The 56,882-nt window shown below is 68.2% G+C and carries 54 protein-coding genes, 3 rRNA genes and 1 pseudogene (2 of these 58 only partly in view); 49 read left to right on the top strand and 9 right to left on the bottom strand.

Going from position 1 to position 56,882, the window contains the following annotated elements:
• The 4 genes in view from miaB to dapF are tightly spaced (at most 44 nt apart) and all read left to right on the top strand, a layout consistent with a single transcriptional unit that may run on beyond the window.
• On the top strand, nt 1-415 hold the 3' end of the coding sequence (gene miaB, locus QSU92_RS15325) for a tRNA (N6-isopentenyl adenosine(37)-C2)-methylthiotransferase MiaB (protein WP_289263186.1). 1,136 nt of this gene lie to the left of the window's left edge; only the last 415 of its 1,551 coding nucleotides appear in the window; its start codon lies beyond the left edge, outside the window; it ends in the stop codon at nt 413-415.
• The gene (gene miaA / locus QSU92_RS15330; RefSeq protein ID WP_289263188.1) at nt 412-1,371 is read left to right on the top strand and encodes a tRNA (adenosine(37)-N6)-dimethylallyltransferase MiaA; all 960 of its coding nucleotides are present in this window, start codon (nt 412-414) and stop codon (nt 1,369-1,371) included. The genes miaB and miaA overlap by 4 nt, the downstream gene beginning before the upstream one ends.
• Complete coding sequence (locus tag QSU92_RS15335; protein ID WP_289263190.1) at nt 1,368-1,793, top strand: GNAT family acetyltransferase; 426 nt, start codon at nt 1,368-1,370, stop codon at nt 1,791-1,793. Before miaA ends, QSU92_RS15335 begins: the two co-directional genes overlap by 4 nt.
• Nucleotides 1,794-1,837: 44 nt before the next feature.
• Nucleotides 1,838-2,689: a diaminopimelate epimerase gene (dapF, locus tag QSU92_RS15340; RefSeq protein WP_289263192.1), complete on the top strand. Its 852-nt coding sequence runs from the start codon at nt 1,838-1,840 to the stop codon at nt 2,687-2,689.
• A 10-nt stretch (nt 2,690-2,699) separates the two neighbouring features.
• On the opposite strand, the gene QSU92_RS15345 is transcribed toward dapF, so the two are convergent.
• Nucleotides 2,700-3,341, bottom strand: coding sequence for a class I SAM-dependent methyltransferase (locus QSU92_RS15345; protein ID WP_289263194.1), 642 nt, complete (start codon nt 3,339-3,341; stop codon nt 2,700-2,702).
• Between the two features lie 122 nt (nt 3,342-3,463).
• Here QSU92_RS15345 and hflX point away from each other — a divergent pair, with 122 nt between their 5' ends.
• A complete protein-coding gene (hflX, locus tag QSU92_RS15350; RefSeq protein ID WP_289263196.1) occupies nt 3,464-4,999 on the top strand; it encodes a GTPase HflX in 1,536 nt (511 codons plus the stop codon).
• A 26-nt stretch (nt 5,000-5,025) separates the two neighbouring features.
• Here the strand turns inward: hflX and QSU92_RS15355 are convergent, their stop codons facing one another.
• Together QSU92_RS15355 and lexA are read right to left on the bottom strand one after the other, a co-directional pair.
• Entirely contained in the window at nt 5,026-7,005 is a 1,980-nt protein-coding gene (locus tag QSU92_RS15355; RefSeq protein ID WP_289263198.1) for a S9 family peptidase, read from the bottom strand.
• A 43-nt stretch (nt 7,006-7,048) separates the two neighbouring features.
• The gene (lexA, locus tag QSU92_RS15360; protein ID WP_124292928.1) at nt 7,049-7,723 is read right to left on the bottom strand and encodes a transcriptional repressor LexA; all 675 of its coding nucleotides are present in this window, start codon (nt 7,721-7,723) and stop codon (nt 7,049-7,051) included.
• Between the two features lie 299 nt (nt 7,724-8,022).
• Here lexA and QSU92_RS15365 point away from each other — a divergent pair, with 299 nt between their 5' ends.
• The 6 genes from QSU92_RS15365 to QSU92_RS15390 are packed head-to-tail and all read left to right on the top strand — an operon-like array spanning nt 8,023 to nt 12,364.
• Nucleotides 8,023-8,415: a LysM peptidoglycan-binding domain-containing protein gene (locus QSU92_RS15365; protein ID WP_422880385.1), complete on the top strand. Its 393-nt coding sequence runs from the start codon at nt 8,023-8,025 to the stop codon at nt 8,413-8,415.
• Between the two features lie 31 nt (nt 8,416-8,446).
• Entirely contained in the window at nt 8,447-9,541 is a 1,095-nt protein-coding gene (locus QSU92_RS15370) for a histidinol-phosphate transaminase (protein ID WP_289263201.1), read from the top strand.
• Nucleotides 9,538-10,146 carry an imidazoleglycerol-phosphate dehydratase HisB gene (gene hisB / locus QSU92_RS15375; RefSeq protein WP_289263205.1) on the top strand — a complete coding sequence of 203 codons (609 nt, stop codon included), beginning with the start codon at nt 9,538-9,540 and terminating at the stop codon, nt 10,144-10,146. Before QSU92_RS15370 ends, hisB begins: the two co-directional genes overlap by 4 nt.
• Nucleotides 10,143-10,793 carry an imidazole glycerol phosphate synthase subunit HisH gene (hisH, locus tag QSU92_RS15380; RefSeq protein ID WP_289263207.1) on the top strand — a complete coding sequence of 217 codons (651 nt, stop codon included), beginning with the start codon at nt 10,143-10,145 and terminating at the stop codon, nt 10,791-10,793. Before hisB ends, hisH begins: the two co-directional genes overlap by 4 nt.
• Nucleotides 10,794-10,845: 52 nt before the next feature.
• Nucleotides 10,846-11,592, top strand: coding sequence for a bifunctional 1-(5-phosphoribosyl)-5-((5-phosphoribosylamino)methylideneamino)imidazole-4-carboxamide isomerase/phosphoribosylanthranilate isomerase PriA (priA, locus tag QSU92_RS15385; RefSeq protein ID WP_289263209.1), 747 nt, complete (start codon nt 10,846-10,848; stop codon nt 11,590-11,592).
• Entirely contained in the window at nt 11,576-12,364 is a 789-nt protein-coding gene (locus tag QSU92_RS15390; RefSeq protein ID WP_289263211.1) for an SseB family protein, read from the top strand. The genes priA and QSU92_RS15390 overlap by 17 nt, the downstream gene beginning before the upstream one ends.
• 17 nt (nt 12,365-12,381) lie before the next feature.
• Here the strand turns inward: QSU92_RS15390 and QSU92_RS15395 are convergent, their stop codons facing one another.
• A complete protein-coding gene (locus tag QSU92_RS15395) occupies nt 12,382-12,777 on the bottom strand; it encodes a DUF1844 domain-containing protein (protein WP_289263213.1) in 396 nt (131 codons plus the stop codon).
• 241 nt (nt 12,778-13,018) lie between these two features.
• On the opposite strand from QSU92_RS15395, the gene infC reads away from it, so the two are divergent.
• The 11 genes and pseudogenes from infC (at nt 13,019) to QSU92_RS15450 (ending at nt 23,434) form a co-directional block, all read left to right on the top strand.
• Nucleotides 13,019-13,651, top strand: coding sequence for a translation initiation factor IF-3 (gene infC / locus QSU92_RS15400; protein WP_124292936.1), 633 nt, complete (start codon nt 13,019-13,021; stop codon nt 13,649-13,651).
• Nucleotides 13,652-13,739: 88 nt separating this feature from the next.
• Nucleotides 13,740-13,934, top strand: a complete 195-nt coding sequence (gene rpmI, locus QSU92_RS15405) for a 50S ribosomal protein L35 (protein ID WP_124292937.1) — start codon at nt 13,740-13,742, stop codon at nt 13,932-13,934.
• 33 nt (nt 13,935-13,967) lie between these two features.
• Nucleotides 13,968-14,351 carry a 50S ribosomal protein L20 gene (gene rplT / locus QSU92_RS15410; RefSeq protein ID WP_124292938.1) on the top strand — a complete coding sequence of 128 codons (384 nt, stop codon included), beginning with the start codon at nt 13,968-13,970 and terminating at the stop codon, nt 14,349-14,351.
• An 81-nt stretch (nt 14,352-14,432) separates the two neighbouring features.
• Entirely contained in the window at nt 14,433-15,242 is an 810-nt protein-coding gene (locus QSU92_RS15415; protein ID WP_289263218.1) for a TrmH family RNA methyltransferase, read from the top strand.
• A gap of 108 nt (nt 15,243-15,350) precedes the next feature.
• On the top strand, nt 15,351-16,145 hold the full coding sequence (locus tag QSU92_RS15420; protein ID WP_289263220.1) for an amino acid ABC transporter ATP-binding protein: 795 nt from the start codon (nt 15,351-15,353) through the stop codon (nt 16,143-16,145).
• A gap of 81 nt (nt 16,146-16,226) precedes the next feature.
• On the top strand, nt 16,227-17,105 hold the full coding sequence (locus QSU92_RS15425; protein ID WP_289263222.1) for a glutamate ABC transporter substrate-binding protein: 879 nt from the start codon (nt 16,227-16,229) through the stop codon (nt 17,103-17,105).
• An 81-nt stretch (nt 17,106-17,186) separates the two neighbouring features.
• Nucleotides 17,187-17,834, top strand: coding sequence for an amino acid ABC transporter permease (locus QSU92_RS15430; protein ID WP_289263224.1), 648 nt, complete (start codon nt 17,187-17,189; stop codon nt 17,832-17,834).
• Nucleotides 17,831-18,766, top strand: a complete 936-nt coding sequence (locus QSU92_RS15435; RefSeq protein WP_289263226.1) for an ABC transporter permease subunit — start codon at nt 17,831-17,833, stop codon at nt 18,764-18,766. The genes QSU92_RS15430 and QSU92_RS15435 overlap by 4 nt, the downstream gene beginning before the upstream one ends.
• A 43-nt stretch (nt 18,767-18,809) precedes the next feature.
• A complete protein-coding gene (gene pheS / locus QSU92_RS15440) occupies nt 18,810-19,850 on the top strand; it encodes a phenylalanine--tRNA ligase subunit alpha (protein ID WP_289263228.1) in 1,041 nt (346 codons plus the stop codon).
• Nucleotides 19,850-22,382, top strand: a pseudogene (pheT, locus tag QSU92_RS15445) (phenylalanine--tRNA ligase subunit beta). Before pheS ends, pheT begins: the two are co-directional and overlap by 1 nt.
• A 65-nt stretch (nt 22,383-22,447) precedes the next feature.
• Nucleotides 22,448-23,434, top strand: a complete 987-nt coding sequence (locus tag QSU92_RS15450) for an NAD-dependent epimerase/dehydratase family protein (protein WP_289263230.1) — start codon at nt 22,448-22,450, stop codon at nt 23,432-23,434.
• 29 nt (nt 23,435-23,463) lie between these two features.
• Here QSU92_RS15450 and QSU92_RS15455 read toward each other — a convergent pair whose 3' ends face one another.
• From QSU92_RS15455 to QSU92_RS15470, 4 genes are read right to left on the bottom strand one after another with little or no spacing between them, the layout of a single operon-like run.
• On the bottom strand, nt 23,464-24,216 hold the full coding sequence (locus QSU92_RS15455) for an ABC transporter permease (protein WP_289263232.1): 753 nt from the start codon (nt 24,214-24,216) through the stop codon (nt 23,464-23,466).
• 13 nt (nt 24,217-24,229) lie between these two features.
• Nucleotides 24,230-25,135 carry an ABC transporter ATP-binding protein gene (locus QSU92_RS15460; RefSeq protein WP_289263233.1) on the bottom strand — a complete coding sequence of 302 codons (906 nt, stop codon included), beginning with the start codon at nt 25,133-25,135 and terminating at the stop codon, nt 24,230-24,232.
• Complete coding sequence (locus QSU92_RS15465; protein ID WP_289263235.1) at nt 25,132-25,431, bottom strand: transcriptional regulator; 300 nt, start codon at nt 25,429-25,431, stop codon at nt 25,132-25,134. The genes QSU92_RS15460 and QSU92_RS15465 overlap by 4 nt, the downstream gene beginning before the upstream one ends.
• Complete coding sequence (locus QSU92_RS15470) at nt 25,428-26,078, bottom strand: hypothetical protein (RefSeq protein WP_289263237.1); 651 nt, start codon at nt 26,076-26,078, stop codon at nt 25,428-25,430. Before QSU92_RS15470 ends, QSU92_RS15465 begins: the two co-directional genes overlap by 4 nt.
• Before the next feature lie 253 nt (nt 26,079-26,331).
• On the opposite strand from QSU92_RS15470, the gene argC reads away from it, so the two are divergent.
• From argC to QSU92_RS15510, 8 genes are all read left to right on the top strand, one after another.
• Nucleotides 26,332-27,384, top strand: a complete 1,053-nt coding sequence (argC, locus tag QSU92_RS15475; RefSeq protein ID WP_289263239.1) for an N-acetyl-gamma-glutamyl-phosphate reductase — start codon at nt 26,332-26,334, stop codon at nt 27,382-27,384.
• Nucleotides 27,381-28,577, top strand: coding sequence for a bifunctional glutamate N-acetyltransferase/amino-acid acetyltransferase ArgJ (gene argJ / locus QSU92_RS15480; RefSeq protein WP_289263241.1), 1,197 nt, complete (start codon nt 27,381-27,383; stop codon nt 28,575-28,577). The genes argC and argJ overlap by 4 nt, the downstream gene beginning before the upstream one ends.
• Complete coding sequence (argB, locus tag QSU92_RS15485) at nt 28,574-29,473, top strand: acetylglutamate kinase (RefSeq protein ID WP_179559475.1); 900 nt, start codon at nt 28,574-28,576, stop codon at nt 29,471-29,473. The genes argJ and argB overlap by 4 nt, the downstream gene beginning before the upstream one ends.
• Nucleotides 29,470-30,702: an acetylornithine transaminase gene (locus QSU92_RS15490; RefSeq protein WP_289263245.1), complete on the top strand. Its 1,233-nt coding sequence runs from the start codon at nt 29,470-29,472 to the stop codon at nt 30,700-30,702. Before argB ends, QSU92_RS15490 begins: the two co-directional genes overlap by 4 nt.
• Nucleotides 30,699-31,622, top strand: a complete 924-nt coding sequence (argF, locus tag QSU92_RS15495) for an ornithine carbamoyltransferase (RefSeq protein ID WP_289263246.1) — start codon at nt 30,699-30,701, stop codon at nt 31,620-31,622. The genes QSU92_RS15490 and argF overlap by 4 nt, the downstream gene beginning before the upstream one ends.
• Entirely contained in the window at nt 31,619-32,740 is a 1,122-nt protein-coding gene (locus QSU92_RS15500) for a heparan-alpha-glucosaminide N-acetyltransferase domain-containing protein (RefSeq protein ID WP_289263248.1), read from the top strand. The genes argF and QSU92_RS15500 overlap by 4 nt, the downstream gene beginning before the upstream one ends.
• Complete coding sequence (gene argH / locus QSU92_RS15505; RefSeq protein WP_422880386.1) at nt 32,641-34,167, top strand: argininosuccinate lyase; 1,527 nt, start codon at nt 32,641-32,643, stop codon at nt 34,165-34,167. Before QSU92_RS15500 ends, argH begins: the two co-directional genes overlap by 100 nt.
• A 70-nt stretch (nt 34,168-34,237) precedes the next feature.
• Nucleotides 34,238-34,882: a SatD family protein gene (locus QSU92_RS15510; protein ID WP_289263251.1), complete on the top strand. Its 645-nt coding sequence runs from the start codon at nt 34,238-34,240 to the stop codon at nt 34,880-34,882.
• 3 nt (nt 34,883-34,885) lie between these two features.
• Here the strand turns inward: QSU92_RS15510 and QSU92_RS15515 are convergent, their stop codons facing one another.
• A complete protein-coding gene (locus QSU92_RS15515) occupies nt 34,886-35,479 on the bottom strand; it encodes a hypothetical protein (protein WP_289263253.1) in 594 nt (197 codons plus the stop codon).
• A gap of 72 nt (nt 35,480-35,551) precedes the next feature.
• On the opposite strand from QSU92_RS15515, the gene tyrS reads away from it, so the two are divergent.
• The 19 genes from tyrS to cmk all read left to right on the top strand — a co-directional run.
• Nucleotides 35,552-36,856, top strand: coding sequence for a tyrosine--tRNA ligase (gene tyrS, locus QSU92_RS15520; protein ID WP_422880387.1), 1,305 nt, complete (start codon nt 35,552-35,554; stop codon nt 36,854-36,856).
• Between the two features lie 733 nt (nt 36,857-37,589).
• Nucleotides 37,590-39,111, top strand: a 16S ribosomal RNA gene (locus tag QSU92_RS15525).
• Between the two features lie 384 nt (nt 39,112-39,495).
• A 23S ribosomal RNA gene (locus QSU92_RS15530) occupies nt 39,496-42,602 on the top strand.
• A 101-nt stretch (nt 42,603-42,703) separates the two neighbouring features.
• A 5S ribosomal RNA gene (rrf, locus tag QSU92_RS15535) occupies nt 42,704-42,820 on the top strand.
• Together the 16S, 23S and 5S rRNA genes form the textbook arrangement of a ribosomal RNA operon.
• Before the next feature lie 532 nt (nt 42,821-43,352).
• Nucleotides 43,353-44,060, top strand: coding sequence for a tetratricopeptide repeat protein (locus QSU92_RS15540; protein WP_289263255.1), 708 nt, complete (start codon nt 43,353-43,355; stop codon nt 44,058-44,060).
• Nucleotides 44,060-45,097, top strand: coding sequence for an HAD-IIA family hydrolase (locus QSU92_RS15545; protein WP_289263257.1), 1,038 nt, complete (start codon nt 44,060-44,062; stop codon nt 45,095-45,097). The genes QSU92_RS15540 and QSU92_RS15545 overlap by 1 nt, the downstream gene beginning before the upstream one ends.
• Before the next feature lie 45 nt (nt 45,098-45,142).
• Nucleotides 45,143-45,319: a hypothetical protein gene (locus QSU92_RS15550; protein ID WP_289263259.1), complete on the top strand. Its 177-nt coding sequence runs from the start codon at nt 45,143-45,145 to the stop codon at nt 45,317-45,319.
• Nucleotides 45,316-46,116: a TlyA family RNA methyltransferase gene (locus QSU92_RS15555; protein ID WP_289263261.1), complete on the top strand. Its 801-nt coding sequence runs from the start codon at nt 45,316-45,318 to the stop codon at nt 46,114-46,116. The genes QSU92_RS15550 and QSU92_RS15555 overlap by 4 nt, the downstream gene beginning before the upstream one ends.
• Nucleotides 46,113-47,081, top strand: coding sequence for an NAD kinase (locus QSU92_RS15560; RefSeq protein WP_289263263.1), 969 nt, complete (start codon nt 46,113-46,115; stop codon nt 47,079-47,081). The genes QSU92_RS15555 and QSU92_RS15560 overlap by 4 nt, the downstream gene beginning before the upstream one ends.
• On the top strand, nt 47,078-48,817 hold the full coding sequence (gene recN, locus QSU92_RS15565; protein ID WP_289263265.1) for a DNA repair protein RecN: 1,740 nt from the start codon (nt 47,078-47,080) through the stop codon (nt 48,815-48,817). Before QSU92_RS15560 ends, recN begins: the two co-directional genes overlap by 4 nt.
• Complete coding sequence (locus tag QSU92_RS15570; protein WP_289265931.1) at nt 48,804-50,492, top strand: CTP synthase; 1,689 nt, start codon at nt 48,804-48,806, stop codon at nt 50,490-50,492. Before recN ends, QSU92_RS15570 begins: the two co-directional genes overlap by 14 nt.
• Nucleotides 50,485-51,081 carry an NUDIX domain-containing protein gene (locus tag QSU92_RS15575; RefSeq protein ID WP_289263267.1) on the top strand — a complete coding sequence of 199 codons (597 nt, stop codon included), beginning with the start codon at nt 50,485-50,487 and terminating at the stop codon, nt 51,079-51,081. The genes QSU92_RS15570 and QSU92_RS15575 overlap by 8 nt, the downstream gene beginning before the upstream one ends.
• Before the next feature lie 34 nt (nt 51,082-51,115).
• A complete protein-coding gene (gene xerD, locus QSU92_RS15580; RefSeq protein WP_289263268.1) occupies nt 51,116-52,039 on the top strand; it encodes a site-specific tyrosine recombinase XerD in 924 nt (307 codons plus the stop codon).
• A gap of 57 nt (nt 52,040-52,096) precedes the next feature.
• A complete protein-coding gene (locus QSU92_RS15585; RefSeq protein WP_289263270.1) occupies nt 52,097-53,002 on the top strand; it encodes a ParA family protein in 906 nt (301 codons plus the stop codon).
• The gene (locus tag QSU92_RS15590) at nt 52,986-53,831 is read left to right on the top strand and encodes a segregation and condensation protein A (RefSeq protein WP_289263272.1); all 846 of its coding nucleotides are present in this window, start codon (nt 52,986-52,988) and stop codon (nt 53,829-53,831) included. Before QSU92_RS15585 ends, QSU92_RS15590 begins: the two co-directional genes overlap by 17 nt.
• On the top strand, nt 53,821-54,435 hold the full coding sequence (scpB, locus tag QSU92_RS15595; RefSeq protein WP_289263275.1) for an SMC-Scp complex subunit ScpB: 615 nt from the start codon (nt 53,821-53,823) through the stop codon (nt 54,433-54,435). The genes QSU92_RS15590 and scpB overlap by 11 nt, the downstream gene beginning before the upstream one ends.
• Nucleotides 54,432-55,196 carry a pseudouridine synthase gene (locus tag QSU92_RS15600; protein WP_289263276.1) on the top strand — a complete coding sequence of 255 codons (765 nt, stop codon included), beginning with the start codon at nt 54,432-54,434 and terminating at the stop codon, nt 55,194-55,196. Before scpB ends, QSU92_RS15600 begins: the two co-directional genes overlap by 4 nt.
• A complete protein-coding gene (locus QSU92_RS15605; RefSeq protein ID WP_289263277.1) occupies nt 55,193-56,326 on the top strand; it encodes a prephenate dehydrogenase in 1,134 nt (377 codons plus the stop codon). Before QSU92_RS15600 ends, QSU92_RS15605 begins: the two co-directional genes overlap by 4 nt.
• On the top strand, nt 56,319-56,882 hold the 5' portion of the coding sequence (gene cmk / locus QSU92_RS15610) for a (d)CMP kinase (protein WP_289263279.1). 126 nt of this gene lie beyond the right edge of the window; 564 of the gene's 690 nt are visible here — the first part of the coding sequence; its start codon is at nt 56,319-56,321; the stop codon falls past the right edge of the window. Before QSU92_RS15605 ends, cmk begins: the two co-directional genes overlap by 8 nt.

The raw sequence follows: 56,882 nt of genomic DNA on the forward strand, positions 1-56,882 counted from the left end.
GCGGTACGAGCGCCTCGTCGCCCTCCAGGAGCGCATCAGTCTCGAGGAGAATCAGAGGCAGCTCGGGCGCGAGGTCGAGGTGCTGGTTTCCAGCGGGGAGGGCAAGAAGGACGCGGCGACCCACCGGCTGACCGGCCGTGCACAGGACAACCGACTGGTCCACTTCGAGGTACCCGGCGATTCTCCGCTTCCCCGCCCCGGCGACATCGTGACCGCGACCATCACCCACGCCGCGCCCTTCCACCTGCTCGCTGACGCCCCCGCGGGCGATCGGCTCCGCCTCCGTCGCACGCGCGCGGGTGACGCGTGGGACAGGGCCCAGGCGGAGTCGTGCGCCGTGCCGACGCCGGGCGCCGGTGCGGGAGCACCCCGCGCCGTGTCGCTGGGGCTGCCCACCCTCCGAATCGGCGAGTGAAGACCGCGACCGACGCCTCCCCGCCCGACCGGGCGAGTGCCGAAGGCCCTCGGCTGTGGAGTGTCATCGGTGCGACGGGCACCGGCAAGTCGGCATTCGCGCTCGACCTGGTGGAGGCGCTGCGCGCTGCAGGTCGTGACGCGGAGGTCGTCGGAGCGGACGCGATGCAGCTGTACCGCGGCATGGACATCGGAACCGCCAAGATCCCCGCGGGGGAGCGGCGCGGCATCCCGCATCACCTGCTCGACGTGCTCGACGTCACCGACGACGCAGCCGTTGCCTGGTACCAGTCCGCGGCACGTGAGGTCATCGTTTCCCTCCACGCGCGGGGCGCGGATGCAGTCCTGGTCGGCGGATCGGGGCTCTACGTCTCGGCGGTCCTGTTCGACTTCCGTTTCCCGCCACGCGATGAGGCGCTACGGGAGCACCTCGAGGCCGAGCTCGACCGGGCCGGACCGGTCGCGCTGTACGACCGACTGCGGAGCGCAGACCCGGCAGCCGCCGCCCGGATAGACCCGCGCAACACGCGGCGGATCGTCCGAGCCCTCGAGGTGATTGGCCAGGGGAACAGCACGCACGGCGGCGCGCTTCCTGCGACGCAGACCCTCTGGCATCCCCGCACCAGGCTCCTCGGTCTCCAGCGCGACCGTAGCGAACTCGTCGGCACCCTCGACCGCCGGGTCGAGCGGATGTGGGATGAGGGCCTGCTGGACGAGGTGGCGGATCTCCGTCGCGCGGGTCTCGAGCAGGGCACCACGGCGCCGCGGGCCATCGGCTACGCACAGGCCCTGGCAGAGGTACGCGGTGAGATCGACCGCCGCGAGGCGATCTCACAGACGCAGGTGCTCACGCGTCGCTACGCCCGGCGCCAGGTGTCGTGGTTCCGACGATACGAGGGGGTCACGTGGATGGACGGCGCGACGGCGGGGGAGAGTCTGGCAGGCTCGGTGGTATGAGCCTGCAGATCCGGTCCTTCGCTCCTGGCGACACCGACGCGGTCGTCCTCCTGTGGCAGTCCACCGGTCTCACCCGGCCGTGGAACAACCCGTACCAGGACATCAGCCGGAAGCTGAGGGTTCAGCCCGAGCTCTTCCTCGTCGCGGTCGACGACGACGATCGCGTCGTCGGAACGGTCATGGCCGGCTACGACGGTCATCGCGGCTGGCTCTACTACCTCGCGAGCGACCCGCACCGCCGCGGCGAGGGCATCGCCCGAGGCCTGGTCGAGCGGGCCGAGGAGCTTCTCCTGGACATGGGATGCCCGAAGGTGCAGCTGATGGTGAGGCCCGAGAACGGGGTCGCCCAGGGCTTCTACGAGGCCCTCGGTTTCGAGCACTTCGACACCTGGGCGACGGGGAAGCGTCTGATCGAAGACTGAGTCCCCGGGCGAGTTCTCACACGGTGGGCGCCTAGGCTGGAGTCATGCCTCATGCGGTGCCGTTCACGAAGGGCCACGGCACGGGAAACGACTTCGTCATCGTCGAAGATCCCGACGGCCGGCTCGATCTCTCGGATGACCAGGTGGCGGTCCTGTGCGACCGCCGCTTCGGCATCGGTGCGGACGGCATCCTGCGCGTCGTCCGCAGCGCATCCCTTCCCGAGGGGGCTGCGACCGCCGATGCGGAGTGGTTCATGGACTATCGCAACGCCGATGGCTCGGCGGCGGAGATGTGCGGCAACGGCATTCGCGTGTTCGCGCGCTATCTCGAAGACGCCGGTCTCGCGCACTTCGACGGCCCCCTGGCCATCGGGACGAGAGCAGGGGTGAGGACGCTCACGCGCAGCGAGCTGGGCTACGAGGTAGACCTCGGGGAGTGGTCGGTGGACCCCGAGGAGACCCTCGTGCGCGCACGGGGACTGGACATTCCGCGGCCGGGGCTCGGCATCGACGTCGGTAATCCGCACGTCGTGGTGGCGCTGCAGTCCGAGAGCGAGCTCGAGAAACTGGATCTCGGCGTTCGCCCGATGCTTCACCCCGACCCACCTGCGGGCGCGAACATCGAGTTCGTCGTCCCTGCAGACCCGCTCGTGCGCGACGGGATGGGGATCGTCCGGATGCGGGTGTTCGAACGGGGAGTGGGAGAGACGCTCAGCTGCGGCACCGGGGTCGCCGCGACCGCGCTCGCCGTGCGGCATTGGGCCGGCCGGGGTGCACCTGATCGCTGGAGCGTCCAGGTGCCCGGTGGCACGCTGGCCGTGCGGGTCGTGGAGGGGCGGGTTCTGCTGTCGGGTCCTGCCGCGCTGGTCTTCACCGGCGAGATCACCCTCGCCTGATAGCGACGACTCAGGGGAGCGCGATCGGTCCGGTCGGCGGTGTGCCGTGGCGGCGCACCCGGATGACGCGGAACCCCCGCCCGGTGGCGGCCCGATGCACGGAGAACCCCGGGTCGAGCGTCGCTGCCAGCCATCGCTGCAGTGAATCCGAGCCGAGATTGCGCTGGACGACGAGCCAGGCATCGGACCGTTCGTCGAGCCGGGGAATCCACCGCTCCAACAGACCGTGGAGCTCGGATTTCCCGACCCGGATCGGGGGGTTGGAGCGGATGGTGCGGAAGCCGATGTCATCGGGAACACCGTCGGGCGTCGCGGCGTTGACATTGTCGAGCCCCAGGGAATGGGCGTTGCGGCGCACCAGGTCCAGGGCCCGTTCGTTGACATCGACCGCCCATACGGTCGCGTGAGGCGAGGTCATCGCGAGAGACAACGCGATCGGCCCCCACCCGCACCCGAGATCGAGCAGATTGCCGCCCGGCGGTGAGGGCGGCGTGTTGGCCAGCAGAACCGAGGTTCCACCGTCCAGGCGGTCGGGGCTGAACACACCTCCCGCGGTGGTGACCTCCACCTCCTGGCCGGCGAGCACCACGCGTATCCGACGCAGATTCTCGGGGCTTGCGGGCGACGCGCTGAAGTAGTGGTCGCTCCCCATGGCTGTCGAGCGTAGCGGAGGTGGTCTCCGGCGCGGGAGGCTAGAGTCGACGAATCCCTTTCCGCAGACGGATGTCCCGCCCGACGCCTGCATCACATTCGCGGATCATCCGGAAGGACCCCATGACAGAACAGACCCCCACCGGCGACGCCGTCGACCCGGTCGACCGCGTGCTGGCGCGCGCGGAGACCCGCAGCGGCGCTCGAGCCACCACCTTCCCCGACGCAGGATCCCGCACCCTGGCTCCTGCCCAGGCGCTTCAGGACGCCTCGACGGTCGTCTCCGACGATTCTGACGGCGACCAGTGGGATCGCGAGGAGCGGGCGGCGCTGCGCCGCGTACCCGGGCTCTCGACCGAGCTCGAGGACGTCACCGAGGTCGAATACCGTCAGCTGAGACTGGAGAACGTCGTGCTGGTGGGCGTGCACCCCCAGGGCGAACAGGAGGAGGCGGAGAATTCGCTGCGCGAACTGGCCGCCCTCGCCGAGACGGCGGGCGCCGTCGTGCTCGACGGTGTGCTCCAGCGTCGTCCGAACCCCGACCCGGCGACCTATGTCGGACGCGGCAAGGCTGAAGAGCTGCGCGACATCGTCGCCGCCGCCGGGGCGGACACCGTCGTCGCCGACGCCGAGCTGGCCCCCAGTCAGCGGCGTGCGCTCGAAGACGTCGTGAAGGTGAAGGTGATCGATCGCACCGCCGTCATCCTCGACATCTTCAGCCAGCACGCCAAGAGCCGCGAAGGCAAGGCCCAGGTCGAACTCGCCCAACTCGAATACCTCCTCCCGCGCCTGCGCGGGTGGGGTGAGTCGATGAGCCGCCAGGCGGGCGGCCAGGTGGGTGCTGCGGGTGCCGGGATGGGGTCGCGTGGCCCGGGTGAGACGAAGATCGAACTGGACCGACGCCGTATCCGCACGCGGATGGCGCACCTCCGGCGCCAGATCCGTCAGTTCGCCCCTGCGCGCGATGCCAAGCGCGCCGAGCGCAAACGGAACACCATCCCGTCGGTGGCGATCGCGGGATACACCAACGCCGGGAAGTCCAGTCTGCTCAACAGGCTCACACGCGCCGGCGTTCTCGTCGAGAACGCGCTGTTCGCGACGCTGGATGCCACGGTGCGCCGCTCCGAGACATCCGACAGCCGGGTCTACACGATCTCCGACACCGTCGGGTTCGTCCGGAACCTCCCGCACCAGCTCGTCGAGGCTTTCCGCTCGACGCTGGAAGAGGTCGGAGGCGCCGATGTGATCGTGCACGTCGTCGACGGTGCGCACCCCGATCCCGGGGCGCAGCTGCAGACCGTGCGGGATGTGATCGGCGATGTCGGTGCGCGCGATACGCGCGAGATCGTGGTGTTCAACAAGGCCGACCTCGTCGACGACGACACCCGACTGGTGCTTCGGGGCCTCGCGCCCGACGCCCACTTCGTGTCCTCGCGCACCGGCGAGGGGATCGACGACCTGCGGATGGCGATCGAAGACGCCCTCCCGCTTCCCGCCGTGGAGATGCAGGCTGTGGTTCCGTATGACCGCGGTGACCTGGTGTCAGCCGCACACGACTCCGGTCTCATCCTCGCCGAGGAGCACCGCGCGGAGGGAACGTACCTCCACGCGCACGTCGGTGAACGACTCGCCGCCGAACTCGCGCCGTTCCGCATCTGACGGGCCCCGCCTGCGGATCCGAGCGGTCAGCCGTTCGGATCGAGGTCGAGTGGCGGGACATCGTCCGGCGGGAAACCGAAGGCGGCGCCCAGGAAGGCCAGCTCCGAGCGGACCATGTCGACGACGGTCTCGCTCCGCCGGAAGCCGTGCCCTTCACCCGGGTAGAGGACGTAGGCGTGCGGCACGCCTCCGGCTCGCAGTGCGTCGCGGATGGCCTCTGATTGCGAGGGTGGGACGACGGCGTCATCCGCCCCCTGGAGGAGCAGGACGGGGACCTGGATGCGGTGGGCGTGGGTCAGTGGTGACCGCTCCAGGTAGACCGCCTCGCTGTCGGGCAGTGGCCCGATGAGGCCGTCGAGGTAGCGCGCTTCGAAGTCGTGGGTCTCGGCCGCGAGCAGCCGGGCATCGGCGACGCCGTATCGCGAGATGCCGGCGCTGAACGCGTCGGAGGCGACGAGCGCTCCGAGCACCGTCCAGCCGCCTGCCGATCCACCGGCGATCGCGATCCGGGCGGGGTCTGCGGTGCCGTCGGCGGCGAGGGATCGGGCGATGTCGACGACGTCGTCGACATCGACGACGCCCCACTGGCCGCGCAGTCGTTCGCGATAGTCGCGGCCGAACCCACTGGAGCCTCCGTAGTTGACCTCGATGACGCCGATCCCACGCGACGTCAGGAAGAGCGTCTTGGGGCTCACCACTCCGGGTGCGTGGGCGGTCGGGCCGCCGTGGACGAGCACGACGTACGGCGGAAGGGCGTCGGGCGGTCCCTGCACCTGAGGGTGGGTCGGGGGGAAATCGACCGCGTGGACGACCCCGTGGCGTCCATCGATGGCGAACTGTCTAGGGCGGGGCACCCAAGGGGAGACGTCGTCGTCCTTCCAGCGTCCGCCGGTGAGGAGGTGGACGCCCGGGCGGGACGGCTCGCTCAGATCGACGCGCCAGAGCCCGGGTGGAGCGTCCTCCGGGCTTCCGGACACCAGGACGTCCGTGCCGTCGGCATCCTCCACCAGGAGGCCACCGACCGCAGGAATCGGGATGGCGGTGACCACGCCGCCCGAGGAGATGTGGACGAGCTCGTCCCGGCCGCGTGTGCGCACCGCCACGACGGCGTCGCCGAGCGGCGCGAACCACCGTGATCCGAGCACCCACAGCGGACCTCCGGTGTCGCGCTCATCCGGGGCGATCGCGTGCGGTCGGTCGCCCGGGGAAGCGAGACGGTGAAGGTTCCAGTACCCGTTCGCGTCGTCGACGTACAGCAGGGCGCCGTCGGCCGTCCATTCGGGCTGGAGAGCGGCGGAGGTGCCTCCGGCGACGCGACGCCCCGCCGGGTCTGCGTCGTCGAGCCGGCGTACTCTCACCTCGGCTCGGTCCCAGGGCATGTGGGGGTGGTTCCACGCCAGCCACGCGAGTGCGGATCCGTCGGGGGAGAGCGTGGGCTGCGCAACGAAGTCGCTCCCCGCCGTCAACGAGGTCACGCGGTCGATGTCGTCTGCGGCGGACCCGTCCAGAGGGATCTCGACGATGTCGTGGCTCACCGACGCGCCGAGGACCTCTCGGACTGCGAGCAGCCGCCCCTCGGACACACGGAGACCTCCGAGTGCCTGTTCCGGCACGGTGGGGGTCAGCGGCGTGGGCGTCGATCCGGGAGTGAGGAGCCACACCCGCTGATCCGACTTCTCCACGAAGACCAGCCCGCCGTCCGGTGTGACGCTCCACGCTCCGCCGCCATACTCGTGCACACGCGAGCGGACGTTCCAGGGAGCGGGAAGCAGCGTGTCGATCCGGGAGCCCGTCCCGGACGCCCGGGGTGAACGCCGGACGGTCGTCCGCCCCTGCTCTTCCGGGACCGTCTCGGCCCACCAGACCTCATCTCCGACGAACCGAGCGCCGTCCAGCCGCGGCGACGCGGCTGCCACGGCATCCGCTGTGATACGGGAGGGCCAGGTGCCGAACGGGAGCGTGCGGGCCGGGGCGGACGCGGAGTCGGGGGGGAGAGGCTCGACCATGCTCCTACGCTACGGGCCCTGCTCCCAAGACGGTCGAACGAGGTCAGACCGCGCGGAGGATCGCCACGACCTTGCCCAGGATGATCGCCTCGTCACCCAGGATGGGCTCGAAGGCGGTGTTGCGGGGGAGCAGCCAGGTGTGGCCGTCGCGCTGACGGAAGGTCTTGACGGTCGCTTCGCCGTCGAGCATGGCGGCGACGATCTCCCCGTTCTCGGCCGTGCCCTGCGCACGCACGACGACCCAGTCGCCGTCGCAGATGGCCGCGTCGATCATCGAGTCACCCGCGACCTTCAGCATGAACAGCTCGCCCTTGCCGACGAGCTGGCGGGGGAGGGGGAAGACCTCCTCGACCTGCTGATCCGCCGTGATCGGCACGCCGGCGGCGATGCGCCCCACCAGCGGGACGAGGGCGGCGTCGCCCACGGCGGGGGTCCGATCGGCGGGGTTCTCCGCAGCGGTACCGGGGAGGTCGATGAGCACCTCCATGGCCCGGGTCTTGCCCGGGTCGCGCCGGAGGTATCCGCTCAACTCGAGCTGGTTGAGCTGATGGGTGACGCTGGACAGCGACTTCAGGCCGACGGCGTCGCCGATCTCGCGCATGCTCGGCGGATAGCCGTGGCGGGCGATCGAGCGCTGGATCACCTCGAGGATGGCCATCTGCTTGTCGCTCAGGCTCTTGCGACGCCGCGTCTGCGGCTTGGTGTTCGGCTCGCTCATGTCTGCTCCTGTCTCCCCGGAATCCTCCCGGGCCCCCTGCGGCGTGATCGTCGCGTCTTCGAATGTCGGAGGTCGGTGGTGAGGTGTCCTTATCGAAACCGTATCCGGTTCCGATCGGTGTCCACCGGACCTCGCTCGCGTGTCGCGTTCGATCGTTCGACGGATTCCGACCCGCTTGACAGCATTTCACATCGAAGATAGGTTCGGAAGAGAGGTTCGCATCCGCCGGTCCCGGCCGACGGGCGGATGCGAACCCAGGCCCGAAACGACACCGGCTCAGCCGGGAACGGGAGTACACGATGAGCGCGATCACGATTTCGACGGGCACCATGCCTGGGGCGATGACGGGCACGGCGGCCGGCGCCGGCACAGCCGCAACGCGGCTGCGGCTGACCGCGCGCGGACGCCGTGTCCTTCTGTCTCTCGCCGCGCTCCCTGCCGTCGTCGCGCTGAGCGCCGCGATGATCAGCGGTGGGTCGGCGCTCGCCACTCGCGCCGACGGTGCGCCGGCGGGGTCCTTCGACACCGTCACGGTGCAGGCGGGTGACTCTCTCTGGGCGATCGCCGAGCGAGTGGCCCCGGCGGCAGATCCGCGGGACGTGGTGGCGGCCTTCAGCCGTCTCAACGGCCTCGAGGCCGGTCTCGTGTCGGCCGGGCAGCAACTGGCGATCCCCGCGGAGTACGCCGACTGACCTGGATGCCCGGCCCGCCGGGCGCCGTACGATGGGAAGGGTGAGTGCGACGCTCGATGACCTCCCGATCCGCGACGACCTGAGGGGACTGATCCCCTACGGAGCGCCGCAGGCCCAGCTGCCGGTGGCGCTGAATGTCAACGAGAACACCCACCCCGTCCCCGCGGAGGTGGCCGACGACATCCTCGACGCCGTGGCCATCGCGCTGCGGGAGGTGAACCGCTATCCCGATCGCGAGTTCACCCGCCTGCGGGAGCACCTGGCCGACTATCTCGGCCACGGGCTCGTCCGGGAGCAGATCTGGGCGGCCAACGGATCGAACGAGGTCCTCCAGCATCTCCTGCAGGCGTTCGCCGGGCCGGGGCGTACCGCGTTCGGATTCGCCCCGACGTATTCGATGTATCCCCTGCTGACGCGGGGGACCGGTGCGACATGGCGGGCGGGGAGCCGCGCGCATGACTTCACGGTGTCAGCCGAGTCCGCTGCCGCCCAGGTGGCCGAGGCCGAACCCGATGTGGTGTTCCTGTGCGCACCGAACAATCCCACCGGGACGCCGCTGTCGCTCGAGGTCATCGAAGCGGTCTACGACGCGACCCGCGGCATCGTCATCGTCGACGAGGCCTACGTCGAGTTCGCCCCCCACGACGCCCCGTCCGCAGTGACGCTTCTGCCGGGCCGGCCGCGACTGGTCGTCTCGCGCACGATGAGCAAGGCGTTCGCCTTCGCCGGTGCGCGGGTGGGCTACCTCGCCGCCGATCCGGCCGTCATCGATGCTCTTCGCCTGGTGCGCCTGCCGTACCACCTGAGCGCGCTGACGCAGGCTGCGGCGACCGCCGCGCTGCAGCACGCCCCCACGATGCTGCGGATGGTGGATGAGATCGTCACGCAGCGCGACCGCATCTCGGCGACGGTGTCAGCTCTCGGCTACGAACCGTACGAGTCATGGACCAACTTCGTCCTCTTCGGGGGCGTATCCGACCCCGCGGCGACATGGCAGGCGCTCTACGACCGGGGCGTGCTCATCCGCGACGTCGGCATCCCGAATCACCTCCGTGTGACGGCCGGCACCGACCGGGAGACCACCGCCTTCTTGGAGGCGCTGGCGTCGATAGACTCGGGCGCATGACCCGTCCTGCGCGTACCGCGTCGCTTCGCCGTGCGACCAGCGAGTCCACCGTCGAGATCGAGCTCGATCTCGACGGCACCGGTCGAAGCAGCATCCAGACCACGGTTCCGTTCTTCGACCACATGCTCACAGCCTTCGCGAAGCACTCCTTGACCGATCTCACCGTCCGCGCCCACGGCGACACCGACATCGACGCGCACCACACTGTCGAGGACACCGCGATCGTGCTCGGCCAGGCCATCCGTCAGGCCCTCGGCGACAAGGCCGGGATCTCCCGATACGGCGATGCCCTGGTGCCGCTGGACGAGGCGCTCGCGCGTGCGGTCGTCGACATCAGCGGACGGCCCTACCTCGTGCACGGGGGCGAGCCTGCAGGGTTCGAGCTCCACCTCATCGGCGGCCACTTCACCGGCTCGCTGGTCCGGCACACCTTCGAGGCCCTCGCCGTCCACGGCGGACTCACCCTCCACCTCGAGGTGCTGAGTGGGCGCGATCCCCACCACATCGCCGAGGCCGAGTACAAGGCGTTCGCTCGCGCGTTCCGAGCGGCCAAGGCGTGGGACGCCCTGGTCGACGGCATTCCCAGCACCAAGGGAGCTCTGTGAGCGATCGTCCGGTCGTCGCCGTCCTCGATTACGGGTCGGGCAACATCCACAGCGCCGTCAAGGCGCTCGTCGAAGCAGGCGCCGATGCCCGTCTGACCGCCGACCCCGGGCTGGTGCGCGACGCCGATGGACTCGTGGTACCGGGTGTCGGTGCTTATCGGGCTGTGATGGAAGCTCTTCGCGCCCGGCGGGGCGATGAGCTCATCGAACGTCGACTCGCCGGCGGGCTTCCCGTCCTCGGCATCTGCGTGGGCATGCAGGTCCTGTTCGAATGGGGCCGCGAGCGCGGCGTCGACACCGCGGGGCTCGGCGAGTGGCCGGGCGAGGTCACACAGCTCGACGCGCCCGTGCTCCCGCACATCGGGTGGAACACCGTCACTCCCGATCCGCAGAGTCGGTTGTTCGCCGGGCTCGCCGATGAGCGCTTCTACTTCGTGCATTCGTTCGCGGCGAAGAACTGGGAGCTCGAGGTTCACGACCCCTTCCCTCAGCCGGCGCTGACGTGGACGACCTACGGCGAACCGTTCCTTGCCGCCGTCGAGAACGGGCCGCTCTCGGCCACGCAGTTCCACCCCGAGAAATCGGGAGCGGCCGGCATCCGGCTGCTCGCCAATTGGATCACGGGCCTTCGCAGGGCTACCCTCTGAAACCGTGCCTTCGCGCGGCGGTCCGCTGCGCCCCACGACCCCTCAGGGAGCCATGAACGATTTCGCGTCCACGCCCGCTTTGACCCTCCTCCCCGCCGTCGATGTGGCGGGCGGCAAGGCGGTGCGACTGACTCAGGGCGAGGCCGGCAGCGAGACCAACTACGGCGACCCCGTCGACGCAGCGCTGGACTGGGCGCGTCAGGGGGCTCACTGGATCCATCTCGTCGACCTCGACGCCGCCTTCGGCCGGGGGAGCAATGCCGCGGTGCTGCGGAAGGTCATCAAACAGGTCCGTGGTGTCCAGGTGGAAGTCTCCGGTGGCATCCGAGATGATGCCTCGCTCGACGCCGCGCTCGAGTCCGGCGCCGCCCGGGTGAACCTCGGTACGGCAGCGCTGGAGAACCCCGAGTGGGCGGCGGACGTGATCGGACGTTACGGCGAGCTCGTGGCGGTGGGCCTCGACGTCCGCGGCACGACCCTCGCCGCGCGCGGATGGACGCGCGACGGCGGCGACCTGTGGACGGTGCTGACGCGCCTCGAGAGCGCGGGGTGCAGCCGCTACGTCGTCACCGACGTCACCAAGGACGGAACGCTCCGCGGCCCGAACCTCGAACTGCTGCGCGAGATGACCACGCGCACCCCGAAGCCGGTCGTGGCGTCGGGAGGGGTGTCGAGCCTCGATGACATCGCCGCCCTTCGCGAGCTGGTCCCCCTCGGCGTCGAAGGTGCGATCGTCGGCAAGGCGCTGTATGCCGGTGCCTTCACCCTGCGTGAGGCGCTGGATGTCGCCGGACACTGACCCGTCGCGCGATCACACCGGCCCCGCCGACTCGGCGGGCGTGCCGTGGGAGGGGCGTGCCTTCCAGCCCAACCCGCATGCCGGCGACGACGGCCGTGCCGACCCGCAGCTACTCGCAGCCCTCGAGGCTTTCGGACGGGGCGACGGCGACGAGCGCGCCGTGGTCGACGCCTACCGCTCCGCGCGGCTCCTCATCCCCCTCATCGCCGAGAAGGGCGACGAGGGGGTGGGTGCGCACGGTCTGGCCGTGGACAAGACCCAGGAGCTGTCGATCGTGTCGGTGGCCGCTCCGGACGGTCGACGCGTCCTCCCCGTCTTCACCTCCGTCGAGACCATGACGCGGTGGGACGCCGCCGCGCGCCCGGTTCCGGCGGACGGGGTGCGCACCGCCCTCGCCGTGGCCGCCGAGGACACCGAGCTCATCGTGATCGATCCCGGTTCGCCGACCGAGTTCGTGCTGCGCCGACCCGCCGTCTGGGCGATCGCGCAGAGCCAGCCCTGGGAACCCAGCTACATCTCGCCCGAGGTGTACGCCGGGCTTCGCGAGAGCGTGGGAAGCGAATTGGCCGTCATCGATTTCTCCCTCACCCCCGGGGATCCCACGGCACGGCTGCGGGGACCGGAGCTCATCGTCGAGCTCCAGCTCGTGCAGGGATTGGATCGCGGCGAGCTCGACGCCGTCCTGGCCCGCCTCGCAAAGCGGTGGGCAGCAGATGACCGCGTCGCCGTGCTCGTGGACTCGCTGACGATCAAGCTTGGTCGCGGCGCCTGACACCCGGCTGGACCGGATCAGGTCACAGGGCCCGTCCACTTCTCGCCGGGTCCCTTGCCGATGGGGTCGGGAATGACGGATGCCTCGCGGAACGCCAGCTGCAGCGAGCGAAGGCCGTCGCGAAGCGACCGGGCGTGCATGTCGCTGATCTCGGGAGCTCCGGCGGTGATGAGTCCGGCGAGGGCATTGATGAGCTTGCGGGCCTCGTCGAGGTCCACCTGCCTGGCAGGGTCGTCCGCGAGGCCCACCTTCACGGCCGCGGCGCTCATCAAGTGCACCGCCGTGGTGGTGATCACCTCGACCGCCGGAACGTCGGCGATGTCTCGCGTGGCCGCCGACGCCGCGGCATCCTGCTCCTCCCACCGGGCGGGTCGGGAATCGCCTGCGGGTGCGGAATGGTCTCGGGAATCCATGTCGATGCTGGCCGCTCGCACTCTCTGGTAGACTTCAGCGGGCTCGGAGCGTTCTGCTCCGATCCGAAAGAGGATCACATCCCACCCGCGCTTGCCGCTCCAGGCTACCGGGTCAAGCACTCCGCCTCGTCCGCACTGCGGTCGGGGTAGCCGGAAACGGATCGGGTGCGGAAAGTCGGCGCTTGCGCGCCGTCGCTGGTGGGTGGTTCTTCGATCGCCCTGCGTCGCACCGCGTCGCGGGATGCCAACCGCCACCGAAGAGGAGTTCCGCATCAGCGATCCCCGCACCAATGAGCGCATCCGCGTTCCCGAGGTCCGACTCGTCGGCCCCAACGGCGAACAGGTCGGCGTCGTCCGCATCGAGGTTGCACAGCGTCTGGCTCAGGAGGCCGATCTCGATCTGGTCGAGGTCGCCCCCAACTCCAAGCCCCCCGTGGTCAAGATCATGGACTACGGGAAGTTCAAGTACGAGAACGCGCAGAAGGCCAAAGAGGCCCGCCGCAATCAGGCCAACACCGTCCTCAAAGAGGTGCGGTTCCGGCTGAAGATCGAGGCTCACGACTACCAGACCAAGCTCAAGCGCGCCGAAGGCTTCCTGAAGGCGGGCGACAAGGTCAAGGCCATGATCCTGTTCCGCGGCCGGGAGCAGTCCCGACCCGAGCAGGGCGTGCGCCTCCTTCGCAAGTTCGCCGAGGATGTCGCGGAGTTCGGGACCGTCGAGTCCAACCCCACGATCGACGGACGCAACATGACCATGGTGGTCGCACCGCACAAGAACAAGTCCGAGGCCAAGGCCGAGCAGAACGCGCAGCGCGCCGCCAACAAGGAAGCCGCGCGCGCTCCGCGCAGCGACGCCGAGGCACCGGCCGAATAACCCGACTTCCCGCACGCCGTGCGGGATCAGACTCCCGCCCCGGCGGGATCCCACCCCGCCCCCGGGCGAGACCAGAAGGAACGAGAAGATGCCGAAGCAGAAGACCCACTCGGGTGCCAAGAAGCGCTTCAAGATCACCGGCACCGGCAAGCTCATGAAGCAGCAGGCGAACCTCCGCCACAACTTCGAGGGGAAGCCCACCAAGCGCACCCGTCGCCTCTCGCAGGACCAGGTCCTCGCCCCGGGCGACGCCAAGGTCGCCAAGAAGCTGCTCGGTCGCTGAGCACCCGGACTCGAAGGTTAGGAACGAAACGAAATGGCCAGAGTAAAGCGGGCTGTCAACGCCCAGAAGAAGCGTCGCGTCATCCTCGAGCGCGCGTCCGGCTACCGCGGACAGCGTTCACGGCTGTACCGCAAGGCGAAGGAGCAGGTCACCCACTCGCTCGTCTACGCCTACCGCGACCGCCGCAAGCGCAAGGGCGACTTCCGCCGCCTGTGGATCCAGCGCATCAACGCCGCTGCCCGTCAGAACGGCATCACCTACAACCGGTTCATCCAGGGCCTCGGCCTCGCCGGGGTCCAGGTGGACCGTCGCATGCTCGCCGAGCTCGCGGTCAACGAGCCGGCGGTGTTCGCCTCGCTCGTCGCGACGGCCAAGCAGGCGCTGCCCGAGAACGTCAACGCTCCCAAGAGCGCCTGAGTCCCGGCATCCGTCGAAAGGGCACCTCTCCGCAGGGAGAAGTGCCCTTTCGCATGCCCCCGGCGCCCGTATGCTGGGGCTGTGCTGGAGAATCCGCGGTCGCCGCGCGTGCGCGCCGTGGCGAAGCTCACCAAGCGCAGCGCTCGTCAGGAGACGGGGCTCTTCCTGCTCGAGGGGCCGCAGGCCGCCCGCGAGGTGCTGGCGTATCGGCCGGCCACGGTGGTCGATCTGTACGCCACGCCGACCGCGCTGGACAAGCACACCGAGATCAGGGATGCCGCGCGTGACGCCGGTATCGAGGTGTCTTTCGCCAGCGAGGCCGTCCTCGACGCGATGGCCGACACAGTCACTCCGCAGGGGATCGTCGCCGTCGCCCGGCAGACCCCCACCTCGGTGCGCGATGTGTTCGCCTCCGGGCCCCGGCTCCTCGCCATCTGCGAGGAGGTCCGCGATCCGGGCAACCTCGGCACGATCATCCGCGCCGCCGACGCGGTCGGCGCCGACGCGGTCATCCTGACCGGTCGCACCGTCGACCCTTACAACCCAAAGGTGGTCCGGGCGAGCACCGGTTCGCTCTTCCACCTCCCCGTGGCCGTCGGCGTCGACCTCGTCTCCGCCGTCGAGCGCGCGCGTGCGGCGGGGGTTCGCGTGGTTGCGGCGGATGTCGGGGGAGAGGACTTCCTCGCCCATCGCCCGTTGCTGGCAGAGCCCACGGCATGGCTGTTCGGCAACGAGGCGAGAGGGCTCGAACCCGACGCCGTGGGCCTCGCGGACCTGTCGCTGCGTCTGCCGATCTACGGTGCCGCGGAGTCGCTGAACCTCGCCACGGCTGCGAGCGTGTGCCTGTACGAGACCGCGTTCGCGCAGCGCGCGGTGCTCGCTCAGGGCTGAGGCACCGCAGCCGCGGGCGTCCCTCGGCCGATCACCGGCTGTTACAACTCGGTTAAGGTCTGCTCACCTTCCCTGTGGCCGAGGGGGCCGCGCTCTAGGGTGGCAACCATGGCATCTGATGCACCCACGGCGGCGCCGCGGACGTCCAACATCGCGGTTCGTCGCGGCGAGCCCCTCGTCGTGATCGAGCACGTCGACAAGCACTTCGGTGACCTCCACGTGCTGAAGGACATCGACACCGTCGTGAACCGCGGCGAGGTGGTCGTCGTGATCGGCCCCTCGGGATCGGGGAAGTCGACGCTGTGCCGCGCCATCAATCGCTTGGAGACGATCGACTCGGGGCGCATCGTGATCGACGGCGAGCCCCTCCCCGAGGAGGGCAAAGAGCTGGCGCGCCTGCGAGCGGACGTCGGCATGGTCTTCCAGTCGTTCAATCTGTTCGCACACAAGACCGTGCTCGAGAACGTCACCCTCGGCCCCATGCGGGTGCGAGGGATGAAGCGGAAAGAGGCCGACGATCGAGCGATGCAGCTGCTCGATCGGGTGGGCGTGGCCAATCAGGCCAAGAAGATGCCGAATCAGCTTTCCGGCGGCCAGCAGCAGCGGGTGGCGATCGCCCGCTCTCTGGCGATGAACCCGAAGCTCATCCTGATGGACGAGCCGACGAGCGCGCTCGACCCGGAGATGATCAACGAGGTGCTCGACGTGATGGTCGGGCTCGCCGGTGACGGGATGACGATGATCGTCGTGACGCACGAGATGGGGTTCGCCCGCAAGGCCGCCGATCGCGTTCTCTTCATGGATGGTGGCGCCATCGTCGAGGAGGCGACGCCCGAGCAGTTCTTCACCAACCCGCAGAGCGAGAGGGCCAAGGACTTCCTCTCCAAGATCCTCGAACACTGACTCCAGACCCGGCCGCTACGAGTGGCTCGGAAACCAGAGGAAAGTCGCCACGCGCGACGGTACACAGCAAAGGACGAAGACATGAAGCGAACGAGAATTCCCCTGATCGCACTGGCGGCGGCGGGCGCCCTCGCGCTGTCGGCATGTGCCGGCGGAACCGACACGGAGGCCGACCCTGGCGGCGAGGCGAGCGCCCCCGCCGAGGAGGTCAGCTTCGAAGAGGGCACGACGATGGCCGAACTCGCCGAAGCGGGAAGCATCACGATCGGCACGAAGTTCGATCAGCCCCTCTTCGGTCTGGTGGGGCCGTCGGGAGTGCCGGAAGGCTTCGACGTCGAGATCGGAAAGATCATCGCGTCCGAATTGGGCATCTCCGAGGACAACATCGATTGGATCGAGACGGTCTCGGCGAACCGCGAGCCGTTCATCGAGAACGGACAGGTCGATCTCGTCATCGCGACCTACACGATCAACGACACCCGCAAGGAGGTCGTCTCCTTCGCTGGGCCGTACTACATGGCCGGCCAGTCGATTCTCGTGCTCGCGGACAACGAGGACATCCAGAGCGAAGAGGATCTGGTCGGGCAGCCTGTGTGCTCGGTGACGGGATCCACACCCGCGGAGAACCTTGCGGAGCTGGGCGCCGAGCCTGTCCTGACCGACACCTATTCGAACTGCCTCGAGCCGCTGCGCACCGGGGCTGTGGTCGCTGTGTCGACCGACAACGTCATCCTGGCCGGGCTCGCTGCACAGAACGAGGGTGAGTTCAAGGTCGTCGGTGAGCCATTCACCGATGAGCCCTACGGCATCGGCCTCGCGCTCGATGACACCGAGTTCCGCATGTGGATCAACGATGTCCTGGAGGCCGCGTACGAGGATGGTCGCTACGAGGAGGCGTGGAACAGCACGGCGGGAACGATCCTGCCGTACGTCGAGCCGCCGACACCCGACCGCTACTGATCGAACGGATGCCTCGGTCCGGCGTGACGCGTCGGTCCGAGGCATCCGTCGACGTCGTCGAACTACGAGAAAGGAGGCGGAGTGGAACAGTACCTGAATCTGTGGCCCACATTCTGGGAAGGGTTCCGGGTGACGCTGCTGCTCCTCGCGGTCTCTGGTGTGCTGTCGCTCATCCTCGGCACGCTGATCGCCGCGATGCGCATCTCGCCCATCGGCTCACTGCGCGTCTTCGCCGCCTTCTGGGTCGAGATCGCGCGGAACACGCCGCTCACCCTCGTCTTCTTCTTCTTCGCCGTCGTGATTCCGTTCCTCGGCGTGCGACTGCCGTTCATCCCCCTGGCGATCGCCGCCCTGGCGTATTACACGTCCCCCTTCGTGGCCGAGGCGCTGCGGTCGGGCATAAACGGTGTGCCTGTCGGGCAGGCCGAGGCGGCGCGAAGCATCGGCCTGGGGTTCGGGCAGACGGTGTCACTCGTCGTTCTGCCGCAGGCGTTCCGCATGACGATCCCGCCCCTCATCAATGTCTTCATCGCCCTGACCAAGAACACCTCGGTGGCGGGCGGCTTCTTCGTCGTGGAGCTCTTCGCGGCCACGCGCGCGCTCGCCAATGCGAACGGCAACATGGTCATCGCCATCCTGCTCACCGCGGCCGCGCTCTACCTCGTGATCACCGTCCCGCTCGGCCTGCTCGCCGGACAGATCGAAAGGCGTGTGGTGGTTCAGCGATGAGTGCTCCCAGTGTCCTCTTCGACGCCCCCGGACCCCGGGCGCGTCGGCTGTCGCTCATCGCCTCCGTCATCGGGGCGGTCATCATCCTGGGCGTCCTCGCGTGGCTCATCTGGATTCTCGCGACGCCGCGCGTCTCGGGGGGCGTGCCCGTCCCGGCGATCCTCGATCCCGTGCGCTGGGACATCTACCTCGATCCCGAGGTCTGGGGCGCGATCGGGCGCGGCGTCATCGCCACGCTGCAGGCGGCCGCCGTCGCCGCAGCCGGGGCGATCCTGCTCGGCATCGCGTTCTCCCTCATGCGCAGCTCCGCCATCGCCTGGGTGAGGATTCCCACGGCGTGGCTCATCGAGTTCCTGCGCGGGATGCCTCTGCTGCTGATGATGCTCTTCATCCTTCTCGTCGCGTCGACGGGAGCGTTCTGGGCCGTGGTGATCGCGCTCATCCTCTACAACGGCACCCTGATCGGCGAAGCGCTGCGGGCGGGCCTCGCCTCTCTGCCGCGCGGCCAGCGGGAGGCTGCGCTCAGCGTAGGGATGCGAGAGTTCCAGTCCAAGATGCTGGTGGAATTCCCCCAGGCCTTCCGGCAGATGCTGCCGATCATCGTCGCCCAGCTCGTCGTTTTGCTGAAGGACACGTCGCTCGGGTTCATCGTCGGATACAACGAGATCATCCGAACGATGATGAACAACCTGGCGAGCTTCTACGGCAACCGCTACCTCTTCTCGCTGTTCTTCGTCTGCCTGGCGATCTACCTCGTCATCAACCTGTCCCTGTCATGGTTTGCGCGATGGCTCGCCCGGCGCACGGCCAGCGGCGGGCGGCGCGCCAAGCCCGGAGCGGGGACCCCCGGGCTGGCCGATCCCACCTCGGCGATCAGGCTGGCCGACGCGAATGCCGCGGCGAAGGCGTCCGAGTACCGCGGTCCGCGGTGATCGCGGCAGGGGCGCGACTGCACGCTCGGTAGACTCGTTGCTCGTGTCCGACAACGAGCAGATCACTCCCGAGGTGGTGGAGGCGGCCGTCCAAGCTGCCCTCTCCGCCATCGCCGCGGCATCCGACAGCACGTCTCTCAAGACTGCCCGTTCAGCTCACTCGGCGGAGGGATCGCCGCTGGCCCGCCTCAACGCGCGGCTGCGCGATGTGCCATCGGAGAAGAAGGCCGAATTCGGCAAGCTCATCGGACAGGCCCGCGGCCGCGTCGCCCAGGCACTCGCCGCCCGCGAGGCGGAGGTGGCGGCAGCCGAGACCGCCGCACGCCTGGAGGCGGAGCGCATCGATGTCACGGCCCTCCCCGCCCGTGCCCGGGTGGGGGCGCGGCATCCGATCTCCCTTCTTCAGGAGCAGGTCGCCGACATCTTCGTCGGCATGGGCTGGGAGATCGCCGAGGGTCCCGAGCTCGAGCACGAGTGGTTTAACTTCGACGCCCTGAACTTCGACGCCGACCACCCGGCCCGCCAGATGCAGGACACGTTCTTCATCGACCCGGTCGATCGTCACCTGGTGATGCGCACGCACACGAGCCCTGTGCAGGTGCGCTCGATGCTCGAGCGCGACCTGCCGATCTACGTCCTGTGCCCCGGGCGGGTCTACCGCACCGACGAGTTCGACGCCACGCACCTGCCGGTCTTCACGCAGTTCGAGGGCCTCGTCATCGACAGGGGCATCACGATGGCTCACCTGAAGGGCACGCTCGATCACGCGGCCCGCGTGCTGTTCGGTCCCGAGGCGAAGACCCGGTTCCGCGCCAACTACTTCCCCTTCACCGAGCCGTCGGCGGAGCTCGATCTTTGGCACCCGACCTTCAAGGGCGGTGCGCGCTGGATCGAGTGGGGCGGATGCGGGATGGTGAACCCCAATGTGCTGCGCGCGGCGGGAATCGACCCCGAAGAGTACTCGGGCTTCGCGTTCGGGATGGGGATCGAGCGGACACTGATGTTCCGCAGCGATGTGCAGGACATGCGCGACATGGCCGAGGGCGATGTGCGCTTCAGTGAGCAGTTCGGGATGGTGGTGTGATGCGCGTCCCGCTTTCGTGGCTGCGTGAGTACGTCGATGTGCCGGCGGATGCCGCCCCTGAGGATGTGCTCGCCGCTCTCGTGCGCGTCGGGTTCGAAGAGGAGGACGTGCACCGCTTCGAGCTGCAGGGCCCGATCGTCGTCGGCGAGGTGCTCGAGTTCGTCGAGGAGCCGCAGACCAACGGCAAGACCATTCGCTGGTGCCAGGTGCAGGTCGCGCCCGACGGGGAGCCGGCCGCCGACGGCGGACCCGCCGTGCACGGCATCGTGTGCGGCGCACACAACTTCTTCGTCGGCGACAAGGTGCCGGTGACCCTTCCCGGCGCCGTCCTTCCGGGCCCGTTCCCGATCGCTGCGCGCAAGACCTATGGCCACGTGTCGGACGGCATGATCGCGTCTGCGAAGGAACTCGGTCTGGGCGACGAGCACGACGGCATCCTGCGCCTGGTCGAGCTCGGCATCGACGCTCCGGTCGGGTCGGACGCGATCGCGCTGCTCGGTCTCGACGATGCCGCCATCGACATCAACGTCACCCCCGACCGCGGGTACGCGCTGTCGGTCCGCGGAGTCGCGCGTGAATACTCCCACGCCACGGGCGCGGCCTTCCGGGACCCGGGTGCACGTGAGTGGGGGGAGGTGAACCTCCACGACGACACGGCGTTCGCGGTCGCCGTCGACGACACGGCTCCCATCCGCGGCCGCGTCGGAGCATCGGAGTTCGTCGCCCGCATCGTCCGCGATGTTGATCCGACCAAGCCCACCCCGGCGTGGATGATCGCGCGGCTCTCGCTCGCCGGCATCCGCTCGCTCGGCATCCTCATCGACATCACCAACTACGTCATGCTCGAGCTGGGGCAGCCGATCCACGGCTACGACCTCGACACCCTGCGCGGGGGCATCACCGTGCGCCGCGCCGTCGCGGGGGAGAAGCTCGAGACCCTCGACGGCAAGGTGAGGGAGCTCAGCCCCGAGGACCTGCTCATCACCGACGAGTCGGGGCCGATCGGTCTCGCCGGCGTCATGGGCGGCGGAACGACGGAGATGACCTCGTCGACCCGGAACGTCCTCATCGAGGCCGCGACCTTCGACCCCGTCTCGATCGCCCGCACGGCCCGTCGTCACAAGCTGCCCTCCGAGGCGTCGCGCCGCTTCGAGCGCGGCGTCGACCCGGCGATCGCCTTCGTCGCCGCCGCGCGCGTCGCCGAGTCTCATGGTGCACTACGCCGGCGGCACCGACACCCGCGCCGGCGGCGCTCTTCACGCCACGATCGAGACGCCCGGCGTCGAGCTGCCGCGCCCGTTCGTGCCCGCGCTGATCGGCGTCGACTACAGCGAGGCCGAGATCGTCGGCGCCCTCGAGCTCATCGGGTGCGAGGTGCGTGAGAACGATCGCACCTGGATCGTCTTCCCCCCGTCGTGGCGTCCTGACCTCACCGACAAGTGGACCCTGGCGGAGGAGGTCGCCCGCATCGAGGGCTACGACCGCATCCCGTCGGTACTGCCGACCCCGCCGTCCGGTCGGGGTCTGACATCGGCGCAGCAGGGCCGGCGTCGCGTGGCGAACGCGCTCGCCGCCGCGGGCCACGTCGAGACGCCGTCCTTCCCGTTCACGACCGAAGAGCAGAACGATCTCCACGGGTCGGCGTCGGGCGCCCACCTGCCGAGCGTCAAGCTCGCCAACCCCCTCGACGGGCAGGCGCCGTTCCTTCGCCGCAGCCTCGTCCCGGGGCTGCTGCGGGTGGCGCATCGGAACGTCGCCCGCGGTCTGACCGACCTGGCTCTGTTCGAGACCGGTGTCGTGTTCCTTCCGGAGCCCGGTGTCGCCTACGGCACCGAGAGCGTTCCGCCGCTGGCGGTGCGTCCGGATGCCGCGACGCTGACGGCCCTCGACGCATCGATCCCGCCGCAGCACCGCCACGTCGCGGTGCTGCTCACAGGTGCGATCACCCCGAAGCAGCCCGGCTTCCCGGCGGAGCACGCCGGACTCGCCAATGCCCTCGATGCCGTCCGCACGATCGCGGCGGCGGCGGGGGTGGAAATCGAGGTCGCACAGGGCGAGCGCGCGGCGCTGCATCCCGGACGCACCGGCGTCCTCTCCGTCGGGGCGACCACGGTCGGCTATGTCGGAGAGCTCCTTCCGTCCGTCGCCGAGGACGCCGACCTCCCCGGGCGGGTCATCGTCGCCGAACTCGATCTCGACCTCGTGCTCTCCCTGGCGGGCGAGAAGGTGGTCGCGGCCTCGCTGTCGGGCTACCCGGCGGCGACCCAGGACGTCTCTCTCGTCGTGGATGCCACGGTGCCGGCGGCCGATGTCCGTGCGGCGCTCGTCGACGGTTCGGGCGCGCTGCTCGAGTCGCTGCGGCTCGTGGACGACTACCGCGGGGCGGGGGTTCCGGCGGGCTCGAAAAGCCTGACGTTCGCCCTCCGCTTCCGTGCGCCGGACCGCACGCTCACCGCGGCCGAGGCGACGGAGGCGAAGCTCGCCGGTGTCGCCGTCGCCGCGGAGCGCTTCGGAGCGAGCCTGCGCGAGTAGCCGCTGCGCTCTGCCCGGAGCGGAACGCGGTGTCGTCCCGCCCGATGCTCTGATGAGATGGCGGCATGACGAACGTGCTCATCCTCGGCGGCACCGGCTGGCTGAGCGGTCGGGTCGCCCGCGCCTGGGTGGATGCCGGCGCGCGAGTCACGTGCCTCGCACGTGGCGGTCGGCCTGCACCGGAGGGCGCCGAGCTCGTCATCGCCGATCGGAGCAACCCGGGTGCCTACGATGCCGTGGCCCGGCGCGAGTGGGACGAGGTGGTCGAGATCTCGTCGGCACCCGAGCACGTCTCTTCCGCCGTAGCCGCGCTGGCGGCGGTCTCCCATCACCTGACCTACGTGTCGTCGCTGTCGGTGTACGCGGCGAACGACGTCGTCGGCGCCGATGAGGCCGCCGACGTCAGCGCGCCGCTTCGGCCGGGGGAGGAGTACGACTACTCGCGTGCGAAGGCCGCCGCCGAAGCATCCGTTCGTGACGTCTTCGGCGATCGTGCCGCCATCGTGCGACCGGGGCTCATCGTCGGTCCGGACGATCCCACCGATCGTTTCGGATACTGGGTCGCGCGCGTCGCGCTCGCCGGGGTCGAACCCGTCCTCACACCGACTCTCGCGGGCCGCATGTCTCAGGTGATCGATGTCGACGACCTTGCGGCTTTCCTCGTGGCGTGCGGGGCGGCGCGGCTGCCGATCGTGGCGAACGCGGTCGGTGATCCGATGCCGTTCCGCACGCTCGTCGACACCGCCCGAGAGGTGGCAAGCCACCGCGGCGATCTCGTGGAGGCCGACGACGAGTGGCTGGTCGCACACGACGTGCAGTTCTGGATGGGTCCGCGCTCGCTCCCGCTGTGGCTGCCGAGTGACATGCCGGGATTCGCGACGCGTTCCAATACCGCGTATCGCGCGGCCGGTGGCCCCCTCCGCGATCTCGGCGACACGCTGCGGCGCACTTTCGCCGACGAAACCGCGCGCGGGCTCGACCGCGAGCGGCGCAGCGGGCTGACGCGGGCGGAGGAAGAGGAGCTCATCAGCGCACGGCGCCGCGCGGAGTGAGCCGAGCGGCCCTGTCGCGTCGGATTGCGTCAACGGTATCGGCGACCCTCATCGCGCCGATAGGCGATGACGGCGACCAGGGAGAGCGCCAGCGTCCAGGCTGCGATACCGATGACCGCCCAGAGGGGGACTTCGGTGCCCAGGGCGACGTTCACCACGATCTCGCGCGCCTGGCGGACGGGAAGGAATGCCGAGGCGACGTCGAGCCACCCCGGGAACAGCTGCGGGGGGAGGAACAGCCCACCGCCGAAGGCGAGGAGGAACATCGCCACCTGCGTCACCGCGATCGCGGCCTTCGGGCCGGTCAGGGTGCCGATGAGGATGCCGATGAGTCCGGACGGGGCCGCGGTCACGACCGCAAGAGCGATCGCTCCGAGCGCATTCAGAGGTTCGGGGCGAGCCTGGGTGAAGAGACCACCGATCACCAGGAGCGGCACCATCGCCATCACGGAGATCACCAGGGTCGCCGACAGCAACCCGAGGATGCGGGCGCTCGCCGCTCCGGGAAGGGTCCGCAGGTACGGCGCCCACGGTTTCGCCCGCTGCTCGGCCAGCTCGATGCCGAGAGAGAACAGACCCGCCGACATGAAGGCGAAGACCACCATCGAGCACAGCGCGGCGGTGGCGAACTCCGCCGATCCGCGCACCGCGGGCTGGGGGAGCACGAACAGGCAGAAGGCGAGACTCGGGAAGACCAGCGACCCGAGGACGGCGATGGGCACCCGGGAGGTCTCCACCAGGTTGTAGCGGGCATGGGTCGCGGCCAGGGCGAGCGTGGACATCGGTCTCCGATCGTCAGCGGGCGGAAGGGGAGGTGAGGGAGAGGAAGGCCTCTTCGAGGGTGGCGCCGCGCACCTGCAGGTCGAAGAAGGGGAGGTCGTGCGCAACGAGCTTCCGCACGAAGTCATCGGCGTCGGAGACGACCGCGCTGACCAGAGCACGAGGGTCCGGGGATGCCCCGTCGATGGAGGTGATGGCGGCGTCGGGCTCGAGGGCCTGGAGTAGCGACGGCTCGACCCCGCGCAGAGTGACCCGTCGACGGCCGACGCCGGCCATGATCGCCGACAGGGTGTCATCCGCTCGGATGCGCCCGCGGTCGATGACGACGACGCGCTCGGCGAGCTGCTCGATCTCCTCCAGGTGGTGGCTGGTCACGATGACCGTGCACCCCGCCGCATGGCGGGCGCGCACCGCCTCCCACAGTGCACGCCTCCCTTCGACGTCGAGCCCGGTGGTCGGTTCGTCCAGGAGCACCAGGCGAGGGTCTCCGACGAAGGCCATCGCGACGGCGACGCGACGCTGCTGACCACCCGACAGCCCGCCGCACAGTTTGTCGACGAGATCGTCCAGACCGAACTCCGACACGATCTGATCTCGTGGCGCGGGTACGGGATAGTGCGCGGCGACGAGCTCGAGCACCTCTCTGACCCGCAGCGACTCGGGGAGCGCCGTCGCCTGCGGGGTGCTTCCCAGCGTTCGCCGGGCCGCGGGGTCACGAGGATCGGCGCCGAAGAGGCGGACGGTTCCGGATGACGGCTGACGGACGCCGGTGAGGAGGGAGAGCGCCGTGGTCTTGCCGGCGCCGTTCGGCCCGAGAAGACCGACGCACTCGCCGGCATCGACGTCGAGCGAGACGTCGTCGAGGGCGGCGAGGTTCCCGAAGCGCTTGGTGACGCCGAGAAGCTGGGCGGGGCGAGTCATGATGATCCTCCGAGAAGGTCGAGCAGGTGAGCGCGGTAGGTGCGGAACGCGGTGCGCCCGGCGGGGGTGAGCGTGATGAAGGTCGCGGGCTTGCGCCCCGCGAAGGCCTTGGCGATGTCGACGTAGCCGGCGGCCTCGAGCTTGGCCAGGTGGGTGGTCAGATTCCCTGCCGTCATGTCGAGGAGCTTCTGCAGGGCGGGGAAGGTGATGTCGTCGCCGTCGGTGAGCGCCTCGGTGAGCGCCGTCATGATCCGCAGCCTCGCCGGTGCATGGATGACGGGATCGAGATCGTTCACGCGGTGTCCCGACGCGGCTCGAGCGGCAGGACGCCACGGCCGAGGAGGACCGCGACCACGAGCATCGCGATGGGACCGGCGACCGCGTAGACGAGGTAGTGCACGGGTGTGCCGAGGAACGTCGCGATCCCGGCGACGGCGATGAACACGACGCCGAGGACGTACTGCGGGAGGGAGCGCCAGAGCGCTCCGCCGCCGAGGTAGAGGATCCCGACGACGAGGGCGAACATCCCGGGGTAGAGCACGGCGGCCGTCTCGGGCGGGAGGCCGGTGCGCTGGATGCCCGCGAGGAGGATCGATGCGCCGACCATGGCCACCGTCCACGACCAGCCGTACAGCATCCCCTGGATGCGGGAGGCTCCGCGAATCCCGGATGAGGCGCTGCGCACCCCCGTCGTGATCGACCAGACGATCGCGAGCACGATGCAGGCGGCGAAGACCGGCCACGCCGCGGCTGCGGGAACGAGGGGATCGGGCACAGCGGACAGGTACAGGGCGCCGAAACCGATCGCCCAGGCCGCTGCCCACACCACCAGCAGCACGACGTAGCTGCGCACCAGGCGGCTCTGGGTCATCCGCTGCTGGGACTGCATGACCCGCAGCATCCGCTCCGCCTGGTCTCTCTGGGGGTTCGTTGCGTCACTCACGCAAACAACTTTGCATTGCAAACTCAGGCTGTCAAGCTCAGGCTTCATCGGTTTGCATCGCGCGGGCCCGCGCCGCTATGGTCGGCGCATGCATTCGGCCGCGCTCGACTCCGCCACGCTCGCTCCGAGCGTCGCTCCTGCGCGCCGACGTCTGGACGGACGCCGACTCTAGGCGACCCCGCGCACCTCCCTGGAGGGGAGTCACGGGCGTCGCCGTCGGCAGCCCACGACCCCAGACTCTAAGGTGGAATCCATGACATATTCGGTCGCCGTCTCCGGCGCATCCGGCTATGCGGGCGGTGAGATCCTCCGAATCCTCGCCGCACATCCCGACGTCGAGATCCGCACGGTCACCGCGCACTCCAACGCCGGGCAGCAGCTCATCGAGCAACAGCCCCATCTGCGCTCGCTGGCGCACCTGACGCTCCAGGAGACCACTCCGGAGGTGCTCTCCGGTCACGACATCGTCTTCCTCGCGCTTCCGCACGGACAATCGGGGCAGTACACCGACGCGCTGTCGGACACGCCGCTCGTCATCGACGCCGGTGCCGACCATCGGCTGGAGTCGATGACCGAATGGGATCGTTTCTACGGGGGCGTCTTCCACGACCCGTGGGCCTACGGGGTACCCGAACTCCTCGTCGGCGAGGGCAGGCAGCGCGACCTGCTGCGCGGTGCGACCCGCATCGCCGCCCCCGGATGCAACGCCTCCACGGTCAGCCTGAGCCTTGCGCCCGGGGTCGCGGGCGGTGTCATCGACCCGGGCGACATCGTCACCGTACTCGCGGTCGGACCCTCGGGCGCGGGCAAGAGCCTGAAGCCGCATCTTCTCGGCAGCGAGATCCTCGGCACCGCCAACCCCTACGCGGTCGGCGGCAGTCATCGCCACATCCCCGAGATCCGCCAGGCGCTCGCCGCTGCGATGTCGGAGACCGCCGCCGCCATCCGGATCTCCTTCACACCGGTCATCGTGCCGATGGCGCGCGGCATCCTCGCCACCTCCAGCGCGCCGATCGTCCCGGGCGTCACCGACGACGAGATCCGGAGCGCGTGGGAACGGGCGTACGGCGACGAGACCTTCGTGCAGCTGCTTCCTGCGGGGCACTTCCCCCGCACGGCCGACGTGCTCGGCGCCAACACGGCGCTGATGGGGCTCGCGATCGACCGCGATGCGAACCGCGTGATCGTCGTCACCGCGGTCGACAACCTCGTCAAGGGAACCGCGGGAGCCGCCGTGCAGTCCATGAACATCGCGCTCGGCCTTCCCGAGGGTCGAGCGCTCACCGTGAACGGAGTCGCCCCGTGAACATCGACGACGACAGGCCGCACGGGTTCGCCTCCCGCGGTGTCACCGCACCCCAGGGCTTCGAGGCGGCCGGCGTCGCCGTGGGACTGAAGTCGACCGGCAACCCCGACGTCGCCGTCGTCGTCAACCGTGGTCCGCTCAAAGTCGGCGCCGCGGTCTTCACGAGCAATCGGGCCAAGGCCAACCCCATCCTGTGGTCGGAGCAGGTGATCCGGGACGGCGTCGTGGAAGCGATCGTGCTGAACTCCGGCGGTGCCAACTGCTTCACCGGGGCGTTCGGCTTCCAGACCACGCACCAGACCGCCGAGAAGGCCGCTGAACTGCTCGGCGTCGGCGCCGGCGACATCCTGGTCTGCTCCACCGGCCTCATCGGGACCGGCGACGAGGTGTTCCGGCAGAAGGTGCTCGACGGGACGGAGCGAGCGATCCAGGCGCTCGACCCGGACGGCGGCGATGCAGCATCCGAAGCCATCATGACGACCGACTCCCGCCCGAAACGGGCTGTCGAGGCCAGTCACGGATGGACGATCGGAGGGATGGCGAAGGGCGCAGGGATGCTGGCCCCGGGCCTCGCCACGATGCTCGTCGTCGTCACCACCGACGCCGTCCTCACCGCCGAGGAGGCCGATGCGCATCTGCGCGCAGCGACCCGCACGACCTTCGACCGGCTGGACTCCGACGGATGCATGTCGACGAACGACCAGGTGACCCTCATGGTCAGCGGCGCGTCGGGCGTGACGCCTGATCCGGAGGAATTCCGGCGGCGGCTGACCGCCGTATGCGACGACCTCGCCGGTCAGCTCCAGGCCGACGCGGAGGGCGCCAGTCACGACATCAGCATCCAGGTCACGAACGCGGCATCCGAGGACGATGCCGTGGTCGTCGGCCGCTCGGTCGCCCGCAACAACCTCTTCAAGGCAGCGATCTTCGGCAACGACCCCAACTGGGGTCGCGTGCTCGCGGCGATCGGAACCACCGACGCCGCGTTCGACCCCTACGACGTCGACGTGTGGATGAACGGCGTCCGCGTGTGCACCCAGGGCGGCCCCGACCGCCCTCGCGAGGAGGTCGACCTGACGCCGCGCGCCGCGGTGGTCCGCATCGACCTCAAGGCGGGCGACGCTCACGCGCTCATCCGTACCAACGACCTCACTCACGACTACGTCCACGAGAACAGCGCGTACTCCTCATGACCGACATCCAGACCACCGACCCGGGTGAAGCCAGCGCGAGAGCCGCCGTCCTCATCGACTCGCTTCCGTGGCTCCGGCGTTTCCGCGACCAGGTCATCGTGATCAAGTACGGCGGCAACGCCATGGTCAGCGAAGAGCTGCAAGACGCGTTCGCCGCGGACATGGCCTACCTCCGCTACGCGGGCGTGAAGCCGGTCGTCGTGCACGGCGGCGGCCCGCAGATCTCCTCCATGCTCGACCGGCTCGAGATCCCGAGCGAGTTCAAGGGCGGCTACCGGGTCACCAGCACAGAGGCCATCTCGGTGGTACGCATGGTGCTCACCGGTCAGATCAATCCGCAGCTCGTGGGGAAGATCAACACGCACGGGCCGCTGGCGACGGGCCTGAGCGGCGAGGATGCGGGGCTGTTCGGCGGCCGCCGACGAGGCGTCACCATCGACGGCATCGAGCACGACCTCGGACGGGTGGGAGATGTCGTCGAGGTCGACCCGCAGCCGGTCCTCGACCATCTCGCGGCCGGCCGCATCCCGGTGGTCTCCAGCATCGCGCCCGACCTCGATCGCCCGGGGGCGTCGCTGAACGTCAACGCCGACGCGGCGGCGTCGGCACTCGCAGTGGCGCTGAAGGCCGTCAAGCTCGTGGTCCTCACCGACGTGCCGGGCCTGTACGCCGATTGGCCGAACCGCGACTCCCTCGTCTCGCACCTGACCTCGTCGGCTCTGCGGGAGATGCTCCCGACGCTGGAGTCGGGCATGATCCCGAAGATGCAGGCGTGCCTCGAGGCGGTCGAGGGAGGCGTCGAGACGGCGGCGATCATCGATGGGCGGGTGCCGCATTCGGTGCTCGTGGAGATCTTCACCAGCAACGGAATCGGAACAGAGGTGGTGCGAGGATGACCTGGCAGGATGACGCGGGACGCGACCTCGTCCGCAGCTTCGGCGATCGCATGGCGATGTTCGTCCGGGGTGAGGGCGCGTACCTCTGGGATGACGCGGGGACCCGCTATCTCGATTTCCTCGGCGGCATCGCCGTGAACTCCCTCGGGCACGCCCACCCCGTGTTCGTCGAGGCGGTGGCGCGACAGGCGGCGACCCTCGCACACGTGTCTAACTATTTCGCCACGCCCCCGCAGCTGGGGCTCGCCGCGCAGCTGAAGCGACTGGCCGGCACCGGCGAGCGCGGACGGGTGTACTTCGGAAACTCCGGCGCCGAGGCCAACGAGGCCGCCTTCAAGCTGGCCCGGCTGCACGGCGGGGCCGAACGTCCCCGCATCCTGGCCCTGCGTGACGCATTCCACGGACGCACGATGGGAACGCTGGCGCTGACCGGCAAGTCCTGGATGCAGGAGCCCTTCCTTCCAATGGTGCCCGGAGTGGAGTTCATCGACTCGACGGTCGAGGCGCTCGAGGCCGCGATCGACGGAGGCGTGGCAGCGCTCTTCGTGGAGCCGATCAAGGGCGAAGCAGGCGTGGTGGAGCTTCCCACCGGATACCTCGCGGCGGCACGGGAGATCACCGAGCGCCACGGCGCCCTGCTCATCGTCGACGAGATCCAGACCGGGGCCGGCCGGACGGGGGAGTGGTTCGCCTTCCAACACGCAGGCATCACCCCCGACGCCGTCACGGTGGCCAAGGGTATCGGCGGCGGGTTCCCGATCGGGGCGCTCATCACCTTCGGGGGGGCCAGCGAGCTCTTCTACCCCGGCACGCACGGTTCCACCTTCGGCGGCAACGCCCTCGGCACCGCGGTCGCCGCCGCAGTCCTCGCGGAGATCGAGCGTGCGGACCTCCTCACCAACGCCCGGGACCGCGGTCGGCAGCTGCGCGACGCGATCACGGCGATCGACTCGGACCTGATCGAGGGATGCCGCGGCCAGGGCCTGCTGATCGGTGTCGCGTTGCGTCATCCACTCGCCAAGGCCCTCGTCGCGGCGGCCCAGCAGCACGGTCTGATCGTCAACGCCCCCAACGACACCACCATCCGGCTCGCGCCGGCCCTGACGATCGGCGACGTCGAGGTCGACGACTTCGTCGCCCTCTTCACCGCTGCGATCCGCTCGGTGGAGGACGCACTCGTCCTCGACGGCGCGGGCGCGACATCCGGCGAAGGGAAAGGATCGAAATGACGCGCCATCTTCTTCGCGACGACGATCTGTCCGCCGCCGAACAGCGGGAGATCCTCGACCTGGCTGTCGAGCTCAAGAGCGAGCGATGGAGCCTCCGGCCCCTCGAAGGTCCTCAGACGGTGGCCGTGATCTTCGACAAGTCCTCCACCCGGACCCGGGTGTCGTTCGCGGTCGGCATCGCCGATCTCGGCGGCTCGCCGCTGATCATCTCCACCGCCAACAGTCAATTGGGCGGCAAGGAGACGCCGTCTGACACCGCACGGGTCCTCGAGCGTCAGGTCGCGGCCATCGTCTGGCGCACCTATGCGCAGGCGGGTCTGGAGGAGATGGCCGCGGGAACCCGGGTTCCCGTCGTCAACGCCCTGTCCGACGACTTCCACCCGTGTCAGCTGTTGGCCGACCTCCTCACGATCCGCGAGCACAAGGGCGACCTCGCAGGCCTCACGCTCTCGTTCTTCGGAGACGGACGCTCGAACATGGCGCACTCCTACCTCCTCGCGGGGGTGACGGCGGGCATGCACGTCCGCGTCGCCTCGCCCGAGGACTACGCACCGCGTGACGACGTCGTCGAGGCGGCCGACCGTCGAGCCGCGGAGACCGGCGGCAGCGTGGTGCTCTTCACCGACCCCAACGAGGCGGCGGCCGGCGCCGATGTCATCGTCACCGACACGTGGGTGTCGATGGGCAAAGAGGAGGAGAAGCTCGCCCGCCTTCGCGATCTCGGGTCGTACAAGGTCACGACCGAGCTCATGTCGCTGGCCGCCGACGACGCCATCTTCATCCACTGCCTTCCCGCCGATCGGGGGTACGAGGTGGACGCTGAGGTCATCGACGGCCCGCAGAGCGTCGTGTGGGACGAGGCGGAGAACCGCCTGCACGCACAGAAGGCGCTGCTGGTGTGGCTGCTGCGTCAGCAGTGACCGATCGGGCAACCGGAGCCCTGGCCCGCAACTGGGGTCGGCTGAACGGGGACGGACGGCTTGCCGGGATCGACCTGGCCCGGGGCCTGGCTGTGCTGGGGATGTTCGCCGCGCACCTGCTGGTGACCCCCGAGCTGCTGTGGACGATCCCCGCCACGTGGCTGGGAATCGTCGACGGTCGGTCCTCCATCCTGTTCGCCACCCTGGCAGGGGTCTCGATCGGACTCGTGACCGGCGGACCGCGCCCGCTTGCGCGCGAGGCGATGGCGGTCGCCAGAATGCGTCTGGGTGTCCGCGCGGGGTTCCTCTGGGGACTCGGCGTGCTGCTCATCGCCTCCGGTGTGCCGGTGTACGTCATCCTTCCCGCCTACGCGATCATGTTCGTCCTGGCTCTGCCGTTCACCAGGCTCAGGGCCTCCACTCTGCTCGTCATCGCGGCAGGACTGGCGGTGGTGATGCCGTGGATCCAGGTGCTCCTGGATGAGGCGCCCCTGTGGTCGACCCCTCTCGGCGATGAAGTGTCGGCGGCCATCGGCTGGCACTACCCGTTCCCCGTCTGGATGGCCTTCGTCCTCGCGGGTCTCGGGCTCGCGCGCGCCGACCTCGCCCGGCTGCGGGTCCAGCTGATCGCGCTCGCGGCGGGGATCGTGCTGGCTGCCCTCGGGTACGGGCTCGACACGGCGGCGCGCGGGAGCGGCGATCCGGTCATGCCCACCCTGTGGAGCGAGGTCTGGACGGCGGAACCCCACTCGAGCGGACTGCTCGAGGTCGTCGGATCCGGCGGGTTCGCCATCGCCACCATCGCCGCCTCGCTCCTGGTGTGCCGCACGGTCGTCGTCTGGCTCGTTCTGCCGTTGCGCGCCGTCGGTGCCATGCCCCTCACCGCGTACACCGCGCAGATCATCGTGTGGGCGGTCATCGCCCTGGTGGTCTTCGGAAACACGAGTCTTCTCACGCCGTTCCGAGAACTCGAACCCTTCTGGCCCCTGACGCTGGGCATCGTCGCGGGATGCACGGCATGGGCGCTGCTCATCGGACGAGGTCCGTTGGAGTGGGCATTCGAGCGAGTGTCGAAGCTGATCGTGCCGAGCACGTTGACGAAGAGGAGCAATCCGTGACCAAGGACGAACAGACCAACGAGGGTGCTCTCTGGGGCGCGCGTTTCGCCTCAGGCCCGTCGCCGGAGCTCGCGGCGCTGAGTGTGTCGACGCAGTTCGACTGGGCGTTGGCGCCCTACGACATCGCCGGATCACACGCGCATGCGAAGGCGTTGGCGGCAGCGGGTTACCTCACCGCCGACGAGGAACAGCGGATGCACGATGGTCTGGACCGTCTCCTCGATACGGTGCGCAAAGGGACCCTCCGTCCCCGGCCATCGGACGAGGACGTGCACGGTGCGCTGGAGGCGGCGCTGATCGCCGCGGTCGGGCCGGAACTCGGCGGCAAGCTGCGGGCCGGCCGAAGCCGGAACGATCAGATCGCGACGCTCGTGCGGATGTATCTGGTCGATCACGCCGCGGTGATCGCTCGTGATGTGCTGCGTCTCATCGATGCGATCGTCGCTCAGGCTGAGGCGCACGCGGATGCGATCATGCCCGGCCGCACGCATCTCCAGCACGCGCAGCCGGTGCTTCTGGCCCACCACCTCCAGGCTCACGCCTGGCCACTCGTGCGCGACCTCGAGCGGCTCCGTGATTGGCGTCTGCGAGCCGACGCGTCGCCGTATGGGGCGGGCGCTCTCGCCGGATCGACACTGGGACTGGACCCGGCGCTGGTCGCCCGTGAGGTCGGCCTCGGACGGCCCACCGAGAACTCGATGGACGGCACCGCCGCCCGTGACGTCGTGGCCGAGTTCGCCTACGTCGCGGCGCAGATCGGCGTCGACCTCAGCCGCTTCGCGGAAGACATCATCCTATGGAACACCCGCGAATTCTCCTTCGTCATCCTCGACGACGGCTTCTCCACGGGCTCGAGCATCATGCCGCAGAAGAAGAACCCCGACATCGCGGAGCTCGCCCGCGGGAAGACCGGCAGACTCATCGGCAATCTGACCGGACTGCTGACGATGCTCAAGGGCCTTCCGCTTGCCTACAACCGCGACCTGCAGGAGGACAAGGAACCGGTCTTCGACAGCGTCCAGACGCTCGAGGTGGTCCTTCCCGCCTTCGCGGGCATGGTCGCCACTGCCCGATTCGACGTCGATCGCATGCGTGCGCTGGCTCCCGCAGGGTTCTCCTTGGCGACGGACGTCGCGGAGTGGCTCGTCAAGCGCGGGGTACCGTTCCGCGATGCGCATGAGATCTCGGGCGCGCTCGTGCGGGCCTGCGAGGAGCAGGGGATCGGCCTGGAGGACGTCGACGACGAACTGCTCGCCGCGGTCTCGCCCCACCTGGCACCGGATGTCCGGACGGTACTGACGGTCGAGGGTTCCGTCGCAAGTCGCTCCGGCGTCGGCGGCACCGCGCCCCACCGCGTCGCCGAGCAGCGTGCCGAGCTCGTCGCCCGGGCACAGTCGGCGGCAGCTCCCTTTCTTCACTATCAGTAAGTAACCGATATCTGCCGGATTATCAATATCAAATTGATACTTCGGGCTTTATCAGTTGTAGGCTGATCCTATGCCAACCGTCGTGATCGCAGACATCGTCTCGTCTCGCGAGCTTGCGAACAGGAGGGCGGCGCAGCGCGACCTGGAAACCGCGCTCGCCCGGGTCGCCGAAGATGGGCCGCCCGCCGAACGCGCACTCCTTCCCGTCGTCGGCGATGAGATGCAGGGGGTGTATCCGCATCTCTCGTCTGCGCTCGCAGCGACCCTCTTGCTTCAGCTCGCCCTCCCCGAAGGTGTCGAGCTCCGATTCGGCATCGGCCTCGGCGACATCGAGGAGATCCCGTCGGTCGGCGGAGCGCTGTCCGAGGGCGAAGCCTGGTGGGCGGCGCGCGCTGCGATCGAGAACGTCGAGCGGCTCGCGCGCCGGGTCGCACCGTCGGCGCGCACCTGGGTAGCGGCGGCGAGGGCTGCTCCCGCGGAGATCACTGAGCTGGTCCGCGTGGCCAACAGTGGTCTGCTCGCACGCGACCGTGCGATCGCCCAGCTGAGCCCGCGCACTCGGCGACTCGTCTACGGGCGATGGCTCGGCCGCACCCAGAGCGATCTCGCTGCGACGGAAGGGGTCGTGCAGTCCGCGGTTTCGCAGGCGCTGACCTCCGCCGAAGCCGGCGCCCTCATCGAAGGACTGCAGGTCCTCGTCGGCGATCGAGGCTGAGGCTCACCAGATCGCCAGCCACACCGCCGCCGCCACCGCGGAGGCCCACAGCAGACTGGCCAACGTGCCGACGATGAATCGCTCGCGGGCAGCGGGCGTCGCCAGCTCCGAGAAGCGACCAACGCCCTTCAGGGCGACGACCACGGCGATGACGGCCGGGAACCCGGCGAGGATGCCCAGCGCGACCGACGCACGCTCGAGGAAGCCGATCGTCGTCCCGCCTCGGAGGACCTCCTCCTGACGGGACTCGGAGTGATCGGCGGCGAGCTCGACCAGGATCCCCCCGCGTGGGCCCTCGGTGGTGCGACCGTCCGCGGCGATGAGGACCCAACGCGTGAACGGGTTGCCGCCGAGCACGGCCAGGGCCACACCCAGGAATGCCAGGATGGCGCCGAGGAGGACCGGCACGTTGTACGGGAGCACCGCGACGACGACGAGGGCGAGCAGGACGAGTCCCGCAGCGACGGACAGCAGGGATGACTGCGGGCGACGTTGGGCGACGGTGACCAGGACGAGCGCGGCACACAGGGCGAGGAACAGGAAGATCACGACGATCGCGACGGCCAGAGGGTCGGTGGCGTCGAGGGCATCCGTCATGCCGCCAGTGTCCCACGGGCGTCGGACAGGACGGGCGCGGGAAGCGCGGGGCGCGCTGATAACCTGGCAGACGTGTCATCCGCCGTCGTCGTGAACGCGACCGCCCCCGCGAACGATCCGTCCTTCGACAACGTCTGGGACGAACTGGTGTGGCGCGGATTGATCCACGTCTCCACGGATGCCGACGAGTTGCGGTCGCTTCTCGGCGGTGCGCCGATCACCTTCTATTGCGGCTTCGACCCCACGGCGCCCAGTCTGCACCTGGGCAACCTCGTGCAGCTGCTGACGATGCGCCGTCTGCAGCTCGCCGGACACCGTCCGCTCGGCCTGGTCGGGGGTTCCACCGGCCTCATCGGCGATCCGCGCCCGTCGAGCGAGCGGACCTTGAACACCAAGGAGACCGTCGCCGAGTGGGTCGGGTATCTCCGTGCCCAGGTGGAGCGCTTCCTGAGTTTCGACGGCGACAACGCCGCTCGCATCGTGAACAACCTCGACTGGACGGCGCCGCTGTCGGCGATCGACTTCCTCCGCGAGATCGGCAAGCACTATCGCGTCGGCAAGATGCTGAGCAAGGAAGCCGTGAGCGCGCGCCTGAATTCCGAAGCCGGCATCAGCTACACCGAGTTCAGTTACCAGATCCTGCAGGGGCTGGATTATCTCGAGCTGTACCGCGCATACGGGTGCGTCCTGCAGACCGGCGGATCCGATCAGTGGGGCAACCTCACCAGCGGGGTCGACCTCATCCACTACGTCGAGCATGCATCGGTCCATGCCATCGGCACGCCGCTGATCACCAACAGCGACGGAACCAAGTTCGGCAAGAGCGAGGGCAACGCCGTCTGGCTCGATCCCGCGATGTGCAGTCCGTACCGGATGTACCAGTTCTGGCTCAACACCGATGATGCCGACGTCATCGCACGTCTGAAGATCTTCACGTTCCTCTCGCGCGAGGAGATCGAGCACCTCGGGCGGCTGGTGGAGGACGAGCCGTTCCGTCGCGCTGCGCAGAAGCGCCTGGCCGCCGAAGTGACCGCGCTCGTGCACGGGGAGGACGCCGCGGGCTCGGTCATCGCCGCCTCCGATGCGCTCTTCGGGCAGGGCGACCTCCACGCGCTCGATGCCGAAACGCTGATTCAGGCGCTGCGCGAACTGCCGCACGCCGACATGGATCGTGGAGCGCCTGTGGTGCAGGCGCTGGTGGAGACCGGACTGGTCGCAAGCCTCTCCGAGGCTCGACGGGCCATTGCGCAGGGAGGCGTCGCCATCGACGGCGTCCGAGTCAGCGATGATGCGGCCACGGTCGACGGTTCGCTGCCGGGCGGGGTTTCGGTGCTGCGCCGCGGCAAGAAGACGCTGGCCGGCGTGTTCGTCCGCTGAAACGCCCGTCGGTTCACGTCGCGCTCCTTCGGCGACTGTTCGGTGTCGACGCCCGCAGCGAGGCGACGCGTTCGCTGCTGCCGGGTTCGGATGCGCTCGCGCGGAGCCTTGCCGCGTGATGTGGACAGGCCATCGCCCGCGTCCACCATCGCGCGCCCGCCGTCTCGAAGGGATCAGACGGACGCGACCCGCGTGTTTACGCGGTTCTGAGCCGCGACACGCCCGGGATGCGAGCACGATTTGCCAGTCCCGCACAGCGCACGTAAATTATTACTTGTTCGCCCCAAAGGGAAGCGAGAGAGGCCGAGAGCCTCACCCCCCTCAAGCGGAGAACATCCCCCTCGAAGAGAGCTGAAGCTCGGACTTGAGACTCGTCGACCGGAAGGTCTACGATGGGGAGCCCCCCGACGATCGATCTCATCGAACGTCACCCGGAACCCATTCGGTTGCGGATGACACGATTTGACGGAGTCGACCACGGGGGCTAAGCTAGAGAAGTTGCCCTGCGGAGATGGTCGAGAGGCCAGAAAGCAGGAGCATCCGATCCTTGAGAACTCAACAGCGTGCACTTGTCAAATGCCAAATAACCTCGTTCCGGCGTAAGCCGGATAGAGATTCCTTTGGATCAAAGACCGACCTTCGGGTCGGCAACGGATAGTCAGCAATGACATCCCTTTGGTCAGATCAAACTCGCTGCTGTCGGTCCATTCCGACCGGCTCGCAGCAACATTTCTTTACGGAGAGTTTGATCCTGGCTCAGGATGAACGCTGGCGGCGTGCTTAACACATGCAAGTCGAACGGTGAAAGAGAGCTTGCTCTCTGGATCAGTGGCGAACGGGTGAGTAACACGTGAGCAACCTGCCCCGGACTCTGGGATAACAGCTGGAAACAGCTGCTAATACCGGATACGAGCTGCGAAGGCATCTTCAGCAGCTGGAAAGAATTTCGGTCCGGGATGGGCTCGCGGCCTATCAGCTTGTTGGTGAGGTAATGGCTCACCAAGGCGTCGACGGGTAGCCGGCCTGAGAGGGTGACCGGCCACACTGGGACTGAGACACGGCCCAGACTCCTACGGGAGGCAGCAGTGGGGAATATTGCACAATGGGCGAAAGCCTGATGCAGCAACGCCGCGTGAGGGATGACGGCCTTCGGGTTGTAAACCTCTTTTAGCAGGGAAGAAGCGAAAGTGACGGTACCTGCAGAAAAAGCGCCGGCTAACTACGTGCCAGCAGCCGCGGTAATACGTAGGGCGCAAGCGTTATCCGGAATTATTGGGCGTAAAGAGCTCGTAGGCGGTTTGTCGCGTCTGCTGTGAAAACCCGAGGCTCAACCTCGGGCCTGCAGTGGGTACGGGCAGACTAGAGTGCGGTAGGGGAGATTGGAATTCCTGGTGTAGCGGTGGAATGCGCAGATATCAGGAGGAACACCGATGGCGAAGGCAGATCTCTGGGCCGTAACTGACGCTGAGGAGCGAAAGGGTGGGGAGCAAACAGGCTTAGATACCCTGGTAGTCCACCCCGTAAACGTTGGGAACTAGTTGTGGGGTCCATTCCACGGATTCCGTGACGCAGCTAACGCATTAAGTTCCCCGCCTGGGGAGTACGGCCGCAAGGCTAAAACTCAAAGGAATTGACGGGGACCCGCACAAGCGGCGGAGCATGCGGATTAATTCGATGCAACGCGAAGAACCTTACCAAGGCTTGACATATACGAGAACGGGCCAGAAATGGTCAACTCTTTGGACACTCGTAAACAGGTGGTGCATGGTTGTCGTCAGCTCGTGTCGTGAGATGTTGGGTTAAGTCCCGCAACGAGCGCAACCCTCGTTCTATGTTGCCAGCACGTAATGGTGGGAACTCATGGGATACTGCCGGGGTCAACTCGGAGGAAGGTGGGGATGACGTCAAATCATCATGCCCCTTATGTCTTGGGCTTCACGCATGCTACAATGGCCGGTACAAAGGGCTGCAATACCGCAAGGTGGAGCGAATCCCAAAAAGCCGGTCCCAGTTCGGATTGAGGTCTGCAACTCGACCTCATGAAGTCGGAGTCGCTAGTAATCGCAGATCAGCAACGCTGCGGTGAATACGTTCCCGGGTCTTGTACACACCGCCCGTCAAGTCATGAAAGTCGGTAACACCTGAAGCCGGTGGCCCAACCCTTGTGGAGGGAGCCGTCGAAGGTGGGATCGGTAATTAGGACTAAGTCGTAACAAGGTAGCCGTACCGGAAGGTGCGGCTGGATCACCTCCTTTCTAAGGAGCATCTGGATGCTTCGGCATCCCAGAGCCCGCTTCGAGCGAATGTCTCGAGGGGGTCAGCTCATGGGTGGAACATTTGACGAGGTGCCTCGCGGATCGTCTCGATCTCAGTACGCTGCTCGCAGCTGGAAAGGAACGATGCGCCCCGAGAGGCACATGCACGCTGTTGGGTCCTGAGGGACCGGATGCGGGTGGCGCGACGCTGATGCGTCTCGCAGCCCAGTCTGAACCTCAGGACCCTTCTTCGATGTCGCAACGCGGCATGCGGGAAGGGTACCGCCCGTACTTTGAGAACTACACAGTGGACGCGAGCATCTTAGAGACGCGTCGTTTACGACGCGCCTCACAAACGAATGATCGATAGATCAGCTCATGTGATTTCAAGTCTTTAAGAGCAAACGGTGGATGCCTTGGCATCTGGAGCCGAAGAAGGACGTAGCAATCTGCGATAAGCCTCGGGGAGTGGATAAGCACACCTTGATCCGAGGATCTCCGAATGGGGAAACCCCGCTGGGCGGCGTGCCGACCCAGTGACTCCCGCCTGAATATATAGGGCGGGTAGAGGGAACGTGGGGAAGTGAAACATCTCAGTACCCACAGGAAGAGAAAGCAACCGCGATTCCGTTAGTAGTGGCGAGCGAAACCGGAACAGGCTAAACCGAGTACGTGTGATATCCGGCAGGAGTTGCGTATTCGGGGTTGTGGGACTTTTCAGATTGTTCTGCCGAGCAGTCAGCGTTACAAGAAGGTATAGACGAACGGCATTGAAAGGCCGGTCATAGAGGGTGCCAACCCCGTAGTCGAAATGCCTCCCTTGGCGCGAGAAGTATCCCAAGTAGCACGGGGCCCGAGAAATCCCGTGTGAATCTGTCAGGACCACCTGATAAGCCTAAATACTCCCAGATGACCGATAGCGGACAAGTACCGTGAGGGAAAGGTGAAAAGTACCCCGGGAGGGGAGTGAAATAGTACCTGAAACCGTTTGCTTACAAACCGTTGGAGCAGCCATAGCAGCTGTGACAGCGTGCCTTTTGAAGAATGAGCCTGCGAGTTAGCGATACGTGGCGAGGTTAACCCGAGTGGGGTAGCCGTAGCGAAAGCGAGTCTGAATAGGGCGATTCAGTCGCGTGTCCTAGACCCGAAGCGAAGTGATCTATCCATGGCCAGGCTGAAGCGACGGTAAGACGTCGTGGAGGGCCGAACCCACTTAGGTTGAAAACTGAGGGGATGAGCTGTGGATAGGGGTGAAAGGCCAATCAAACTTCGTGATAGCTGGTTCTCTCCGAAATGCATTTAGGTGCAGCGTTGCGTGTTTCTTGCCGGAGGTAGAGCTACTGGATGGCCGATGGGCCCCACAAGGTTACTGACGTCAGCCAAACTCCGAATGCCGGTAAGTGAGAACGCAGCAGTGAGACTGTGGGGGATAAGCTTCATAGTCGAGAGGGAAACAACCCAGACCACCAACTAAGGTCCCTAAGCGCGTGCTAAGTGGGAAAGGATGTGGAGTTGCTCAGACAACCAGGAGGTTGGCTTAGAAGCAGCCACCCTTGAAAGAGTGCGTAATAGCTCACTGGTCAAGTGATTCCGCGCCGACAATGTAACGGGGCTCAAGCACGCCACCGAAGTTGTGGCATTGACATTATTGGTAGGCCTTCGTGGTCCAGCCGTGTTGATGGGTAGGAGAGCGTCGTGTGGCCAGCGAAGCGGCGGTGTGAACCAGCCGTGGAGGCTACACGAGTGAGAATGCAGGCATGAGTAGCGAAAGACGTGTGAGAAACACGTCCCCCGAATGACCAAGGGTTCCAGGGTCAAGCTAATCTTCCCTGGGTAAGTCGGGACCTAAGGCGAGGCCGACAGGCGTAGTCGATGGACAACGGGTTGATATTCCCGTACCGGCGAAGAACCGCCCAAGCTAATCCAGTGGTGCTAAGAGTCCTAGCCAGGAATGTACGGATCCCTTCGGGGTGAAGACGTCTTGGTGAACGCTCGACCCCATGCTGGTGCGGCTAGCGTATTAACAGGTGTGACGCAGGAAGGTAGCCCAAGCCAGGCGATGGTTGTCCTGGTGCAAGTGCGTAGGCCGAGTGATAGGCAAATCCGTCACTCGCATAGGCTGAGACACGATGCGGATAAAAAGTGGGTGATCCTATGCTGCCGAGAAAAGCATCGACGCGAGGTTCAAGCCGCCCGTACCCCAAACCGACTCAGGTGGTCAGGTAGAGAATACCAAGGGGATCGAGAGAATCGTGGTTAAGGAACTCGGCAAAATACCCCCGTAACTTCGGGAGAAGGGGGGCCTTCGACGTATTAGGACTTGCTCCGAAAGCGTTTGGGGGCCGCAGAGACTAGTGGGTAGCGACTGTTTACTAAAAACACAGGTCCGTGCCAAGTCGCAAGACGATGTATACGGACTGACGCCTGCCCGGTGCTGGAAGGTTAAGAGGACCGGTTAGCCGCAAGGCGAAGCTGAGAATTTAAGCCCCAGTAAACGGCGGTGGTAACTATAACCATCCTAAGGTAGCGAAATTCCTTGTCGGGTAAGTTCCGACCTGCACGAATGGCGTAACGACTTCCCAACTGTCTCAACCACGAACTCGGCGAAATTGCATTACGAGTAAAGATGCTCGTTACGCGCAGCAGGACGGAAAGACCCCGTGACCTTTACTACAGCTTGGTATTGGTGTTCGGTGTGGCTTGTGTAGGATAGGTGGGAGACTTTGAAGCATGGACGCCAGTTCATGTGGAGTCATTGTTGAAATACCACTCTGGTCACTCTGGATATCTAACTTAGAACCGTAATCCGGTTCAGGGACAGTGCCTGGTGGGTAGTTTAACTGGGGCGGTTGCCTCCCAAAAAGTAACGGAGGCGCCCAAAGGTTCCCTCAACCTGGTTGGCAATCAGGTGGCGAGTGTAAGTGCACAAGGGAGCTTGACTGTGAGACTGACAGGTCGAGCAGGGACGAAAGTCGGGACTAGTGATCCGGCAGTGGCTTGTGGAAGCGCTGTCGCTCAACGGATAAAAGGTACCTCGGGGATAACAGGCTGATCTTGCCCAAGAGTCCATATCGACGGCATGGTTTGGCACCTCGATGTCGGCTCGTCGCATCCTGGGGCTGGAGTAGGTCCCAAGGGTTGGGCTGTTCGCCCATTAAAGCGGTACGCGAGCTGGGTTTAGAACGTCGTGAGACAGTTCGGTCCCTATCCGCTGCGCGCGTAGGAAGTTTGAGAGGATCTGACCCTAGTACGAGAGGACCGGGTTGGACGAACCTCTGGTGTGTCAGTTGTTCCGCCAGGAGCACCGCTGATTAGCTACGTTCGGGATGGATAACCGCTGAAAGCATCTAAGCGGGAAGCCGGCCTCAAGATGAGACTTCCATGCCTTCGGGCGAGAGGCTCCCAGCCAGACTACTGGGTTGATAGGCCAGATGTGGAAGTGCAGTAATGCATGCAGCTGACTGGTACTAATAAGCCGATGACTTGATAACACTTCGTTTGTGTTGCCCGCGTCCACTGAGTGGTTCTCGATGTACGGTCGAGAACCGCATGACAATGACTTTTGTTGTGCAGACTGAAACATCAATAGTGTTTCGGCGGCCATAGCGAGAGGGAAACGCCCGGTCCCATTCCGAACCCGGAAGCTAAGCCTCTCAGCGCCGATGGTACTGCAGGGGGGACCCTGTGGGAGAGTAGGACACCGCCGGACTTCTTTCGAGAAATGGCCACCCAGTGTTGGGTGGCCATTTCGCGTTAACGGCCCGTACCGGGTCGGAGGGGAGAGCGTCATGACCGAGGATCGACGCGGAAGAGCGGATGACCGAAAGGGTCGTCCCTCCCGCGACAGTCGCGGAAAGGATGCTGCGGGGCGCGACAGCCGTCCGAATCGACCTCGACGCGATTCCGGGGACCGCCCGCCTTTCTCCGATCGCGGCAAACCGACCAGGGGCGGTGCCGACCGGCGAGACTCCGCGCGGACGTCTTCGTCCCGCGGAGACGACGATCGGCGGTCCGCACCTCGCCGCGATGGCGACGGCGACCGCCGAGGCGGGCCCCGACGCGAGGGCGAGCGAACCGGCGGCCCTCGGCGCGACGGGGACCGTGGCGCCAGACCCCGCCGCGACGATCACCCCCGCGACGATGAACGTCGTTCCCGCCCGCCGCAGTCGGAGCGGATCCCCGAGCCGGAACTTCCCGAGGAGGTCACGCCCCGGTCGCTCGACGCTGCGGCGCGCAATCAGTTGAAGACACTGAGCAAGGAGAACGCCGAGGCTGTCGCGCGGCACCTCGCCATGGCCGGTCTCCTCATCGACGAGGATCCGACGCGCGCGCACGAGCATGCTCTTGCGGCCACGCGGCGCGCAGGTCGTGTGGCCGTCGTGCGCGAGACCGCGGCGATCACCGCGTATGCCGTCGGCGATTTCGCGCTCGCGCTGCGGGAGTTGCGCACCTACCGCCGGATCTCGGGCCGCGATGATCAGATAGCCCTCATGGTGGACAGCGAACGCGGTGTCGGGCGACCTGATCGTGCTCTCGAGGTCGGCAGAGCGGTCGATCGCACGGTCCTTCCCACCGATGTGCGGGTACATCTGGCGATCGCCATGTCGGGAGCACGGCTGGATCTCGGCGAAACAGAGCGGGCGCTGCAGGAGCTGGACATCCCCGAACTCGATCCTGACCTCGCGTTCCCCTGGAGTTCCGACCTCTTCGCTGCGCGAGCGACCGTCCTCGAAGAGCTCGGTCGTCGTGAGGAGGCCGAAGCGTGGCGCGCGCGCGCCGACGTGGCCGCCGATGTGATCGCCGGCGCGAACGGCGACGACCAGTGGGAGACGGTCGAGATCGACGAGGTGGGCGAGAAGACCGTCGATGTCGAACCGAGTCCGCCCGCTTCCGTCGTCGACGCCGGGATCGACGACACCGCCGGTGACGATGCGGGTGAGCGCGGCTGATGGCTCTGTTCGGCAGGCGTGGCACGGGTCCGACGCCGCTCGACGGCGTCGATGTCGTCCTCGCGGATCTCGACGGTGTCGTGTACGCGGGGTCGGGGGCGTTGCCGCACGCGGTGGTCTCGCTCACGCACGCTCGACAGGGTCGGCGCCTCGCCTACATCACCAACAACGCCTCGCGTCCCGATACCGCGGTCGCCGAGCACCTGACGTCTCTCGGGCTCCCCACCGAAGCGGGTGAGGTCGTGACGAGCCCGCAGGCTGCCATGCGGCTGCTCGCGACGCGAGTCCAAGCGGATTCGAAGATTCTCGTCGTGGGCGGTGAGGGATTGACGCGGGAGGTCGAGAAGGCCGGCTTCATCGTGACCCGCAGCGCGGATGATGGACCTGCGGCAGTGGTGCAGGGGTTCGCTCCGGAAGTCGGCTGGATGCAGCTTGCCGAGGCCGCGTATGCACTCAAGGTCCCCGAGGAAGACGGGGGGATCCCGTGGATCGCGACCAACACCGACTGGACGATTCCGCAGGCGCGCGGTGTCGCGCCCGGAAACGGCACGCTCGTCTCCGCCGTGCACACCGCGGTCGGAAGGCTGGCGACGGTGGCCGGGAAGCCTGAGACGCCGATTTTCGAAGAGGCGGTGTCTCGGTTCGGTGCCCACCGTCCGCTGTTCATCGGTGACCGGCTCGACACCGACATCCTCGGCGCGCAGCGGGCGGGTATCGACTCCGCGCTCGTCCTGACCGGCATCGATCGGCCCAAGCAGGTGCTTGCCGCACCGCCCGGATCGCGTCCCACGTACCTGCTCGGCGATCTGCGGGAGCTGCACGAGCCGTACCCGACCATCCGCGTGGCGGGCGATACGGTGACGGTCGGCCGGGCGCGCGTTCGGATCGACGGCGGGGACGTGCTGATCGACAGCGACGGGGACCGGCCGATCGACCTCCTCCGCGCCGGCGCGACGGCGATCTGGAACACCGGGCGGGCGATCTTCGGGTTCCGCGTGCCCGAACGGCTGTACGCCGACCCCTTCCACCGGCCGTGAGCTGACGCTGCGGGCGTCGATCCGGATTCCACGTATCCTGTGGCTATGGGCGTGGACGAACGGATGACCGATGCCGGGGCTCCTTCTGAGCTGCTGTCGGCGCTGGAGATCATCGAATCGCAGCCGTTGGCCGAGCGCGCGGAGGGCTTCGCCGCCATCCACGATGATCTCGCCCGGCGCCTGGACCAGACCCTGGGCGCCGGCGATCCGGCGCATCGATGACCGATCGCCTTGACGCGGCGCTGGCTGCCCGGGGCCTGACGCGTTCCCGCACCCACGCCGCGTCGCTGATCTCCGCCGGCGCGGTACGCGTCGACGGCGTCGAGATCCGGAAGGCCTCCCACCGCGTCTCCGACGCCGCCGTCATCGACGTCGCCGCGGCCGATCATCACGTCAGCCGCGGTGCGGTCAAGCTCATCGCCGCCCTCGATGCCTTCGGCGTCGATCCACGGGGGCGCATCGCCCTGGATCTCGGCGCATCCACGGGCGGCTTCACCCAGGTGCTCCGCGAGCGTGGCGCTCCCACGGTGGTCGCCGTGGACGTCGGTCACGGACAGCTCGACGGGCGCATCCGCGCCGACGCCGGGGTCGTCGTCGTGGAAGGCTTCAACGCGCGCGACATGACCGGTGAGGACTGGCGGTCGTGGTGCGGGGGCGCGGCCGGCCCGGAGATCGTCGTAGGCGACCTGTCCTTCATCTCGCTGCGCCACATCCTCCCGGCCATCGCCCGGGTCGTGCCGGCCCAGGCTGATGTCGTGCTGCTGGTGAAGCCGCAGTTCGAGGTCGGGAGGACCGGGGTGAGGGAGGGGCTCGTCACAGACCCCGCCGCGCGTGCCGACGCGGTTGCCGGTGTGCTGTGGAGCGCGTGGGACAGCGGCTTGGGGACGGCCGGCGTCATCGCCTCGCCCCTCCTCGGCGCGCGCGGCAACAGGGAGTTCCTCATCCACCTCCGACCGGGGGCGGGGCAAAACCCGACAGAATGGCTCGGGACCGTGAACGACGTGGCGGGGGAGCGATGACCGAACTGGAGCGCAACATCCTCGTCGTCGCGCACGCCCATCGGCCTGCGACGATCGACGCGGCGACGCGAGTGATCACAGCGCTCGACGCCGCCGGAGCCCGTCCGGTCCTCCCCGCCGACGACACGGCCGAGATGCGCCTGCTGACCGAGCGGCTGTTCCGCGCGGAGGAACCCGGGACGCCGCGTGTCGGCATCGGCCGACTCGGCGACGACGTCGCGATCGACGACATCGAGCTGGCCATCGTCCTCGGCGGCGACGGCACGATCCTTCGCGCGGCCGAACTCGTCCGCGACGGCCGCGCACCTGTCCTCGGGATCAACATGGGCCACGTCGGCTTCCTCGCTGAGATCGAGCCGGACGACATGGACGACGCCGTCCGCATGGTCATCGCGCGCGACTACGAGGTCGAGGAGCGCTTGACGCTGTCGGTTCGGGTGAAGGATGCCTCGGGTGCCGTGGTCTACGACACGTGGGCGTTGAACGAGGCGACGGTGGAGAAGGCGAGCCGACAGCGGATGCTCGAAGTCGTGATCGAAGTCGACGGGCGGCCGCTGTCGAGTTTCGGATGCGACGGCGTCGTCGTGTCCACTCCGACCGGGTCGACGGCGTACAACTTCTCCGCGGGCGGCCCGATCATCTGGCCGACCGTGCAGGCCATCTCGGTCGTGCCGCTCTCGGCGCATGCCCTCTTCGCGCGGCCCCTCGTGGTCGGACCCGAGCACGCCGTGGCGATTGAGGTGCTCGACCGCACCGATGACACCGGCATCCTGTGGTGCGACGGACGCCGTTCCCACGACCTGCCCCCGGGGGCCCGTGTCGTGGTGCGCCGCGCGGAGCATCCGGTCCGGCTGGCCCGCCTGCATCCCGCGGCCTTCACCGACCGGCTGGTGCGGAAGTTCCGTCTACCGGTCGAGGGCTGGCGAGGCCCGACCACCGCGTCCGGACGCGAGCGGCCGTCATGATCGAGGAGATGCGTCTGCGTGGCCTCGGCGTCATCGCCGAGGCCACCCTGCCTCTGGGGCCCGGGTTCACCGCGATCACCGGCGAGACGGGTGCCGGGAAGACGATGGTCGTGACCGGGCTCGGTCTGCTGCTGGGTCAGCGCGCCGATTCATCGGTGGTCCGCGCCGGAAGCGGTCAGGCCGCGGTCGACGGGGTGTGGACGGTACCCGTGAGCGGCCCGGTCGCCGCCCGCGTCGAGGAGGCCGGGGGAGAGGTCGAACCCCTGGACGACGGTCGGGCCGAGCTCTTCCTCGGCCGCACCGTCACCAGCGAGGGGCGAAGCCGCGCGAGTGTCGGCGGCCGGTCGGCCCCCGCCGGGGTGCTCGCCGACGTCGCCGACCATCTCGTCGTCGTGCACGGTCAGTCCGATCAGCTGCGCCTGCGCTCGACCGCGGCCCAGCGGGATGCACTCGATCGCTTCGGCGGTGAGCCGGTGCGCTCCGCGCTCACGGCGTACCGGGAGGTCTTCCACCGGCACCGGAAGCTCGATGACGAGCTCCGTGCCCTCCTCGAGGCGCGCGAGACCCGCGCCCGGGAAGCCGATGACCTCAGGGCTGCCGTCGCCGAGATCGAGCAGGCCGACCCGCAGCAGGGGGAGGACGTCGAGCTCGCCGCGCGAGCGGAGCGCCTGGCCAACGCCGAGGAGCTGCGGCTGGCTGCCGCCACCGCCCATGACGCCCTCTCGAGCGATCTCGACGTGCCCGATGCGGCGACACTGGTCGCCGAGGCCCGGCAGGCTCTGGAGCGTGTGGACGATCCGGCGCTGCGCCCCCACGCCGATGAGCTGGCGGAGATCGGATACCGCATCGTCGACGCCGCCACGGCTCTCTCGGCCTATCTCGCCGATCTCGACGAGTCCGGACCTCGTGAACTCGAGCAGGTGGAGGAGCGCCGCGCGGTCCTCGGGGCGCTCGTGCGTCGACATGTCACCCTCGACGCGGCGATAGCGTTCCTGGCGTCGGGATCGGCACGGCTCATGGAGCTCGATGACGACGGCGACCGGGTCGCGCGCCTGTCTGAGGACCGTGATCACGCGGCCGCTGAGCTCGACGCGGCAGCGGCGACGCTGTCGGCTGCCCGGAGGGATGCCGCAGAACGGCTCGGACAGGCGGTGACGGCAGAGGTCCGCGCCTTGGCCATGGCCGACGCGGTGGTGAGGGTCGACGTCGCCGAGACTTCGGCGACCGCGTCCGGCCGCGACGAGGTGACCTTCCTCCTGGCAGCCCATCCCGGGGCGGAGCCCCGGCCGGTGGCTCGCGGCGCCTCGGGCGGTGAGCTCAGCCGGGTGATGCTCGCGATCGAGGTGGTCATCGCGGGAACGGACCCCGTGCCCACCTTCGTCTTCGACGAGGTCGACGCCGGTATCGGCGGTGCCGCGGCCATTGAAGTCGGCCGTCGCCTGGCGGTGCTCGCCCGATCGGCGCAGGTGATCGCCGTCACCCATCTCGCCCAGGTGGCGGCATTCGCGGGCAACCATCTGACGGTGGAGAAGGCCAGCGACGGCTCGGTCACCGCTTCCAGCGTCCGGCGGCTGTCGGGGGCGGAGCGGGAGGCCGAGATGGCGCGCCTGCTCTCGGGCATGCCCGACTCCGACGCGGCGTTGACCCACGCCAGAGAACTCCTCGAACTCGGCGCTGCGACAGCAGCGTCGTCACAACCGGCTGATAGGATCGAAGCCCGTGATGCAGACTCCTGAGGCGGGACCGAACGACGACACCACCAGACACATTTTCGTGACGGGCGGTGTCGTCTCTTCATTGGGCAAGGGACTGACCGCGGCGAGTCTGGGAAACCTCCTCACCGCCCGGGGTCTGCGCGTGGTGATGCAGAAGCTGGATCCGTACCTGAACGTCGATCCGGGCACGATGAACCCTTTCCAGCACGGTGAGGTCTTCGTCACGGATGACGGTGCCGAGACCGATCTCGATATCGGGCACTACGAGCGCTTCCTCGACATCGATCTCAGCCAGGCGGCCAACGTCACGACCGGACAGATCTACTCCCAGGTCATCGCCCGCGAGCGCCGAGGGGAGTACCTCGGCGACACCGTGCAGGTGATCCCGCACATCACCGACGAGATCAAGCGCCGCATGCGTCTGCAGGCGAGCGAAGAGCCCCGGCCCGACGTCATCATCACCGAGATCGGCGGAACCGTCGGCGACATCGAGTCGCAGCCGTTCATCGAGTCAGCTCGGCAGATCCGGCACGAGCTGGGGCGAGGCAACGTCTTCTTCGTGCACGTGTCGCTGGTGCCCTTCATGGGCGCCTCGGGCGAGCAGAAGACCAAACCCACCCAGCACTCGGTGGCCGCGCTCCGCTCCATCGGCATCCAGCCCGACGCGCTCGTCCTTCGAAGCGACCGCCCCGTCACCGAGAGCAACAAGCGCAAGATCGCGCTGATGTGCGACGTCGACGAGGACGCGGTCGTGAACGCCGTCGACGTGCCGAGCATCTACGACATCCCCACGATGCTCCACGAGCAGGGCCTGGACGCCTATATCGTCCGAGCCCTGGGCCTGGATACGGCAGCCGACGTGGACTGGTCCCGGTGGGACAAGGTGCTGCAGGCGGTGCACAACCCCAAGCACGAGGTGACGATCGGCCTGGTTGGAAAGTACATCGACCTTCCCGACGCCTACCTCAGCGTCACCGAGGCGCTCAAGGCCGGCGGCTTCGCGCACGAGACCCACGTCACCATCCGCTGGATCCCCTCCGACGACTGCCGGACACCCGAGGGAGCGGCCAGAGCGCTCGGCGAACTCGACGGCATCATCGTCCCGGGCGGCTTCGGCATCCGGGGGATCGAGGGCAAGCTCGGCGCCCTGCGCTTCGCCCGCGAGCAGGGCATCCCGACGCTCGGACTGTGTCTCGGTCTGCAGTGCATGGTGATCGAGTACGCGCGCAACATCGCCGGCCTCGATGACGCCTCCTCGAGCGAGTTCGACCCCGACACGCCCTACCCCGTGATCGCGACGATGGCCGAGCAGGTCGACATCCTCGATCGCGGCGATCTGGGCGGAACCATGCGTCTGGGTCTGTACCCCGCACAGCTGGCCGAAGGTTCCGTGGCCGCCGAGGTGTACCAGTCCGACCGGGTGCTGGAGCGGCATCGTCATCGCTACGAGGTCAACAACGCCTATCGCGAGCAGCTGTCCGACGCGGGTCTGGTGTTCTCTGGGCTCTCGCCCGACCGCAACCTCGTCGAATACGTCGAGCTGCCTCGCGAGATCCACCCGTACTACATCGCCACCCAGGCCCATCCGGAGCTGCGCTCCCGGCCCACCGAGCCGCATCCGCTCTTCCGCGGGCTCATCGGAGCGGCTCTGGACCGTCACCGCGCCAGCGAACTGTTCGATGTCGACAATGGCTGAGCCGACGACTCCGGACCGCCTCGCCGACGAACCCGTCACACCCCACGTCGCCTCCGCGGAGCGGGTGTACACCGGCCGGGTGTGGAACGTCCAGCGCGATGTCGTGCGCTACGCCGGCGACGAGCTGGTCCGTGAGTACGTCGCCCACCCCGGCGCGGCCGCCGTGGTCGCGCTCGACGCCGAGGACCGCGTCATCGTCATCCAGCAGTACCGCCATCCCATCCGTCATCGCGACTGGGAGATCCCGGCGGGACTCCTCGATGTCGAGGGGGAGCCGCCGCTGGAGACCGCGAAGCGGGAGCTCGCCGAGGAGGTCGACCTCGTCGCCGAGCGGTGGGATCCGCTGGTGAGCATCTTCACCACCCCCGGCGGTAACGACGAGGTCGTCCACCTCTTCCTCGCCCGGGGGCTCTCCTCCGCCCCCGAGGTGCACGCCCGCGGGGAGGAAGAGGCCGACATCCGCGTGGAGTGGATGGCGCTCGCCGACGTCGTCGACGCCGTCATCGCCGGGAGGTTCCGAAACGGCATCCTCGCGACCGGCGCGCTCGCCGCCGCAGAGATCCTCCGACGCGAGCGCTCGGCTCGCTGAGCGGCCCGATGGTCCTCCCCGGCTGGCCCCGTCGATGACGCCGGATCGGGCGGTGAACGCCTACCTCCGTCACATCACCGTCGAGCGGGGGCTCTCCGACCACACCGTCGCGGCATACCGCCGAGATCTCGACGTCTACCGGGGGTGGCTCGGAGGGCGCGGCATCAGCGATCTCGCCGAGGTCACACCCCACCTCCTGGAGGAGTTCGCGGCTGAGCGCGCGCGTGAGAAGCCCCCGCCGGCGGCATCCAGTCTCGCCCGTCTGCAGTCATCGGTTCGGGGCCTGCACCGCTTCCTCGCGCAGGAGGGTCTGCAGGAGGTCGACCCCGCCGGCGCGCTGCGCCCCCCGAAGGCTCCCCAGCGCCTGCCCAAGGCGCTGACGATCGCGCAGGTGGAGCAGCTGCTGGATGCCGCGGGGCCCGCGCCCGGCGCCGCGCAGCCCGGCGATGAGGTGGGCCTCAGAGACCGCGCCCTGCTCGAACTCCTGTACGCCACGGGAGCGCGGGTGTCAGAGGTCGTTCAACTCGATCTCGACGATGTGGCCCACCCCGCGGTGCTGCGCCTGCGAGGCAAGGGAGCCAAGGAGCGCATCGTTCCGGTGGGTTCGTACGCCCAGGCGGCGCTCGGTGCCTACCTCACCCGGGCCCGCCCCGAGCTCTCGCGACGCGGTCGGGCGACACCCCGGCTCTTCCTCGGAGCGCGCGGCGCGCCGCTGTCGCGCCAGAGCGCGTGGGCGGTGATCCAACGGGCCGCGGAGCGGGCGAGACTCACCGCCCACGTGTCCCCCCATACCCTGCGGCACTCCTTCGCCACTCACCTGCTGCAGGGCGGCGCGGACGTGCGCGTGGTGCAGGAACTTCTGGGACATGCGTCGGTCACGACGACCCAGATCTACACCCACGTGAGCGTCGAGGCCCTGCGCGACGTCTACGCGACGAGTCATCCACGCGCCCGGTGAGCCGTGCTGGGTGAGCCTCCCGGGCAGGGCGGCGCGCGTCGTTAGAATCGATCAGACATGTCGGAAGTCAGGAGAGTCGTGGCCGGTAGCACGCGGAGCGCGAAGAAGGCCGCTGTCAGCGACGTCCCGATCGGTCCCACCGGTCGGCCGTACCGCGGATTCCCGACCCCGCCCAAGCTCGACGGCCACGGGCCGGCGCGCATCATCTCGCTGTGCAACCAGAAGGGCGGGGTGGGCAAGACCACCACGACCATCAACCTCGCCGCGGCGCTCGCCGGGTACGGTCGTCGGGTCCTGGCGGTGGACTTCGACCCGCAGGGCGCGCTGTCCGCCGGTCTCGGCATACAGACCCACGAGATCCCCACGATCTACGACCTGCTGCTGGACACCAAGCGGGATCCCGCCGAGGTCATCGTGACCACCCGGGTCGAGAACCTCGATGTCCTCCCCGCCAACATCGACCTCTCGGCCGCCGAAGTCCACCTCGTCAACGAGGTCGCGCGCGAGACGACGCTGGCCCGCGTGCTGCGCAAGGTCTCGGCCGACTACGACGTCATCCTCGTGGACTGCCAGCCTTCGCTCGGACTCCTGACGGTCAACGCGCTCACCGCGAGTCACGGCGTCCTCATCCCTCTCGAGTGCGAATTCTTCGCCCTTCGCGGAGTGGCGCTCCTCATCGAGACCATCGACAAGGTGCGCGATCGGCTGAACCCGACGATCACGCTCGACGGAGTGCTCGCCACGATGTACGACGCCCGCACCCTCCACTCCCGCGAGGTGCTCGAGCGCGTCGTCGAGGCATTCGGCGACGAGGTGCTGGAGACGGTCATCGGACGCACCGTGAAGTTCCCGGACGCCTCCGTGTCGGGAATGCCCATCACCGAGTTCGCGCCCGAGCACGCCGCGGCGCAGGCCTACCTGCGGCTCGCGCGGGAGCTGGTCGCGCGTGGCGCCGTCGCCTGAGACCCCCGATGGGCCGCCGGCGGCGGCCGGCGCGCCCGAGGTTCACGGGGACGGGTTCCGTGTCTCGCTCAGCGTCTTCGACGGCCCCTTCGATCTCCTGCTGACCCTGATCTCCCAGCGCGAGCTGGACATCACCGAGGTCTCGCTCAGTGCCGTCACCGACGAGTTCATCGCCTACCTGCGGGGGCTGGACCCGGAGGAGGAGCTCGAGGAGGCTTCGGAGTTCCTCGTCGTCGCCGCGACCCTGTTGGACATGAAGGTCGCGGGACTCCTTCCGCAGGGAGAGCTCGTCGACGCCGAGTCGGTCGCGCTGCTGGAGGCCCGTGACCTCCTGTTCGCCCGGCTGCTGCAGTATCGCGCGTTCAAGCAGGTGTCGAGCTGGTTCGCCGAACGCCTGCACGCCGAGGATCGCCGTCACGCCCGGGCGGTGCGGCTGGATGAGCGCCATCGCGCGTCGACGCCGGAACTCGTCTGGACGCTCAGTGCCGCCGACTTCGCCGCGCTCGCCCTCCTCGCGTTGACCCCGAAGGAGATCCCCCAGGTGCGCCTGGATCACCTGCACGCGCCGCTGGTGAGCATCCGCGAGCAGGCTGCCGTCGTGGTAACGCTCCTGCGCGGAGCGGGGTCGCTGTCGTTCCGCGAGCTCATCGCAGGTGTCGATCAGCCCGGCGTGGTCGTCGCACGCTTCCTCTCCGTCCTCGAGCTGTTCCGCCACGCCGCCCTGTCGTTCGAGCAGCTCGAGCCGCTCGGCGAATTGACCCTGCGGTGGACCGCAGATCGCTGGAGCGAGGAGAGTCTCGCCAGCTTGGGAGCCGATTATGACCGATGAGCAGACCCTGACCGGTACCGTCCCGCCCGCTCAGACCTCGGCGACTCCGACGCCGGCGTCGGTGGCGCGGCGACTGGAGGCCATCCTGCTGGTGGTGGAGGAGCCGCAGAGCCTGGTGAGCCTCGCTACGGCGGTGGGTGCCCCTGTCGCCGCGGTCCGTCAGGCCGTCGAGGCGCTCGTCGCCGACTACGACGGTGAGACCGGAGGCCCCCGCCGCGGCTTCGAGCTCCGGGAGGTCGGTGGCGGGTGGCGCCTGTACGTCCGTGCGGAGCACGACGACCTCGTGAGCGAATTCGTCGGCGGCCAGGCGCCCGCACGTCTCTCGCAGGCGGCCCTGGAGACCCTGGCAGTCATCGCGTACAAGCAGCCCGTCACCCGCGGCCAGGTCGCGGCGATCCGTGCCGTGAACGTCGACTCGGTCGTGCGCACCCTGCTCGCCCGCGGCCTCATCACCGAGGCCTTCACCGACCCCGACACCGGGGCGATCCACTACGAGACGACCGACGCGCTGCTGGTGAACCTGGGCATCAACTCCCTCGACGACCTGCCGCCGATCTCCCCTCTGCTCGACGATGGCGCGGACGGATTCGAGGACATCCGATGAGCGAGACCACCGAACCGGGCAGCGAAGGCGTGCGCCTGCAGAAGGCGCTGGCGAACGCGGGCGTCGCGTCGCGGAGAGTCGCCGAACAGATGATCGTCGACGGGCGGGTGCGGGTCAACGGGCAGCCGGTGACCGAACTCGGCTCGCGCGTCGACCCCGACACCGATCTCATCGACGTCGACGGTGTCGCGGTTCAGCTGGATCAGTCCAAGCGCTATGTCATGCTCAACAAGCCGCGCGGGGTGGTGAGCTCTCTCAAGGACGACCGCGGCAGGCCCGACCTGCGGACCTTCACTGCAGCGTGGCCGGAGCGGCTGTACAACGTCGGCCGGTTGGACGCCGACACCAGCGGACTGCTCGTGCTGACCAATGACGGCGCGCTCGCCCACGTTCTGGCGCACCCCTCATTCGGGGTGACGAAGGTCTACGTCGCCAAGGTCGAGGGGCGCGTCACCGCGCAGACGATCGCCCGCCTCATCCGCGGTGTCGAGCTGGAGGACGGACCGATCGCCGCGGACAAGGCGCGGCTGCTGTCATCCTCTCCCGCCGAGGACGAATCCCTCGTCGAGCTCACCCTCCACTCAGGGCGCAACCGCATCGTCCGGCGCATGATGGCCGAGGTGGGGCATCCGGTGATCGAGCTGGTCCGGCGTCAGTTCGGTCCCTTGCACCTGGGAACCCTCGCCGTGGGGCGGGCGCGGGAGTTGACTACAGTGGAACGCGGTGCGCTTCTGACCCTGTCGCGCCAGGAGAACCCGTGACCCTCGAGAACAGCTCTGCCGCGCGCCCGGCTCCGTCGCTCGCGCCGCGCGTTCACGGGACGGTCCGCATCGTCGGCTCGGGCCTGCTCGGGGCGAGCATCGGGCACGCACTGAGCGCGCTCGGCGTCGATGTCGCCCTCGACGACACCTCGCCCTCTCAGCTGCGCCTGGCGATCGACTACGGCGCGGGGCGCGCGACCCGCGATGACGACGATCCCGTCCTCATCGTCGTGGCCGTCCCTCCCGATGTCACGGCCGACGTCATCGAGCGGGAACTGCGTCGCCATCCGCAGGCGGTCGTGACGGATGTCGCCAGCGTCAAGCTCGAACCTCTCCGCACCCTTCGCAAGCGCGGCGTGGACCTGACCCACTACATCGGGTCGCACCCGCTGGCCGGACGTGAACGCGGCGGCGCGATCGCCGCCCGCGCCGACATCTTCGTCGGCAGGCCCTGGGTGGTCTGCCGGGACGAGGAGACCCCCTCTCGCGACCTCGCGGTCGTCGAGGCCCTGGCCCTCGATCTCGGCGCCACGCCGATGGAGATGACCCCCGAGGAGCATGACGCCGCCGTCGCGCTCATGTCGCATGTGCCGCAGCTGGTCGCGAGTCTCCTGGCCGCGCGCTTCGTGGACGCCCCCGACGGCTTCCTGCGCCTGGCGGGTCAGGGCGTCCGCGACACCACCCGTATCGCCGCCTCGGCCCCCGAGCTGTGGGTGCAGATCCTCGGCGCGAACGCCGCACCCGTGGCATCCGTCCTCGACGCTGTCGCCGCCGATCTCGCCGACGTCGCCGGAGCCCTCCGTGCCCCCGAAGCGCCCGGCGCTCGCCGCTCGATCGCCGACACGATTCGTCGTGGCAACGAGGGAGTCGAGCGCCTGCCCGGCAAGCACGGGCAGAACCGACGGTTCGAGACCGTCGTCGTCATGGTCGATGACCGTCCGGGCCAGCTCGGCCGACTCTTCGGCGACCTCGGCGAACTGGAAGTGAACGTCGAAGACCTGCGGCTGGAGCACTCGCCGGGAGCGCTGTTCGGCCTTGCCGAGATCAGTGTCGTTCCCAGCGCCGTCCGCCCTGCGATCGCGGGGCTGGAGTCCCGCGGCTGGAAGATTGCGAGCACCACCAATGACTGACCCTCTCGTCGTCGCGATCGACGGCCCCGCGGGAAGCGGGAAATCCAGCGTGTCCAGCGAGGTGGCACGTCGCCTCGGCTTCGGCTACCTCGACACCGGGGCCGCCTACCGTGCGCTCGCCTGGCACGCGCTCGAGCACGGCGCCGACACCTCCGACGCCACCGCGGTGCTCGAGCTCGCCGGCGACTTCGAGTACGACATCTCCCTCGACCCCGACGACTACTGGGTGCGGGTCGGCACGGTCGACGTCACGGCCGCCATCCGCGAGCAGCGCGTCACCGACGCTGTGAGCGGAGTCGCCCGGGTGGCGCCGGTGCGACGATCCATCAACGCCCTCTTCCGTGCGCTGATCGCCGGTTCGAACAGACCGGGGGTGGTCGTCGAGGGCCGCGACATCACCACGGTGGTGGCCCCCGACGCCCCCGTCCGGATCCTGCTCACAGCCGCTCCCGGGGTGCGCGCGGCGCGCCGATCGGCCGAGCTCGACACCGTCGACACCGCGGCCGTCGCGGCGGCGCTCGAGCGGCGTGACACCTCCGACAGCACGGTCGTGGAC

This window comes from Microbacterium sp. ET2 (assembly GCF_030347395.1).
GTDB classification, from domain to species: Bacteria; Actinomycetota; Actinomycetes; order Actinomycetales; family Microbacteriaceae; genus Microbacterium; species Microbacterium albipurpureum.

Coding starts and splice junctions, on each gene's coding strand:
- QSU92_RS15335 (WP_289263190.1), top strand. CDS start 1,368: ATGAGCCTGCAGATCCGGTCCTTCGCTCCTGGCGACACCGACGCGGTC.
- dapF (WP_289263192.1), top strand. CDS start 1,838: ATGCCTCATGCGGTGCCGTTCACGAAGGGCCACGGCACGGGAAACGAC.
- QSU92_RS15345 (WP_289263194.1), bottom strand. CDS start 3,341: ATGGGGAGCGACCACTACTTCAGCGCGTCGCCCGCAAGCCCCGAGAAT.
- hflX (WP_289263196.1), top strand. CDS start 3,464: ATGACAGAACAGACCCCCACCGGCGACGCCGTCGACCCGGTCGACCGC.
- QSU92_RS15355 (WP_289263198.1), bottom strand. CDS start 7,005: ATGGTCGAGCCTCTCCCCCCCGACTCCGCGTCCGCCCCGGCCCGCACG.
- lexA (WP_124292928.1), bottom strand. CDS start 7,723: ATGAGCGAGCCGAACACCAAGCCGCAGACGCGGCGTCGCAAGAGCCTG.
- QSU92_RS15365 (WP_422880385.1), top strand. CDS start 8,023: ATGAGCGCGATCACGATTTCGACGGGCACCATGCCTGGGGCGATGACG.
- QSU92_RS15370 (WP_289263201.1), top strand. CDS start 8,447: ATGGGAAGGGTGAGTGCGACGCTCGATGACCTCCCGATCCGCGACGAC.
- hisB (WP_289263205.1), top strand. CDS start 9,538: ATGACCCGTCCTGCGCGTACCGCGTCGCTTCGCCGTGCGACCAGCGAG.
- priA (WP_289263209.1), top strand. CDS start 10,846: ATGAACGATTTCGCGTCCACGCCCGCTTTGACCCTCCTCCCCGCCGTC.
- QSU92_RS15390 (WP_289263211.1), top strand. CDS start 11,576: ATGTCGCCGGACACTGACCCGTCGCGCGATCACACCGGCCCCGCCGAC.
- QSU92_RS15395 (WP_289263213.1), bottom strand. CDS start 12,777: ATGGATTCCCGAGACCATTCCGCACCCGCAGGCGATTCCCGACCCGCC.
- infC (WP_124292936.1), top strand. CDS start 13,019: ATGCCAACCGCCACCGAAGAGGAGTTCCGCATCAGCGATCCCCGCACC.
- rpmI (WP_124292937.1), top strand. CDS start 13,740: ATGCCGAAGCAGAAGACCCACTCGGGTGCCAAGAAGCGCTTCAAGATC.
- rplT (WP_124292938.1), top strand. CDS start 13,968: ATGGCCAGAGTAAAGCGGGCTGTCAACGCCCAGAAGAAGCGTCGCGTC.
- QSU92_RS15420 (WP_289263220.1), top strand. CDS start 15,351: ATGGCATCTGATGCACCCACGGCGGCGCCGCGGACGTCCAACATCGCG.
- QSU92_RS15425 (WP_289263222.1), top strand. CDS start 16,227: ATGAAGCGAACGAGAATTCCCCTGATCGCACTGGCGGCGGCGGGCGCC.
- QSU92_RS15435 (WP_289263226.1), top strand. CDS start 17,831: ATGAGTGCTCCCAGTGTCCTCTTCGACGCCCCCGGACCCCGGGCGCGT.
- QSU92_RS15450 (WP_289263230.1), top strand. CDS start 22,448: ATGACGAACGTGCTCATCCTCGGCGGCACCGGCTGGCTGAGCGGTCGG.
- QSU92_RS15455 (WP_289263232.1), bottom strand. CDS start 24,216: ATGTCCACGCTCGCCCTGGCCGCGACCCATGCCCGCTACAACCTGGTG.
- QSU92_RS15460 (WP_289263233.1), bottom strand. CDS start 25,135: ATGACTCGCCCCGCCCAGCTTCTCGGCGTCACCAAGCGCTTCGGGAAC.
- argC (WP_289263239.1), top strand. CDS start 26,332: ATGACATATTCGGTCGCCGTCTCCGGCGCATCCGGCTATGCGGGCGGT.
- argB (WP_179559475.1), top strand. CDS start 28,574: ATGACCGACATCCAGACCACCGACCCGGGTGAAGCCAGCGCGAGAGCC.
- QSU92_RS15490 (WP_289263245.1), top strand. CDS start 29,470: ATGACCTGGCAGGATGACGCGGGACGCGACCTCGTCCGCAGCTTCGGC.
- argF (WP_289263246.1), top strand. CDS start 30,699: ATGACGCGCCATCTTCTTCGCGACGACGATCTGTCCGCCGCCGAACAG.
- argH (WP_422880386.1), top strand. CDS start 32,641: ATGGGCGCTGCTCATCGGACGAGGTCCGTTGGAGTGGGCATTCGAGCG.
- QSU92_RS15510 (WP_289263251.1), top strand. CDS start 34,238: ATGCCAACCGTCGTGATCGCAGACATCGTCTCGTCTCGCGAGCTTGCG.
- QSU92_RS15515 (WP_289263253.1), bottom strand. CDS start 35,479: ATGACGGATGCCCTCGACGCCACCGACCCTCTGGCCGTCGCGATCGTC.
- QSU92_RS15545 (WP_289263257.1), top strand. CDS start 44,060: ATGGCTCTGTTCGGCAGGCGTGGCACGGGTCCGACGCCGCTCGACGGC.
- QSU92_RS15550 (WP_289263259.1), top strand. CDS start 45,143: ATGGGCGTGGACGAACGGATGACCGATGCCGGGGCTCCTTCTGAGCTG.
- QSU92_RS15555 (WP_289263261.1), top strand. CDS start 45,316: ATGACCGATCGCCTTGACGCGGCGCTGGCTGCCCGGGGCCTGACGCGT.
- QSU92_RS15560 (WP_289263263.1), top strand. CDS start 46,113: ATGACCGAACTGGAGCGCAACATCCTCGTCGTCGCGCACGCCCATCGG.
- recN (WP_289263265.1), top strand. CDS start 47,078: ATGATCGAGGAGATGCGTCTGCGTGGCCTCGGCGTCATCGCCGAGGCC.
- QSU92_RS15570 (WP_289265931.1), top strand. CDS start 48,804: ATGCAGACTCCTGAGGCGGGACCGAACGACGACACCACCAGACACATT.
- QSU92_RS15575 (WP_289263267.1), top strand. CDS start 50,485: ATGGCTGAGCCGACGACTCCGGACCGCCTCGCCGACGAACCCGTCACA.
- xerD (WP_289263268.1), top strand. CDS start 51,116: ATGACGCCGGATCGGGCGGTGAACGCCTACCTCCGTCACATCACCGTC.
- QSU92_RS15585 (WP_289263270.1), top strand. CDS start 52,097: ATGTCGGAAGTCAGGAGAGTCGTGGCCGGTAGCACGCGGAGCGCGAAG.
- scpB (WP_289263275.1), top strand. CDS start 53,821: ATGACCGATGAGCAGACCCTGACCGGTACCGTCCCGCCCGCTCAGACC.
- QSU92_RS15600 (WP_289263276.1), top strand. CDS start 54,432: ATGAGCGAGACCACCGAACCGGGCAGCGAAGGCGTGCGCCTGCAGAAG.